This window comes from Nocardia sp. NPDC050435, from assembly GCF_040655395.1.
Classification (GTDB): domain Bacteria; phylum Actinomycetota; class Actinomycetes; order Mycobacteriales; family Mycobacteriaceae; genus Nocardia.
In genome coordinates this window covers 681671-736074 of record NZ_JBFAJW010000004.1, presented here as the reverse complement: position 1 = coordinate 736074, position 54404 = coordinate 681671, and the positions used below count along the sequence as shown (strand labels likewise).

Genomic DNA, 54404 nt, shown 5'->3' with positions numbered 1-54404 from the left:
AGGCCAGCTCCTGGGCGTGGTCGAGGCCATGAAGATGGAGCACGAGCTGACCGCGACGCATGCCGGCGTCGTCACCGTGACCGCGTCGGAGGGCGCGGTCGTCACCACGGACCAATCAATTTTCCTGATCGAGGAGAGGAGCGCCGCGGCGTGAAGCGGAATCGGCGACTATCGACAGCTCTGGCATCGGCGACCGCCGTGCTGCTGCTGGTGGCCGCGTGCAGTGGAACCGAGGGTGGGAGCGGCGATTCCGCGCAACCGGTCAGCGGCGGCTCGCTGACCTGGGGCGTGGAGACCGAGCCGACCACGCTCAATCCGCACCTGAACGGCCAGTCCAACACCCGGCTGATGCTGCGCAACACCTACGAGACCCTGCTGGCCCGCACCCAGGACGGCGGTTTCGTCCCGTGGCTGGCCACCGGGCACGAGGTGTCGCCGGACCAGCTGACCTACACCTTCACCCTGCGCGCGGACGTGAAGTTCACCGACGGCAATCCGCTCACCGCGGCCGCCGTGGCGCGCAACTTCACCACCATGCAGGATGTGGCCTACTCCGGCGGCTTCTCCTCCGGACCGCTGTCGAATCTGGCCGGGGTGGCCGCACGGGACGACCGCACGGTGGTCTTCACGCTGAAGAACCCGTACGCGCCGTTCCTCGACTTCGCCGCCGGATTCGACATCATCTCCCCCGCCGCCTTCGACAAGCCGCAGCTCAAGGCGGGCGGGCCGGAGATCGCGGGCACCGGGCCGTTCATCCTGGACCGCTATGTCAAGGGCCAGGAACTGCACTTCCGCAAGAACCCGGACTACAACTGGGCGCCGCGGAACGCGGCCCATCAGGGCCCGGCCTACCTCGACGAGGTGACCTACCGGTTCCTGCCCGAATCCTCGGTGCGCACCGGCGCGCTCACCTCCGGGCAGGTCGACCTGATCGAAGGCGTGTCCGGCAACGACGCCGCCCTGTTCGAGGACGACTCCGAATACACCTACCAGCGCTCGCTGAACAACGGCAGCCCGTACACCCTGTACTGGAACGCCACCTTCGGCCCGGCCGCCGACGAGAAGGTGCGCAAGGCGCTGAACAGCTCGGTGGACGTGGACGCGATCCTGCGGTCGATCTATCGCGGCCAGCGCACCCGCGGCTGGGGCATCGCCTCCAGCGTCGACGCGCTGTTCTACGACAAGAGCATCGAGCAGACCTACGGCGCGGACAAGAACACCGCCAACCGGCTGCTCGACGAAGCGGGCTGGACGGCAAAGGATTCCGAGGGCTTCCGCACCAAGGACGGCAAACGCCTGACCGTCGAGCTGGTGCAGGCGCAGTCCACCGTCCGGGATCAGCGCGAGGTGCTGCTGCAAGCGGTACAGGCCCAGGCCAAGCAGAACGCGGGCATCGACCTGAAGGTCTCCTACGTCGACCTGGGCACCTACTCCGAGGTGCGCAAGAACAACACCTTCGGCTCGATCGCCAACTCCGACACGCTGACCGGCGGCATCGACATCGAAAACCACTGGTACCCGCCGACATCGAAGGGAACGCTGAACTACAGCCGGGCCACCGATCCGCAGCTGGCGAGCTGGCTGCAGGCCGCGGCCGCCACCATCGACACCGCCGAGCGGGCGAAGCAGTACGGGCAGCTGCAGCGGTTCGTCCTGCTGGACAAGGCCTACGGGCTACCGCTCTACATCCCGGAGAACCAGATCGCGGCCGCCAAGCATGTGCACGGCGCGGGGTTCCGGCCCTACAAGCAGCTTCCGGAGAACTCCTACGACATCTGGGTCAGCCGTGGCTAGCGCGCCGGGGTGTTGTCCATGACGCTCGAGCTCACCGCGCCACCGGCGGCCGAACCGATCTCCGGCCCGGCCGCCGCCGCGACCGGCACGGTGAAACGGGTTGCCCTGCGGCTGGTCTCGGGCCTCGGCGTGCTGTGGGGCGCGGCCACGCTGTCCTTCGTCGGCGTGCGGCTGGCGCCGGGCGACACGGTCGACGTGCTGCTCGGCGAGCAGCCGCGCACCCCCGAGATCGAGGCGGCCATCCGCGCCGAATGGGGGCTGGACAGCCCGGCCATCGTGCAATACGCCCGCTATCTGTGGGCGGTCGCGCACGGCGACTTCGGGCGCTCCTACGTGCTGCAACGCCCGGTCGCGGAGGTACTCGCCGGGCAGGCCGGCCCGACGCTGGCGCTCACCGGCGCGGCGCTGCTGGTGGCGCTGGTCTTCGCCGTCGTCGTCGCGACCACGACCGCCGGGCGGCGGCGGTCCCGGGCCGTCGCGAATGCCGTTGAGCTGACGCTGGTTTCGACACCCGCGTTCTGGCTCGGGATCGTGCTGCTGTCGGTGTTCAGTTTCCAGCTGAAGCTCTTTCCGGTGGCCGCGAACAAGGGGTGGACCGCACTGGTGCTGCCCGCCCTGGCGCTGGGCCTCTCGCTCGGCGCGGTCGTCTCCCAGGTGCTGCGCGACGGGCTGGAACGGGCACTGGAGGAACCGTTCGCGGTGACGGTGCGCTCGTGGTCGGTGCGCGAGAGCGCATTGCGGCTGCGGCACGGGCTGCGGCACGCCGCACTGCCCGCGGTCACGCTGACCGGGTGGCTGGTCGGCGGGCTGCTGGGCGGCGCGGTGATCATCGAGGAGGTCTTCGGGCGGCCCGGCCTGGGCCGGGTGACCGTCGACGCGGTACTGGCCCAGGATCTTCCGATCGTGCTCGCGGTCGCGATCCTGTCGGCGTTCGTCTACGTCGTGATCAGCACGCTGGTCGACCTGCTGTACCTGTGGCTCGATCCGCGACTGCGCCGCGACTCCCGGCGGGCGGGGGCGCGATGACGACGCTCCGCGTACTCGCTACGCGCACAGGAGATTTCCGCATCGCGCCCGGTGTCGCGGTGGCGGCGCTGACGGTCGGGCTGGTCACGATCGCGGTCCTCGCGCCGGACGTGCTGGCCGGATCGGATCCGCTCACCGCCGATCCGCTGGCCGCCCAGCTCGCGCCCAGCGTCGAGCACTGGTTCGGCACCGACCATCTCGGGCGCGACGTCTTCACCCGGGTCGTGCACGGCGCGCGCTACTCGCTGCTCATCGGCGTCACCGCCATCGCCATCGCCATCGTCGCGGGCACCGCGCTGGGGCTGCTCGCCGGGCTCGCCCGCGGTCTGCCCGACGAGCTGATCACCCGATTCCTCGACGTGGTCTCGGCGTTCCCGGACCTGCTACTGGCCCTGGTGCTGATCTCGTTCACCGGGCCCGGCACCACGAATCTGGTGTTCGCCCTGGGCATCGCCTCGATTCCCCGCTTCGCGCGGGTGGTGCGGGCGCAGACGCTGGTGGTGCGCGAATCCGGATATGTCGAGCAGGCCCGCACCTTCGGGCTGTCCCGGGCGACGCTGGTGCGGCGCCACATCCTGCCGCACGCCATCGCGCAGGTGCCGATCCTGGCCACCATCGGCCTCGGCACGGCCATCCTCGGCGCCGCCGGGCTCAGCTTCCTCGGCATGGGGCCGCAGCCACCCGCCCCGGAATGGGGCGCGATGCTCGCCGACGGCCGCAACTATCTGCGCAACGCGTGGTGGATCGCGGTGCTGCCCGGTGTGGCGGTCACCGCCACCGTCATCGCGCTGAGTTCGCTCGGGCGGCATTGGCAACGGCACTACGACGGAAGGTCTCCGGGATGAGCGCGAACCTGATCTCGATCAGCAACCTGCGAGTCGGGTTCCCGGCGAAGGGCACGGAGGTGGTGCGCGGCATCGATCTGCGCATCGACGCCGGCGAGGCCGTGGCGATCGTGGGCGAGTCCGGCTCCGGAAAGTCGGTCACCGCACGGACACTGGTGGGACTCACCGGCGCCGGGGCCGCGGTGCGCGCGGACCGGTTCGAGCTGTTCGGCCAGGACGCCCTCGGATACCGGGAGCGGCAGTGGCGGCGGATCCGCGGCAGCAAGATCGGTTTCGTGCTGCAGGACGCCCTGGTGTCGCTCGACCCACTGCGCCGGATCGGGCAGCAACTGGCCGAGGTGCAGCGGGCGCTCACCGGCCTGCGCGGGGCGGCGCTGGCCGAGCGCAGCGTGGAATTGCTGACCGCCGTGGGTGTTCCGGAACCCGGACTGCGGCTACGGCAGTACCCGCACGAACTCTCCGGCGGGCTGCGCCAGCGGGCGCTGATCGCGACGGCGATCGCCGGGGATCCGCGCCTGATCATCGCCGACGAGCCGACCACGGCGCTCGATGTCACCGTGCAGCGCCAAATCCTGGAACTGCTGCGCCGGCGCAAGGCGGCGGGCAACGCGCTGCTGCTGATCAGCCACGATCTCGCGGTGGTCGCGGAGCTGGCCGATCGGGTGCTGGTCATGCGCGACGGCGTGCTGGTCGAGCAGGGCGACACCCACACCGTGCTGACCCGGCCCGAGCATCCGTACACACAGGGGCTGCTGGCGGCGGTGCCCTCGGCGGCCACCCGGGGGCACGCGCTGTCGGACCTCGATCGGCGGCCGCTGCCGCCGCGCACCGTCGACGACACGCGAATCGTGCTGTCGGCACAGCGATTACGCAAGACCTATGGATCGCGCACCGTGGTCGAGGACGTCGATTTCGATCTGTTCGCGGGCGAAACCCTGGGCATCGTAGGGGAGTCGGGATCCGGCAAGACCACCACCGCGCGGATGGCGCTGAGCCTGGTCGCCCCGAGTTCCGGGCGCGTCGTCGTCGACGGGGTGCCGTGGAGCGAACTGCCCGAGCGCGAGCTGCGCCGGCGGCGCGGGACCGCGCAGCTGATCGCGCAGGATCCGCTGAGCTCGTTCGACCCCCGCTACACCGTGGCCCGGATCATCGGAGAAAGCCTGGACACCACCGGGATTCGCGGCGGGGAACGCGCGCGGCGGGTCCGGGAGATCCTCGACGCCGTGCGGCTCGGGCGCGACTTGCTGGATCGCCATCCGCGCACACTGTCCGGCGGGCAGCGGCAGCGGGTGGCGATCGCCCGGGCGCTCGCGCCCCGGCCCGCGCTGATCGTCGCCGACGAACCGGTCTCGGCGCTCGATGTGTCGGTGCAGGCGCAGATCCTCGACCTGCTCGCCGACCTGCAGGCCGAGTTCGGGACCGCGCTGCTGCTGATCTCGCACGATCTCGGGGTGGTACAGCACATCGCGCACCGGGTGGTGGTCATGAAGGACGGGCGGGTGGTGGAGTCGGGCGCGGTGGACGCGGTGCTGCGGTCGCCGCGCGCGGAGTACACCCGCCGGCTGCTGGAGTCGGTGCCGCGGCTGCCGCAGCCTTAATCGCCAGTGCCCGAGGCGGATTCGGCCCAGGCCGCGGCCCATTCCTCCAGCGGGTCGAGGGCGGTGTACAGGCGGGCGCCGACCGGGGTGAGGGCGTAGCCGCCGGCGGTCGTGTCGACCAGCCGGGCTTCGAGGAGTTCGCCGAGGCGCTGGTACAGGACGCTCGAGGACAGGCCGTCGCAGCGCGCCAGCAGAGCGCGCGCGCCGACCGGCCCCTCGCGCAACTCCCAGATCAGGCGCAGGGTCCAGCGACGGCCGAGCAGGTCGAAGGCGGCCATGAGCGGGCGGCCCGTGGTCGAGCCGCGGACCGGGCGGCCGGGGCGTGGGGTGGCCATGGCACTCCTTGGACATTGCGTTTCGATAATCGAAACACTAACATTCGGAGGTGTTTCTATTTCCGAAACATCTGGAGTTCGAGATGCCGAGAATCGAGCCGCTGGCACCGCCCTACGAGGCGCGGACCGCCGCCCTGCTGGCCCGCATGATGCCGCCCGGGCAGCCGCCCCTCACACTGTTCCGGCTGTTCGCCCGGAAACCCGTCATGGCGGAGGCCATGCACGGGTGGGGCGGTTATGCGCTGAGCCGCGAGCTTTCGCTGAGCCTGCGGGAGCGGGAGCTGGTGATCGACCGCACCTGCGCGCGGTGCGGGTGCGAATACGAATGGGGCGTGCACCTGGCGTTCTTCGCCGAGCGCGCCGGAATCACTCCTGAGCAGCAGACCTCGCTCACCCATGGCACGCCCGAAGACCCCTGCTGGACAAGCGAATCCGAGCGGCTACTGCTCCGGGCGGTGGACGCTCTACACGACGACGGCGATCTCGGCGACGAACTCTGGGAGCAGCTGGCCGGAGCGTTCGACGATCGGCAGCTGCTGCTCTGCGGCTGGTACCACGCCATCAGCTTCGCCGCCCGGGTCACCCGGCTGCCGCTGGAACCGGGTGCGCCGCGCTTCCACGATGTCTCTCGAGAATCGGAGTCATGATGCCCACCAGCACTTTCGACGCTTTCATCCGGCCGCCCGCGACGGCGGAGACCGTCGGCCTACCGCACGGCGGTGCCTTCCACCTGCTCGCCGACGCCGCCGACACCGGCGGGGCGCTCGGCGCCAACCGCCTCACCCTGAACACCGGCGCGGACGGCGCCGCACCGCACTACCACGCCCGCTCGACCGAACTGTTCTACATCCTCGACGGCACGATGGAGTTCTACCTCGACGGACAAGTTACGACGGTCGGCGCGGGCGGCTTGGTCGTCGTGCCACCCGGGTTGCCGCACGCCTTCGGAGCCGCACCCGACACCACGGCCGAGCTGCTCATCGTCCTCACCCCCGGTATCGACCGCTTCGACTACTTCCGCCACCTCGCCCGAATCCAGCACGGACAGGAGCACTTCGACACCCTGCTACCGGAACAAGACCGCTACGACGTCCACTTCCTCCCCGGCATCGACTGGCGCTGAACGCGATTTAGTCCTGGTGGGGGCGGTGTTTGCGGGGAGTGCCTTCGAGGCGGGGGTCTTCGGGGACTTCGTGGCGGGTGATGTAGGTGCCGAGGAAGGCTTGGAGGGTGGCTACGGCGGGGATGGCGAGCAGGGCGCCGACCGCGCCGTGCAGGGCGCCGCCGGCCATGACGGCAAGCAGGGCGATGGCGGGGTTGACCTCGACCTGGCGGGCCGTGATGCGGGGTTGCAGGAGGTAGTCCTGGACCAGTTGGTAGAGGATGACGAACAGCAGGATCCAGAGGGCGTCGAGGGGTCGCACGGTAAGGGCGACCAGGATGGGGAGCAGGCCGGCGAGGTAGGTGCCGATGATCGGGACGAACGAGGCGATGACGCCGAAGCAGATGCCGAGCTCGATCGCGTTGGGCAGGCCGAGCAGCCACAGGAACAGGGCGTGCGCGACGGCGGAGATCACCGCGAGCACGCCGCGGCTGTAGAGGTAGCCGCCGGTCTTGTCGATCGCCAGATCCCAGGCCCGCAGCACCATGTCCTGCCGCTCGGCGGGCAGCAGGGAGCAGACCGCGCGCCGCATCCGCGGCCCGTACACCGTGAAGTAGATGCTGAACAGCGCGACGGTGAGAAACCGCGCGAGCTCGCCGAGCACCGTGTACGAGAAGCCCCACGCGTGATCGGCGGCACTCTGCGCGTACCCCTTGATCAGATCGGACTCGCGCAGCAGCCGATCCCGTAACCGCTGCACCGTGAAATCTTGGTGGAAGGCGTGATTGACCCAGTCCACGCCTTCGTTCAGCAGCCGCGGCAACTCGGTGACCACGTTGCCGACCGTGTGAATCAGCAGCACGCCGAGCGCCGCGCTGAACGCCAGCACACACGCGTACAGCAGCACGAACACCACCGCGGTGGCCAGACCCCGCCCGATCCCCCGCGCCACCAGACTCGCGACCGCGGGCTCCATCGCCAGCGCGACGAAGAACGCGACCAGCACCAGGATGAACAGGCCGAGCAGGCGGTGCACCGCCCAGTCGGCGAGTTCGAACAACCCGAGCAGCGCGAAGCCCAGCACCATCGCCCGCGGCAGCCATCGCGGCATGCGCTGGGTCGTCTGTTCGGCGGTCATGCGGTCCTCCGTGTCGGTGGTCCAACGCCCGGGCCGGAGTCAACCACACCGCGGCCGCCCGACCCCCGAACCCGGGACCCGACGCGCGGAGTTACCGGACATGTGCGCTGCGCCACGACGCGGGAATGTCACGCCGAGCCGGGCTGTCTTGTCCCATGGTCGAATCCCGGCCGCACCCATCGAAGGACACCCCATGCTGGAACGATCCGAACTGGAGGCTTTCCTGATCCTCGCCGAGGAACTGCACTTCGGGCGCACCGCCGACCGCATGCGGGTCAGCACCGGACGGGTCAGCCAGATCATCCGGCGGCTCGAACGCCGGGTCGGCGGCCGCCTGTTCGACCGCAGCAGCCGCTGCGTCGACCTCACCCCGATCGGGCGCGACCTGCATGCCCGAGTGTTGCCGGCCGTCCAGCAGATCCGCACCGCCCTGCGGGAGGCGCGCGAGCAAGCCGCGAATTGACTCTCCTGTCGCGGGAGAGTGCAGGCTGAGGCGACCCGGAAAGGAGATCGCGGTGAAGATCGATCTGGCCAAGAGCGACAAGCACTACTACACGGCGTCCACGGAGCCCGAGCTGCGCACCTTCGACGGCTACGACTACCTGGCGGTCGCCGGCACCGGCGCGCCGCTCGGACCGGAGTACAGCGCGGCCGTCTCGGCGCTCTACCGCGCGGCCTACGGCGTGAAGAAGCTGGCCAAGGCGGCAGGCCAGGATTTCGTGGTGCCCAAGCTCGAAGGATTGTGGTGGGTCGACTCCGATCGGCCGCCGCTGAGCGTGCCGCGCGAAGAATGGCTGTGGCGGTTGCTGATTCGGCTACCGGAGGCGGTCACCGCGGAGATGACGGCCGCGGCGGTCTCGCGGCCGGTGACGGTGGAGCGACTCACCGAGGGCCCCTCGATCCAGGCTCTGCACCTCGGCCCGTACGCGACCGAATCCGAAACCCTCGCGCGGATGGCGGATTTCATGGCGACGCAGGGCTTGACGATGAACGGCAGGCACCACGAGATCTACCTGTCCGATCCGCGCCGGGCGGGCAGCGCCACGAAAACGATTCTGCGGCACCCGGTTCGGCCGAGCCGATAACTACCAGTCGCGACCGAGATAGGCGATCAGCCGCCGATGCCCCGGCGCGTCGGCGGCGATCGCCATCTCCGGACCGAAGAGCCCGCGCTCCCGGAAGCCCTCGATGCCGCCCTGGGCGTGCATGAGGCTCAGCAACTCCGCACAGAGCTCGTCGTCGGCGAGATCGGCGCGGCCGATGGCGAGCGCGACATCCACGCCGTGCACCACGATCTCGGTGAGATGCATGGCGGCGACCACGGCGCCGGGCAACGTGCCGTAGGGGCTGTCCATGGTGGCGGCCAGCGCGTCGGGGCGATGCCAGGCGGCGCGGTCGATCTCGGCGGCGGCGGCGTAGGCGCCCTGCGGATCCGAGCCCACCCATTCGTCGTCGCGTTCGGCGCCCATGCCGCTCAGTGCCGCGGCCACCCGGTGCATGCCGGACACCGTGTGGTTCAGCACGGCCCGCACATCCCAATCCCGGCAGGGCGTCGGCGCCGCGAGCTGGGCGGCGGTGACGGCCTCGACGATCGTGCCGGTGACGTCCAGAGCGCGGTCGATCTGGCCGATCACTCCGAGGGGACGGGCGGGCGCAGTTTCCATGGGCTTCCTTCGCTCGAACGGATGCAGCATTGATAGCACGACCGGCTGACAAGTGGCGGCAACCGCACGAGCGGGGTACCCGGCGCGCCCAGCCGCGAAAACACCTGTGCTACTTCCCATGTCAACCGGTGATCCGGCTGCTCGGGGCGCTGGCGCGGCTCGTGCGACGGAGCCGGGGAAACCGCTGCGACGGAGCCGATTTCACCGTCAAGGACACTAGCCCGCCCGGCGATCCGCGGACCCGATCGGCGTGCGGACCGCCGGCCGGCGACTAGCCCAGCACCGGAAAGTTGGCGCGCAGCACCGACTTCGGATCCCGGGCCTGCTTGATCTCGCGTAGCCGCGCCAGGGTCTCGGCGTCGAACGCCGCCGCGGCGGTGTCCGCGCCGCCGAGGAAGGTGTACGGCTTGCGGCCGCTGATCCGCCCGTCGAGGGCCGCGACGAGCTCGGCCCGCCGCGCCCGCACCGGCTCGATCAGATCCGGCAGGCCGAGCCCGAGCAGGTAGAGCAGGTACGGCTCGGCCACCGGCACGCACGCGCCGCCGTTCGCCCGGGGCCGGGCCAGCGCGCCGCCGAGATGGCGGATCTGGACGGTCATCAGCGGTGCGACCGGATCTTCCAGCAGCACCCGCAGCGCCTCGGCGTCCAGGCGGGTGAGCAGCTCGGCGTGCGAGACGCCCGGGCTCGGATCGGTCGGCTCGGCCGTGATCGTGCCCAGATCGGCGACCGCGACCGTGCCGCGGGTGTCGGAGATCGCGCCGTCGATCTCGTCCAGCGCCGCGAGCAGCTCCCGGCCGGTCTCCGGATCACCGAGGTAGGCGCAGTCCAGACCGACCAGCGCAGCCGGAGCGCCCGGCGGCTGGAAGCGCTGGAACCACACCGTCAATTCGTCGGGCGCGGCCGCGGTGATCCGCTGGAACAGCGCGAAGACCTCGGCGGTCTTGGCGCCCGGCCACATCACCCGGCCGCCGTAGATGCCCGGGGCGGGGAACAGCTCGAATTCGAGTCCGGTCACGATGGCGAAGTCACCGCCGCCGCCGCGCAGCGCCCAGAACAGCTCCGGGTCCGACTCGGCGGTCACCCGCGCGGGCGTGCCGGTCGCGTCGACGATCTCGAAGGCGCGCACCGCGTCCGAGGCCCAGCCGTACTTGCGGCCGAACCAGCTCTGCCCGCCGCCCAGAGTGTAGCCGGTGACCCCGACCACCGGGCTGCTGCCCGCGAGCCCGGTCAGCCCGTGCGCGCCGGCCGCGGCCTGCACGGCGCCCCACTGCGCGCCCGAGCCCACCCGGGCGAGGCGCTGCTCCGGGTCGACGTGGATCTGGTTCAGCCGCCCGGTGCGCAGCAGGATGGCGGTATCCAGGCCGCCGGTGGCGCCGTGCCCGGTGGGCTGTGCGACCACCTGGACGCCGGCGGCCGCCGCGTGCTGTACGACCGCGGCCACGTCGGCGGCGTCGGCCGCCTCGACGACCGCGGCCACCGGCTGCCGGACCGCGGTGTTCCACGGCTGCGCGGCGGCCTCGAAGCCCTCCTCGCCCGGCAGCAGGACCCGGCCGGACAGGGCAGCGCGAAGATCTTCGAAAGACATGGTGTTTCCCTACTTCTGAGCGGATTCGCAGGTGGCCGATCGTGCGTGACCGGCCGGTACCGATATGACGAAGCCGGGGAACGAAGTGTGACCTGCCCAGGTCAGGCCGGGTTTCGCGGCGGAGCGTGCCCCTCCGGCTCGGACTCGGGCTCGTCCTTGGTGAGCCGGGCGATCCCCGGCTCGGTGCCCTCGTCGGCCGCCTGATCCGGCTCCGGATGCTCCGGCTCGAAGGTTTCCGGCAGGTTCTTCAGATGCCGGTTCATGGATCGGACCAGCAGCACCGTGCCGGCCAGCAGGAGCAACACGATCGCCAGCCCGAGCGGGGAGGCCTTGCCGAATTCCGGGCCGGTCGGGGTGCCGGGGGTCTGGGCGAGCACTGCGAGCAACATCAGCCCTGGACTCCAGCCGGACGATCCTCGATGCCCGCGAACAGATCGGACTCCGGCAGCGCGGTGCGCACCCGGGTCTGGGCCAGCTCGAATTCCTCGGTGGGCCACAGCCGCTGCTGCAACTCCAGCGGAATCGCGAAGAAGGCGCCGTTCGGGTCGATCTGGGTGGCGTGCGCGCGCAGCGCGTCGTCGCGCTGCGGGAAGTACTTGCCGCACTCGATCTGGGTGGTCACCCGCGACATCACGTCGCCGCGTTCCACCGCGTACTGCCGGATCCGGTCCAGCCACTCCTGCAGCGGGAACGGCTCGCCCATGCGCTCGTACTCGGCGGCGAAGATCTCCATGCGCTTCATCGAGAAGCCGTGGTCGTAGTACAGCTTGAGCGGCGTCCACGGCTCGCCCGCGTCGGGGAACCGGTTCGGGTCCCCGGCGGCCTCGAACGCGGCCAGCGAGACCTCGTGGCAGCGGATGTGATCCGGGTGCGGGTAGCCGCCGGTCTCGTCGTAGGTCGTCATCACATGCGGCTTGAACTCGCGCACGACCCGCACCAGCGCCTCGGTCGCCTCCTCCAGCGGAACCAGCGCGAAGCTGCCCTCGGGCAGCGGGGGCAGCGGATCGCCCTCGGGCAGGCCGGAGTCGACGAAACCGAGCCAGGTCTGACGCACGCCGAGCGCACGGGCCGCCGCCGCCATCTCCTCGCGCCGGATCTCGTCGATGCGGTCCAGCACGCCCGGCGTATCCATGGCCGGGTTCAGGATGCTGCCGCGTTCGCCGCCGGTCAGCGTCACGATGAGGACATCGTGCCCTTCGTCGGCGTAGCGGGCGGTCGTCGCGGCGCCCTTGCTGGATTCGTCGTCCGGATGGGCGTGCACCGCCATGAGGCGAAGGCCACTCACGATTTCGTTCACCATCGCTCTCGGTCGCGGGTCTCGGATGGTCGTTCCCTATAGTTCCATCCGACCCACTTTTGTTCCGACCTACCCCCCGGAGTGATCAGCGATGAGCGACGCGGACTCAACGGCGGCGGCGCGACACGCCGATCGCTACGGCGAAGTTCCGCGCGCCCGGCGGCCCTGGATCCCGATCGCGCTGAGTGCGCTGGTGGTCCTGGCCGGTGTCGGGGTCGCCTTCCTCGGCTACCAGAAGTACGGCCCGAAGGACATCGAGGCCGAAGGGCTCGGCTACCAGCAGATCGACGACTCCACCATGACGGTGCGGTTCAAGGTGACCCGCAAGGATCCCGGTCAGCCGGTGGTGTGCTTCGTGCGGGTGATGTCGAGCAACAGCGCCGAGATCGGGCGGCGCGAGGTGCTGATCCCGCCCTCGGACAGCGGCACGCTGGAGCTCACCACGACGGTCCGCACGTCGTCGCGGCCCTCGGCCGGCAACGTCTACGGATGCGCCGACCAGGTGCCGAGTTACCTCCGCGCCGAGTGATCAACCGGACCGACCGGGCCCGCCCGCTGCGCCGTCGAGACACAAAATTAGTTTTGACCTGCATGTTTGTGATTCATGCTAAAATGGCGTGATACACGGTTCCGGACCTCGGAGCCGTGTTTGCTGCATTGGCGGCCAGCGCGCGTGTCCCGGGTTTTCGGGTTTGCCCAGGACCAGGTCTGTCGGAGTTCTTCGAACCCCCACCGATCGCAACTGGTCGTCGGCTGGTGCGTGCCCGCTCCCGGGTGGGTACTGCAGCAGTTACGAAGAAATCCCGGTTCTCCGGGAACAACTACTAGGGAGTGATCGAGATGACTGAGACGCAAGTGACTTGGCTGACCCCGGAGTCGCACGACAGGCTCAAGGGCGAACTCGACGCGCTCATCGCCAACCGTCCCGTCATCGCTGCCGAGATCAACGAACGCCGTGAAGAGGGTGACCTCAAGGAGAACGGCGGCTACCACGCCGCGCGTGAAGAGCAGGGTCAGCAGGAGGCGCGCATTCGCCAGCTGCAGGAACTGCTGAACAACGCGAAGGTCGGTGTCGCGCCCACCAAGTCCGGTGTCGCGCTGCCCGGTTCGGTCGTCAAGGTCTACTACGACGGCGACGAGACCGACACCGAGACCTTCCTGATCGCCACCCGTGAAGAGGGCCTCAGCGACTCCAAGCTGGAGACCTACTCCCCCGCGTCGCCGCTCGGTGGTGCGCTCATCGACGCCAAGGTCGGCGAGACCCGCGAGTACACGTTGCCCAACGGCAACACCATGAAGGTCACCCTGGTCAGCGCGGAGCCCTACCACAGCTGACCTCGCAGTAACCAGAAACCCGTAGCAGACGCAAGCGGCCGCACCCGATCTCGAGTGCGGCCGCTTCGTCATCTGTGTGCTCCCTATCCCGCCAGGGCCTGCTCGACATCGGCGAGCAGATCCGCGCCGTCCTCGATGCCCACCGACAGGCGCACCAGATCCGCGGGCACCTCCAGCTCCGAGCCCTCGGTGGAGGCGTGGGTCATGGCGCCGGGATGCTCGATCAGCGATTCCACACCGCCCAGCGACTCGGCCAGCGTGAAGATCTTCGTGCGCGAGCAGAACTCGTGCGCCGCCGCCTTGCCGCCGTGCAGCCGCACCGAGATCATGCCGCCGAAGCGGCGCATCTGCTTGTCGGCGACCTGGTGGCCGGGATGCTCGGCCAGGCCCGGGTAGATGACCTGGGCGATGGCGGGGTGCTTGGCCAGGTACTCGGCCAGCAGCTCGGCGTTGTCGCAGTGCCGATCCATGCGCAGGGCCAGGGTCTTGGCGCCGCGCATGGTCAGGTAGGCGTCGAACGGGCCGGGCACCGCGCCCGCGCCGTTCTGCAGGAACGCGAACGCCGCGTCCAGCTCCGGATCGTCGGTGACGAGCACGCCGCCCACCACGTCGGAGTGCCCGCCCAGGTACTTGGTGGTCGAGTGGGTGACGATGTCGGCGCCGTGCAGCAGCGGCTGCTGCAGGTACGGGGTGGCGAAGGTGTTGTCGACCACCAGCTTCGCGCCGGCGTCGTGGGCGATCTCGGCCAGCGCCGGGATGTCGCCGATGTTCAGCAGCGGGTTGGTCGGGGTCTCGATCCAGACCAGCTTGGTGTTCGGGCGGATCGCGGCGCGCACGGCGTCGGGGTCGGAGACCGCGGCCGGGGAGTGCGTGATCCCCCACTGGGTGAAGACCTTGTCGATCAGGCGGAAGGTGCCGCCGTAGGCGTCGTCGGGGATGACGACGTGATCGCCCGGGCGCAGGGTGGCCCGCAGGGCACAGTCGGTGGCGGCCATGCCGGAGGCGAAGGCGCGGCCGAACCGGCCCGACTCCAGCGCCGCCAGGTTCGCCTCCAGGGCCTGCCGGGTGGGGTTGCCGGTGCGCGCGTACTCGAAGCCGCCGCGCAGGCCACCCACGCCGTCCTGGGCAAACGTGGAGCTCGCGTAGATAGGAACGTTCACCGCGCCGGTTTGCGGATCCGGCTCGAATCCGGCGTGCACGGCCCGTGTGGAGAAACCCAGCCCTTCAACGCTCATAGCGCCAGCCTAAATGGGTCCGATTCGGCCGCCGTCTTCGGGCACAGGGTTGGGCCGCCCGGCGGTAGCGTGAGGCCCATGCTCAGCGTTGATGAACTGTTCGCCACCGACTCCCTGCTCAGTGCCGAGGAACGCGAGATCCGCGACACCGTCCGCGACTTCGCGGCCCGGCGCCTGCGACCACACATCGCGGACTGGTTCGAGGCGGGCACCTTCCCGGCCCGGGAGATCGCGCCGGAGCTCGGCAAGCTGGGTTTGCTGGGAATGCACCTGGAGGGCTACGGCTGCGCGGGCATGTCGGCCACCACCTACGGCCTGGCCTGCCAGGAGCTGGAGGCCGTGGATTCCGGTGTGCGCAGCATGGTTTCGGTGCAGGGCTCGCTCGCGATGACCGCGATCCACAAGTTCGGTTCCGAGGAGCAGAAGCAGCAGTGGCTGCCCGGCATGGCCGAGGGCCGGATCATCGGCTGCTTCGGCCTGACCGAGCCCGATTTCGGCTCCAATCCCGGCGGCATGCGCACCCGCGCGGTGCGCGACGGGGCGGACTGGGTGCTCAACGGCGCCAAGATGTGGATCACCAACGGCTCGGTCGCCGATGTCGCGATCGTGTGGGCCCAGACCGAGGAGAAGATCCGCGGCTTCCTGGTGCCGACGGATACCCCCGGTTTCAGCGCGCGCGAGATGCACCGCAAGCTCTCGCTGCGCGCCTCGATCACCGCCGAACTGGCCTTCGACGACGTGCGCCTGCCCGCCGAGGCGGTGCTGCCGGAATCGCGCGGGCTGGCCGCGCCGCTGGCCTGTCTGAGCGAGGCCCGCTTCGGCATCATCTTCGGCGCGCTGGGGGCCGCCCGCGACTGCCTGGCGGCGACCATCGACTACGCCCGCACCCGCGAGGTCTTCGACAAGCCGCTGGCCGCCTATCAGCTCACCCAGGCCAAGCTCGCCGACATGGCCCTGGAATACGGCAAGGGGCAGTTGCTGGCACTGCATCTGGGCCGCCTCAAGGACCGCCACGAATTGCTCTCGGACCAGGTCAGCGCCGGGAAATTGAACAGCACCCGGGAGGCGATCAAGATCGCCAGGGAATGCCGCACGATTCTCGGCGCCAACGGCATCACGCTGGACTATCCGGTGTTACGGCACGCTAACAATTTGGAATCGGTGCTGACCTACGAGGGCACCGCCGAAGTCCATCAACTGGTCCTCGGAAAGGCGCTCACGGACGCGAATGCGTTTCGCTGACAAACACTTTCGGAGCCGGGCGGCAAATAGGTCGAAGATCACATTTTGATAAACGCTGCATGATTGCTACAGTCGCCCAATGTTCATGCTCGGCCCCGCGTTGCTCGAAGTGTCGGCGCGCAGAATTCTGAACCGCCTGCATGCGACGCACGGGGAACCGGCGCTCGCCGCGGCCGCGGTGAATCCGGCATTGTCGGCGGTCCTGGACCAGCACGGCGCGGCATTGCGCGACATTCTCGACCACGGCGTCGAGGACGCCGAGGAGGTGCCGCCGCTGCTGTTGCTCGCCGGATACGTCCGCGGCCTGCTCGACCAGGCCCGCGAGCATCAGCCCGCCACCGCCCAGGATCTGGCCGAGATGATCGCCACGCCGATGACCGGCGCCCCGCCGGCGGACTGGTCCGAAGCGGACTGGATGCAGCTGCGGCTCGCCGCGGTCTGCGTGCAGGCGCAGGCCATCAACTGAGACGAAAAATGTCCGCCGCGGGCCGGAGCCCGCGGCGGACATTTTCGGCTACCGGGTGATCAGCCCATCCGCTGCGGGCGATCGCCGTGCTCGGCGCCCGTGGTGGTGTAGCGGGCCGTGGTGGTCGCCGACTGGTCCTGCCAGGCCTGCTGCCGCGAGACATCCTCACGACCGCGCTGGTAGGCCTGCGCGTGACCCTTCAGAGTCGGCATCTCGGCCTCGGCCTTGTCCAGCCAGCCGTCCCAGCGCTGCTGCATCGGGCGGACCAGACCGCCGCCCACACCCACGATCAGGATGCCGGCCACGGTCAGCAGGACCGCCCACAGCACCGGCGCGGTGATCGCGGTCGCGACGCCGACCTGATTCAGCGCCGCGATGATGCCCAGCGCCCAGATGAAGACCGACGCCGCGCGGGCCAGCAGCGGACCGTAGGACAGGCTGCCCAGCGCCGCCGACACCATCTCGTGCACCACCCGGGCGATGGCCGCGGCCACGATCACGATGACCATCGCGACGGCCAGCTTCGGCAGCCAGCTGACGATGCCGTTGAGCATGTCGCTCACCGGGTTCGGGCCCCACACGCCGAAACCCAGCTGCAGGGTGATCAGCAGCACGGCGTAGTAGGCCAGCTTCGCCAGCATCTGCGAGGCGGTCCAATTACTGCGCGCCAGCATGTTCTTGAGGCCGCCGCGATCGACGAGGCGCTCGAAGCCGACCCGGTCCAGGACCCGGCGCACGATCGAGGCGACGATCTTGGCGACGATCCAGCCGATGAACAGGATCGCCAGAAAGCCGACGAACTTCGGCACGAACGTCGCAATCGCGCTCCACGCGTCGGACCAGCCTTGTCGGAAGTCGATATCGATAGCCAAATTGGAGGTGTGCATCGGCGCATTCCCTTCGCTGCTATTCGACGACGCCTGACGGTTGCCGAGGCGACCTACCCAGCGGTTTTACCCCGCCGCTAGGTGCTAAACCAGCAGTTTGCCAGGAAATTGCAGCTTCAAGAGAAATGGTTATTCGGTCGCGATGAATCGGCGACCGAATCGCCGCGTGTAATCAGGTGCTCAGTGCCCTATGCTGCCCGTGCTCAGGAATCCGAGCAGATCGTGCCGGGTGATGACGCCGACCGGCTTGCCGTCCTCCACCACCATCAGCGCGTCGGTGTCCGACAGCGCCTTGGTCGCCGCCGAAATCGGCTCGCCGGAACCGATCAGCGGGAACCCCGGGCTCATGTGCTTGGCCACCGAATCGGTCAGGTGCGCCCGGCCCTCGAACACCGCCGAGAGCAGATCCCGCTCGGTGACGCTGCCCGCGACCTCGCCCGCCATGACCGGCGGCTCGGCGCCGACGACCGGCATCTGCGAGACGCCGTACTCGCGCAGGATCTCGATGGCGTCGCGCAGGGTCTCCGAGGGATGGGTGTGCACCAGATCCGGCAGCGCGCCGGACTTGCCGCGCAGCACGTCGCCGACCAGCGGTTCGGCGGTGCTGCCGTCCAGGCGCGTGGTCAGGAAGCCGTAGGAGCTCATCCACTGATCGTTGAAGATCTTGGACAGGTAGCCGCGGCCGCCGTCCGGCAGCAGCACGACGACCACGTTGTCCGGGTCGCGGCGCGCCACCTCGATGGCCGCCACCACGGCCATGCCGCAGGAGCCGCCGACCAGCAGGCCCTCCTCGCGGGCCAGGCGGCGAGTCATGTCGAAGGAGTCGGCGTCGGAGACCGCGATGATCTCGTCCGGGACGGCCGGGTCGTAGGCCGAGGGCCAGAAGTCCTCGCCGACACCCTCCACCAGGTACGGGCGGCCGGTGCCGCCGGAGTACACCGAGCCCTCCGGATCCGCGCCGATGATCTGCACCTTGCCGCCGGAGACCTCCTTGAGGTAGCGGCCGGTGCCGGTGATGGTGCCGCCGGTGCCGACGCCCGCGACGAAGTGCGTGACCTTGCCCTCGGTGTCGCGCCAGATCTCGGGGCCGGTGGTCTCGTAGTGGCTGTCCGGGCCGCCGGGGTTGGAGTACTGGTCCGGCTTCCAGGCGCCCTCGATCTCGCGCACCAGACGATCGGAGACGTTGTAGTAGCTGGCCGGGTCCTCCGGCGCGACCGCGGTCGGGCAGACCACGACCTCGGCGCCGTAGGCCCGCAGCACATTGCGCTTGTCCTCGGAGACCTTGTCGGGGCAGACGAAGACGCACTTGTACCCGCGCTGCTGGGCCACCAGCGCGAGCCCGACGCCGGTGTTGCCGGAGGTGGGCTCGACGATGGTGCCGCCCGGCTTCAGCAGGCCGGCCTCCTCGGCGGCGTCGATCATCTTGACCGCGATGCGGTCCTTGGAACTGCCGCCCGGGTTCAGGTATTCGATCTTGGCGGCCAGCAGGCCGGCTTCCGGTTCCACCACAGAGTTCAACCGAACCAGGGGCGTATTGCCGATGAGGTCGACGACATGGTTCGCGATGCGCATGCCCCCATCGTTGCAGAAGCCGGAATCTCTCAGTCGCCGAGTGCCTGGTAGACCGTGGTCCAGAAGTCGGCGGCGAGCCGTGGCGAATCCAGTGTCGACATCCCGACCTGGGTGAGCAGGATGCCGGTGAGCCGGTTGACCGGGTCGGCGTAGGCGCTGGTACCGCTGCCTCCGTCCCAGCCGAACTGACCGACCGGCGCGTAGCCGCCGCGGTAGGTGCGCACGGCCATGCCGAAGCCCCAGCCCCCGTGCAGTCCCTGACCGCAGGACAGGTGCGCGATGCCGCGATACATCGCGTCGCGCGCCGATTGCTGTTCGGGCGTCAGGCAATTGGTGGTCATGAGCGCGACCGCGGCCCGGGACAGAATTCGCGTGCCCTCGTGCACGCCGCCGTTCAGCAGCATCCGGAAGTAGGCGTGGTAGTCGTCGGCGGTCGAGACCAGTCCGCCGCCGGCACCCTGGAAAGCGGGCGGCGCGCTCACCCGGCCGCCCGCGGCCGCGTCCCACAGCAGGAATTCGCCGGTTCCCGGATCCGGGCCGTAGAGCGGCGGGAGGCGGTCGATCCGCGCGGCGGGCACATGGAAGCCGGTGTCGCGCATGCCCAGCGGGTCCAGCACGCGTTCACGCAGGAAGGCTTCCAGGGAACTGCCCGCGACCCGGGAGACCAGCACTCCGAGCACCTCGTTGCTGAGGTCGTACTGCCACCGTTCGCCCGGCTGATAGGACAGCGGGAGTTCGCCCAGGCGGCGCATCCACTCGTCCTGATCGGGCGCCGGGCCGGAGGCCACGCTGTAGTCGGTCTTCTCGAAGACCGCGGCCCGGATCGGGGCCGTCAGCAGGTCGAAATCCATGCCGAGCCCGAAGGTGGAGGTGAGCAGGTCCCGGACGGTGATCGAGCGGCGGGCGGGCACGGTGTCGGTGAGCGGGCCGTCGGGCCGGCGCAGCACGCGGCGGTCGGCGAGTTCGGGCAGCCACTCGTCGACCGGATCGTCGAGCCGCAGCCGGCACTCGTCGAGCAGCACCATCGCCGCGGCGGTGGTGACCGGTTTGGACGTGGACGCCATCCGGAACAGGGTGTCGCGGCGCATCGCGGCGCCGCCGTCGTGCCGCATGGTCCCCAGGGCTTCGACGTGGGTCCGGCCGTCGCGGCTGATCAGCGCGACCAATCCCGGGATCTTTCCGGATTCGACATGTGCCGCCAAGACATCGTGCAGTCTGCGCAGGCCCGCTGCGGAGAAGCCGGTGGTGTTCGTTTCCTTCATCAGGTCTCCCTCGTAGTTTCCGATTTCGGAAAACGCTACGTCGACCTTCCTGATTCATCGACTTTGATGTTGCACCCAATGCGGATAAATACTGTTCAGAGCCATGTAATCGTTGCAATGAGTGTAATTTCAATGCAATCGCATCTTGGGATGACCGTTGCAATGAGCCGAGCGGCAACGCTACGGTGAGCCGATGCCCGGAGGCCGACTGACTCAGCAGGAACGGCGGCAGATCGCGCTCGGCCTGGCCGACGGCGACGCCTACGCGGAGATCGCGCGGCGCCTGGGCCGGCCGACCTCGACCGTCACCCGGGAAGTGCTGCGCAACGGCGGCCCCACCGGCTATCGCGCCGATCTGGCCCAGTACGCCACCGAGCACCGCGGCCACCGGCGCCGCCGGCCCGTGTCCAAGGGCCCGTTGCCGGGCGGCCGCGACGCCGAGGCCGTGCGCGCCTACGAGGAGATGTTCGCCACGGTCTTCATGCAGTCCGGCCTGCCGCGGATGACGGCCCGGGTGCTGGCCTGTCTGACGGTCACCGACAGCGGCGGGCGTACCGCCACGGATCTCGCGCAGCGGCTGCAGGTCAGTCCGGCCTCGGTGTCCAAGGCGATCACCATGCTGGAGGGGCTGAGTCACGTGCGCCGCGAACGGGACGAGCGCCGCCGCGAACGCTACGTGGTGGACAACGACGTGTTCTTCCAGTCGATGATGGCCAGCGCGCACAACACCGCGCACTTGGTCGACCTCGCGCGCCAGGGCGTCGGCATTCTCGGCGACGGCACCCCGGCGGCCGTCCGGCTGCAGAACATCGCACGGTTCCTGGATTTCGTGTCGCAGAGCATCGCCCAGGCCGCGGAGCAGGGGCGGGCGCTGCTACACGCCGAACCCGGCGCCGGTTCGAACGGCACATCCACGCTCCAGGCGTGATCGGCACCTAGTATTCCGAAACATGAGGCAGCTCAACCTTGCCGGTGCCGCCCTGATCGCGACAGCGGCCCTGGCGCTGGCGCCCGCCGCGACGGCCGGCGCCGCTACCACCCAGTTCCCGCAGGTTCCCACCATGGCGCACGGTGGCCTGTGCTGGACCAGCATTCGCACCTGGGCCGACACCAGTGCGCAGTGGCCGGGTCGCGCGATTCTCAATATGCGCGCCGATCCGGTGGCGGGGGTGGGGCCGGGCAGTTATCCCCTGGCCCCGCTGTGCGAGGTGCTGACGACCGTCGAGTGGCGCAACCTGAACACCGGCGCCACGGGCGCCTACGTCAACCGCGTCGTCGTGGGCATCTACGGCAGCATTCTCTACTCGCTGTTCCAGGACACCGGGCCCGGTCGCGTCGAGGTCGTCGTCACCACCGACAGCGCGAGTATCCCCGCCCGCGCCGTTTTCGACGTACCTGCCTGACTTCGTCATCCACGAGTTCGGTACACATAGAAGCGCCAGTACAAAACTGAGCTCGCCACGCCGCAGTACCGAAGGAGCCCTCATGCCTGAGGCAGTTATCGTTTCGACCGCTCGCTCGCCCATCGGCCGCGCCATGAAGGGCTCGCTGGTGGACATGCGTCCGGACGATCTCACCGTGCAGATCGTGCGCGCCGCGCTGGAGAAGGTTCCGGCTCTCGACCCCACCCAGATCGACGACCTCATCCTGGGCTGTGGCTCGCCGGGCGGCGAGCAGGGCTTCAACATCGCGCGCAACGTCGCGGTCGAGCTCGGTTACGACACCGTCCCGGGCACCACCGTGCACCGCTACTGTGCGTCCTCGCTGCAGTCCACCCGGATGGCGTTCCACGCCATCAAGGCCGGCGAGGGTGACATCTTCATCTCCGCCGGCGTGGAGACCGTCTCCCGCTACAAGAACGGCTCCGCCGACAGCTGGCCCAACACCAAGAACCCGCTGTTCGACGAGGCCCAGGCGCGCACCGCGAAGACCGCCGAGGGCGGCGTCGGCTGGCACGACCCGCGCGAGGACGGCCTGCTGCCCGACGCCTACATCGCCATGGGCCAGACCGCCGAGAACGTGGCCCGGCTGACCGGCATCACCCGCGAGGACCAGGACCGCTGGGGCGTGCGCTCGCAGAACCGCGCGGAGGAGGCCATCAAGAACGGCTTCTTCGAGCGCGAGATCACCCCGGTCACCCTGCCCGACGGCACCGTGGTGTCCAAGGACGACGGCCCGCGCGCCGGCGTCACCCTGGAGGGCGTCAGTGGGCTGAAGCCGGTCTTCCGGCCCGACGGCACCATCACCGCCGGCAACTGCTGCCCGCTCAACGACGGCGCGGCCGCGCTGGTCATCATGAGCGACACCAAGGCCAAGGAGCTGGGCCTGACCCCGCTGGCGCGCATCGTGTCCACCGGCGTCTCCGGCCTGTCCCCCGAGATCATGGGCCTGGGCCCGATCGAAGCCGTCAAGCGCGCGCTGGCCCTGGCCGGCAAGAGCGTCGGCGACATCGACCTGTTCGAGATCAACGAGGCCTTCGCGGTGCAGGTGCTCGGTTCGGCGCGGGAACTGAAGATCGACGAGGACAAGCTGAACGTCTCCGGCGGCGCGATCGCGCTGGGCCACCCGTTCGGCATGACCGGCGCCCGCATCACCACCACGCTGATCAACAACCTGCAGACCTACGACAAGCAGTTCGGTGTGGAGACCATGTGCGTCGGCGGCGGCCAGGGCATGGCGCTGGTCATCGAGCGCCTCTCCTAGTTCGGAACGCCGAAAGGGCGGCCAACCGGATCCGGTTGGCCGCCCTTTCGTCTACCGCTAGTCGTTGTTGAAGTAGCTCAGCAGGCGCAGGATCTCCAGGTACAGCCAGACTAGGGTGATGGTCAGGCCGAACGCGACGCTCCAGGCCGCCTTCTCCGGCGCCTGGGCGCGGATCAGGTCGTCGGCGGCGTCGAAGTCCAGCAGGAAGCTGAACGCGGCGATCGCGATGCAGACCAGGCTGAAGATGATGGCGATCGGGCCGCCGTCGCGCAGGCCGAAGCCGCCGTCGGTGAAGAAGCTGGCGATCAGGTTGCCCAGCATCAGCACCACGACGCCGATGGTGGCGCCGATGATCATGCGGGTGAAGCGCGGCGTGACGCGGATGGCGCCGGTCTTGTAGACGACCAGCATGCCCGCGAAGACACCGAACGTGCCGAGCACCGCCTGGGCGATCATTCCGGTGCCGCCGACGCTGATGATGTTGGCGAACACGAACGAGACGGCGCCGAGGAACAGGCCCTCGAAGGCCGCGTAGGACAGCACGATGGCCGGATTATCGGTCTTGTTACCGAAGATCGCGACCAGGGACAGCACCAGGCCGCCGATCAGGCCGACCAGCATCAGCGGGAAGGCCAGCGCGTTGTCGGTGCTGCTCGCGGACAGGATGTAGGAGACCAGCGCCGTCACCGACAGCACACCCAGGGTGAAGGCCGTCTTGGTGACGATGTCGTCGATGGTCAGCGACCGGGTGGCCGGCGCCGGCGGGGTGTAGGGCTGGTACTGCCCGGGCTGCCCGTACTGGTTCGGCGGGTACTGGTTGCCGTACGGCTGGCCCATGGGGGCACCGGGCATACCCTGGCCGAAGTTGGCGTAGCCACCGCCACCCTGCTGCTTCGGCAGGTTCTTGAAGACCGGATTGCTCGTGGTACGCAACTGCGTCCCTTTCTTCAGTCGTTGCTGCTGTTGCCGCTCGAGCGGGGTGCTCGAATGCCAACTGCCTTGTTCAACGTCTCCGGCCCTTGGCAAGTTCCCAGGTGGGGCTTACCCGAGTCGGACATATCGGACCGAACTCTACCGCTGCCGGGCGTCATGCAGGCCACGGACCGACCGAGTGACCGTGAACTTCCGGTTGCGCCCGACCACTTCGGTGCGGCCCACCATCTTCTCCACCACGCCACGGTAATTCAGGTGCGAGTTGTAGACGGTCCACAGCTCGCCGCCCGGGCGCAGCACCCGGCCGGTCTCGACGAACATCTTGATCGCGGACCCGGTGTGCACCGCGGCCCCGACGTGGAACGGCGGATTGCACAGCACCAGGTCGGCGCTGTTGTCCGCGGCCGAGGACATGGCGTCGTCGCGCACCACGGTGACCCGGTCGTCGACCTGGTTGGCCGCCACCGTCGCCCGGGCGGAGGCGACCGCGGCGGCGGACTGGTCGGTGCCCACCACCCGGATGCCGGGTCGCGCCTTGGCCAGGGCGACCGCGAGGATGCCGGTACCGCACCCGAGGTCGATGGCGTCGCGGGCGTCGGGCTTCATCAGGCGCAGGTGTTGTAGTAGGAATCGGGTGCCGATATCCAGGCGCGCACCCGAGAACGCCGCACCGTGCGCGACCACGTCCAGGGCGAGATCCTCGATCCGCTCCACCATCGGGAACCGGGGCTCCCCCACCGGTTTCGGGCCCGAGACCTGCAGCGTGCGCGACTTCTGCCGACCGCGGCTGGCGCGCACCTCCGAAAAGTATTCGGCCAGGACCTCGTTCATGGACTTGGTCAGGTATTTGTCCCGGCCGCCCGCGATCACCACGACTTCCGGGTCGGCGTAGCGCGCGATGGCGTCGGCGACCTCGGCGAGCCCGGACAGCACGCGGGGCAGCCGCAGCAGCACCACCCGCGCGTCGGCCAGCAACTTCTCGTTGAGCCCGTGCGCGACATAGCGATCGGCGAGGCCGAGGGTGCGGGCGTTGTTGGCCAGCGCGAGTTCCCCGGTGTAGAGGTCCTGGTGCACGCGGACGTCGCGTAGATCGTGCGCGGCGATGACGCCGAGCGTCAGCGCGCCGTAACTGTCGCCGACGACAGCAACCTTTCCGCTATGTTCAGCGAAGAGGTGCTCGCCCGCGACATCGAGAATCAGCCGGTCCGCGGCATCGACGGCGTAGAGGTTCAGCGCCTCCACGTCCGGATACCGCCGCAGCCGGCCTAGGACATCCTCGACATCTCCCACACGTCAAGTGTGCTAGATCGTTGCCCGAATGTCTCATTCACCCCGGCCAATCGGCCCGATCGGTTTTCCGGAGATTTTCGCGAGCTTTGAAATGCCAAGCCTCACATTGCAATTCGTCATACTGGAACAGGTGTGAAAGGAGCTGCGCGACACGACGATTGCTGATCCCCCCGAAGCGGGCTCCGATCATTAACATCAGTCCCATGCGTAACACGATGCTGGTGCTGATCGCGGTCTCCGCGACCCTGCTGGCCGGCTGCGACAACCGCGGCACGGAAACCACGTCCCCGGACACCACCAGCACGTTCATCGACGCCCCCGCCCAGGTCCCGGGCGACGCGCTGCCCAAGCGCCAGGCGCCGTCGGGTGACGCGGGCCTCACGGTGACCGGTATCCGGATCGGGCCACAACCAGGCTTCGACCGGGTCGTCTACGACCTCGGCGGCCGCGGCGCCCCGGGCTGGACCGTGCAATACGCCGACCGCGCCGTGCAGGACGGCAGCGGCAAGGCCGTCGAGGTGGCCGGCCGGTCGATCCTCGAGGTGCAGATCACCGGCTCGGCCTATCCGTTCGACAGCGGCGTCGAGCCGTACGCCGGACCCGACCCGGCCACCGACCCGGGCGCGCCCGGCATCGCCGGGGTCTACGGCAGCGCGGTCTACGAGGGCACCACCCAGTCCTTCATCGGCGTCCAGGCCGATCGGCCCGCTTTCACCGTCAGCACCCTGAGCAATCCGACCCGCCTGGTGATCGATATCGCGACCCGATAGGCCCAGGCCCGATACGGGCTAGGGGTATTTGCGAGGCCGCGCGCGGCGTGGCTACACTCGGGCCCGTGGTCGACCAGCATCCACTGCTTCGAGCGTCCGGGGCCACCCGGCTGCTCGCGGTGCTGGCCCTGCTCGCGGGCATCGTCGCGATGCACGCGGGGGTTTTCACGGTCGGCCATTCCGGCGGTTCACACGCCGAGCACGCCGCCCCCGCGAGCGAACACGGGCACAGCCTGCCCGCGCCCGTCAGCGACTCCGGCCACGACGCCCCCGCGCAAGACTCCGACCGACCCGCGCTCGCGCCGGTTTTCGGCCACCCCACGGCCGCAATCGCAGTCGCGACGGAATCCAGCCACGCCGTCCACGCGCCCACGACGGATTCCGGGCGCACTGCGGCCACACCCACGCAGGGCTCGGGCTACCCTGCGGCCCCGCACTCGGGACCGGCGTGCGGTGGCGCGGGTTGCGATACCGGGCATGCCGGATTGCACGGGTGCGTGTTCATTCTGACCGCGCTCGGTTCGGCGCTGCTGCTCGTTCTGCTCTATTACGTGGCCGTCGAGCGGGCGGCGGGCCGTCCGAGACTGCCGTGGCACTGGCGGGCCGAGCGGGAACGCCCGCCGCCCTGGACTGTCCTATCCCTGGCCGAATTGTCGATTCTGCGGATCTGATGGGCACTCGCCCGCGCCGCGCCCTGCGCGCCGGCGACGGATCGGCCCACCCGAATCACCTCTAATTCCCCAGGAGTACAGCCATGTTCACCAGTCGTACCCGAATCACCCTCGCCGTCGCCGCGATCGGCCTGATCGCCGCGGGCTGCGGCACCGACGACTCCGACCCGATGCCCGGCATGGACCACGGCGCGACGTCCACCAGCGCGGCGGCGCCGGCCGCGCCGGGCGCCCGGACCGATTTCAACGACGCCGATATCGCCTTCCTGCAAGGGATGTATCCGCACCACGCCCAGGCTGTCGAGATGGCGAAGCTGGTGCCCTCTCGCAGCCAGAATCCGCAGCTGCTCGCGCTCGCGACGGCCGTGGAACAGGCGCAGGCGCCGGAGATGCAGCAGATCAGCGCGCTGCTGCAAAGTTTCGGCAAACCGGTGCCGAGCGCGTCCGGCGACCACAGCGGGCACGGCGCCACCATGCCCGGCATGATGTCCGCCGAGCAGCTCGACGCGCTGCGCGCCGCCTCCGGCACGGCGTTCGACCGGCAGTGGCTGGAGATGATGATCCAGCACCACCAGGGCGCGATCGCGATGTCCGACACCGAGATCGCGAACGGCGTCAACCCCGAGTCGGTGGCGCTGGCCCGCGCAGTGATCACCGCCCAGCGCGCCGAGATCGACACAATGAACGGCATGCTCGCCGGTCTGCCCGGCTGACCTGGGCCGCGCCCGGCCCGGGACCAGCCGGTCCCGGGCCCTGCGGGGTACGGACCGGTCTCGGTTGGCGACCCACCTGACGGGAACGCCGCCGACCCAGTACCGTCGAAACGTCCGATTCGCGCACCGCGCTGCGTCATCGGTCGGGCTCCCCGAGGAATGAGAGAGGCGTACACGATGCGACGACTAGAGCGCGCCGGCCTGGCCGCCACGGCGGCCGCGACCGCGATCGGCATCATCTTCCTCGGCGCCTGCTCCCAACAGATCTCGGGTTCGGCGCAAGCCAATCAGACCGAGCTGGCCTCCTACACCTCCGAGGTCACCGCCTCCTCGATCTCCTCCTCGATCGCGGCCTCCTCGTCCAAGGCGGCCGCGGTGGCCTCGGCCATCGAAGCCGCCTGCGACACCTTCGCCGCGGTGACCGCCAAGTCGATCGCCTCCTTCAACGCCTACATCGACGCCGGTGAATCCAATGCCGCCGATGTGGACGCCAAGGCCACCGACGCGGTGAACACGCTGCGCAGCGGCGCCACCGAGCTCACCGCGAAGCTGGCGCCCGAACTGCCGCCGCGCATCGCCGATCCGCTGCGGACCTACCGGGACGACAGCAACACCGTCGCCGACAACGTGGAGCGCCGGGTGAACGTCGACGCGCTCAACGCCTCGGTGGACAAGTTCAACGCCAGCAAGAACACCGCCCGCGACGCCTGCCTGGCCGGATAGCGGCCCGGCTCAGGCGATTTCGAGCCGGGCGGCGCGCTCCGGCGCGTACGGCAGCGGCAGCACCAGCCAGGAGTCGGCGGATTCGTAGCCCGCCGGCCCCGACGCCTCCGGATCCGCGCCCAGCCCTTCCACCCGGGTGTCGCCGATCTGGTCGGTGTAGCGGTAGTGCAGATGGCCGTGCAGCAGCAGCCGGGGCCGCAGCGCCTCGGTGACGCGCTGGATCCGATCCTGGTTCGGCAGGCACTCGGGCAGGTTCTTGCGGTTCCAATCCGGTTCGGCGGCACGCGGTTTGTCGTGGGTGAGCAGCACGTCGACCGGCGAACTGTCGGCCGCGAGCAGGGCCTCGCATTCGGCGTCGGTCATCTGTTCCTCCGGGAACCACAGGGTGCCCTCGGTCACCGGGCGGCGGCCCGAGCCGAACTGCCTGCGGCGCTCGGCTTTCCAGGCCCGGTGCGCCTCGGCGGCCAGCCGCCAGGCCTTGTCCACGGAGTAGGCCCCGCCGAACGCCGCGAACCGGGTGCCCGCCCAGGTCCAGCGGTGGCCGCGCGGCGCGTAGCGAATGTTGCGCCGGCACACCAGGAAACCCTCGTCGTCGGGTTCGGCGCCGTAGAGCTCGTGCACCAGGGCCGACTTGTCGTGGTTGCCGTCCAGGAAATACACCTGGACCTGCTTCTTGCGCGCCGTGCGGTCGACGACGTCGAAGTAGCGCCGACCGGCGGCGGTGTGCTCCCAGGCGCCGAAATCGCCGAGCACGAAGAGCTTTTCGCACTCCTGACGCGCGGCGACGTCCAACAGGTGCACGGCGTGGGTGGTGTTGCCGTGCAGATCCCCGGTCATCAGAACGCTCCCCATCCGGCAATCATCGCAGCTCGCGGACCGGGCGGCATCCTTATTTCCGGCTGGTCAGGCGGCGGCGCGGCCCGTCGTCGTGTAGATGCGCAGCGACCACAGGCGCAGGTCCGGGCGGGTGAACGCCTCGCGCAGCGTGTCCAGATCACCCGGGGCCAGACCGGCCGCGCTGAGCGGACCGGCCAGCAGCAGTGTGTGCAACCGGAACAGCGCGCAGCCCGGGCTGCCGCCGGGCCAGATCTCCCCGACGCCGGTGGCCCGGACGTCGGCCAGCCCCGCCTCATGGAAGACGGCGGGCGCGCGGCGAGCCCAGGAGAAATCGACGCCCACCAGGTCGGCCAGGGCGTGCATGGCCTGCGCGAAGCGGGTGACGGCGGCGGCCGCCTCCGGATCGGGGGCGGTGATGACGAAATCCCGCTGCGGGCCATCCCAATCCGAGACCACCAGCACCCCGCCGGGCGCCAGCGCGGCGGTGAGCCGGCGCAGCACGGCCTCGCGCTCGGGCAGGTGCATCAGGACCAGCCGGACGTGGATGAGATCGAAGGTGCCGGGCAGCGCGTCGGCGCGGACGTCGTGGCGGCGGATCTCCAGACTCTCGTGCGGCGGAATGTGGTGCGGTTCCAGATCGGTGGCCAGCACGGTGCCGGTCGGCCCGACGGCGGCGGCCAGCCAGTGCGCGATGTCGCCGTTGCCGGCGCCGATGTCCCAGCAGCGCCAGCCGCTGGTCACCCCCGTCGCCCGGAGTGTGCCGACGGTGTGGCGGTTGAGCAGTTCGCAGAGCAGGCCGAACTGTTCGGCGGCCTTGTCACTGTCGTTGTCGAAGACGTATTCACCATGGACCGGAGCGGCGCGCATCAGGACTACCCCCGAACGTCGACGTTGGTACCTCTATAGGAAACCCAGCGCCGCGCGAAAACAAGCCCCAATCCGCCGCTATCGGTTCCGCTCCGGGTTCGGCGAATCCTCCACCCCGGCAGCACCCGCGCAGCCTACCGATCGGTGGTCCGCACAAAGGCCCGCGACCCTGGTGGGCAGGGACGACGAGACATCCCACGAATGCGCGGGACACGTGTACTATTCGGCCGAACCAACCACCGCGGGAGCTCGGGCACGGCCGGGCTGAGAGGGCGGGCTCAACGCTCCGCCGACCGCATGAACCTGTTCGGGTAATGCCGGCGTAGGGAAAGTGCTCGACACATGTCTGTTTCTTCCACCTCGAAAACTCCGGCGCACGAGGCGCCGCTCACCCTCGACGAGCCCGCGCCCCGGGTGCTGTCGTTCTGGGATCAGAGCGCGTTCTGGGCCAATCTCGGCGTCAGCCTGTTCGCGTTCTCCGGCGCCTACACGGTGCTGGCCCCGAATACCGAGGGTGCGCTGCAACTGTCCATCGCGGCGGGCATTCTCGCGATGATCATCGGCACCCTGCTGGGCGGGCTCATGCTCGGCCTGGCCGCGGTGCCCGGCGCGCGCACCGGCAAACCCGCGATGGTGCTGCTGCGCGGACTGTTCGGCGCGAAGCTCAGCTACCTGCCGACGGTGCTGAACATCGCCCAGCTGATCGGCTGGGGCACCTTCGAACTGATCGTCATCGGCAGCGCCGCCGAGGAGCTGTTCGGCGGCGGCCCGCGCTGGCTCTACGTGGTGGCGGCGGGCCTGATCACCACGGCCCTGACGATCTGGCCGCTGGGTTCGGTGCGGATGCTGCGCCGCTTCGTCACCGTCGGCGTGGTGATCGCGCTGGCCTGGTTCTACATTCAGTTCTTCCGGGCCGGTATCCCGGATCTGACCACGAACCCCGGCCCGAAGGGCAGCGGCCCGTTCGGGGTCGACTGGAACCTCTTCTGGATCGCCACCGACGCGGCGCTGGCCGTCTCCATCTCCTGGATGCCGGTGGCCGCCGACTACACCCGGCACTCCAAGAGCACCCGCGCGGCGTTCGGCGCGGCCAGCGGCTCGTACGCGCTGACCCAGATCGTCGCCTACATCCTGGGGCTGCTCGCGCTCGCCCTGGCCACCGGCGACAGCGGCGTCTACGGACCGTTCCTGCACGTCACGCTGGGCGCTTTCTTCTTCTTCATCCTGGTGTTCCGGGAGGCCGATCAGTCCTTCGCCAACGTGTACTCCACGGCCATCTCGATCCAGAACCTGTGGCCGCGCATCGACCGGCGGATCCTGTCGATCGGCCTCGGCGTCCTGATCACCCTGCTCGCGCTGTGGCTGCGGATGGACGACTACTTCGGCTTCCTCGGCCTGATCGGCTCGGTGTTCGTGCCGCTGCTGGGCGTGCTGGTCGCCGATTTCTTCCTGCGCGCCAAGGGAACCTGGAACACCGAGCCGGACGCGCCCTCGCGCTGGGGCATGGTGTTCGCGTGGCTGGTCGGCCTGTCGGTCTATCAGCTGATCAACCCGGGCGACGCGGGCGCCTGGACCCGCTTCTGGATCCAGGTGCAGGAGACCCTCGGCTTCACCAAGCAGGCGTGGATGAGCGCCTCGCTGCTGTCGTTCCTGGCGGCGGGCCTGGTGGCCTGGCTGGTCGGCCGCGTCGCGAGCGCGCGCACGCCGCGATAGCTGCCACCATGGTCGGATGGGCGAGATCCGGATCGGCACCTCGGGCTGGGTGTACCCGCCGTGGCGGGGCGTGTTCTATCCGCAGGGGTTGCCACAGCGCGGCGAACTCGCCTATCTGGCCGGGCAACTCGACTCGGTAGAGATCAACGGGTCGTTCTACGCGCTGCAGAAGCCGGCCAGCTACCAGAAGTGGGCGGCGCAGACCCCGGACGATTTCGTGTTCGCCGTCAAGGGCAGCCGCTTCATCACACACATGAAACGGCTGCGCGACGGCGACACCCTGCTGTCGAACTTCCTGGCCTCCGGGGTGCTCGCGCTGGGCCCCAAGCTGGGGCCGCTGCTGTGGCAGCTGCCGCCGAATCTCGCCTTCGACGCCGAGTTGCTCGGTGATTTCTGCGCGCGGCTGCCGCACAGCACGGCCGCGGCCGCCGAGATCGCGAGCCGGCACGACGAACGCGTCGACCCCGCCTGGCTCGACGCCGGCGGCGACCGGCCGGTGCGGCACGCCCTCGAGGTCCGGCACCCCAGCTTCGACACCCCCGAATTCCCGGCTCTGCTGCGGAAATACGGGGTCGCGCTGGTCGTGGCGGACACGGCGGGTAAGTTCCCGTTCCTCGAGGAGACGACCGCCGATTTCACCTACGTGCGCCTGCACGGCCACGAGGAGCTCTACGTCAGCGGCTACACCGACGAGGGACTCGACCTGTGGGCCGCCAAGATTCGCGAGTGGGCGCGCCACGGCGACGTGTACGCCTACTTCGACAACGACGCCAAGGTGATGGCGCCTCGCGACGCGCTCGCGCTGCGCGCCCGGCTCACAGATGCGGCTCGATCTCCGCGACCAGATGATTCTTCCCGCCGAAGCCGATCACCCGGTGGATCTCGACGCCGTCGCGGAACATGAGGATCGCGGGGATGCCGCGGAAGTTGTAGCGCTCCCAGATCCCCTCGAACTTGTCCACATCGATCTTGCGGATCAGGACCCGGCCGGCCCACTGCCCCGCCAGCTCGGCCAGCACCGGCGTCACCTGGCGGCACGGCCCGCACCATTCGGCCCAGAAGTCGACGAGCAGCGGGACGCCGGTGGAGCTTTCGGCGGCGATGTCGTCGGGGGTGATGGCGGTCAGCTGATCGCGTGCGGCCAGATAGATCTGGTGGTCGCGGGCTTCCTGGGCCAGCACGTCGGCGGCGACGGCCGTGCCGTGCGCACGCACCCACGCCGTCAGCTCGTCGTAGCGCGGGCCCGGCTGCTCGTGCTTGCCGGCGGCCGTGTTCAGCGCCTCGGTCAGCGCTTGCAGCGCCGCGCGCAGCTGCGGGCCCTGACCGGTCAGGTCGAAGGCGCGGGCCAGCACGACCTCGCCGTCGCGCCCCACCTCGAGATCCTGCCAGAGCCGGACCACGTACTGCTCGTCGTCGGTGACGCGCCAGCGCACCTGGACCTCGCGCAACTGCGCGGCCTCGCGCGCGAGCGCCTCCTGCTCGGACAGCCGCGTGCCGTGCGCGCGCACGTACTCGGCGAAGACCCCGAACTCCGGCGAACCGGGCCCGGCGCCGAGCTGTTCCTGCAACGCGTCCAGCAGCGCGCGGTGCACCTCGGCCGCGTCGGCGCCCCCGGCCTCGAGGTCGAAAGCCGCCCAGCGCCCGACGAATCCGCCCTCGGTTTCGGCGAGCCGCACGCCCTCGAGCAGCCGCACTACGTAGATTCCCGATTCCGGTAATTCGACGGTGAACTCGTGATCGTGCTCCATCCGAACCCCTCCCAGCGCCGGCGCACAAGACCGGAATTCTATCAGCGGCACGGTCTCCCGGGCGGGCTCTCGCGGAAGGTGGAACCGATCTCGGCCGCGCTGCGTCGAAGAAGAGTGAGCACACCGGTCTGGCGATGACGCAGGGAGAGTTGTGGGCGACGAGGCGCAGTTCGGGGTACGGCCCGAGCAGTTGACGAACATTTCCGCGACTTGGCGGCGCGAGGCCGGCGATCTGACGGGCCTGGTGTGGTCGGCCCTGGCCGAGGCCGGCGGCGAAGGCAGCGCGGTGCTGGCCGCGGTGCGCGAGAGCGCGGATCCGGCACGGCAGGCCGCGGCCGCCATCGCGACCAGGTTCGGCACGATGGCGGATCTGCTGGACCGCTTCGCGGGGAATATCGCCGAGCGCGACGCCGAGATCGCGGCGGAGTTCACGAAGTTGGAGGCGCGCTGATGCGGCCGACGTTCACCCAGCTGGCGGGCTGGAATCTGGAGGGGCTGCTGCGCGCGGCGAAGATCGCCGACGAGAACGCGGTGGCCCTGTTCGATTCGCTCACCGACTCCGCCCGGGCGGTGGACGCCGCGCAGGAGTGGCGCGGCCAGGCCAGGGAGGCGGCTTGGCGGCGCACCAACGAGGAGATCGATCACGCGCACGAGGTGCGCGGCCTGCTGGTGCAGTTCGCCGACGAGGCCACCGACGCGCACCGCGAATTCGACACGGCCCGCACCTATGTGCTGGCCCAGCGCGCGGCCGCGCAGACCGCGGGCTGCGTGGTGGACGACGCCGGATATGTCACCCACCCGGACAGCGCGAACACCGAAGCCGGTGTCTTCCAGCTCAATATCCTCGCCGGCCTGGATCAGATCGAGCGGGTCGACGGCGGTTACGGCGAGCGGCTGCGTGCCATCCAGGCCGATCTCGCCGCGATCCGGGACGGTCAGCAGGACATCCTGTTCCAGGGCACCCGCCGCGACCCGGACGAGGTGGTGACCCAGCTGGCCGCGATGACGGCCGACCAGCGGGCGGCCGCGATCGCGCAGCTGAGCCCGGCCGACCTCCGTGCGCTGGTGCTCGCGAATCCGGACGTCATGGGCAATCTCCACGGCGTCCCGTTCCCGGTGCGCATCGCGGCCAACGAGATCAATCTCCGCAACGCGATCCAGCAGGAGAAGCACAAACCGAACCCCGACGAAAACCGGGTGCGACGGCTGGAGAGTTTGTTGGAGCCGATCGACGATCCGACCGAAACCGACCGGGTGCCGGGTGTTTCGGAGTCCGACCGCAAGCCCGAACTCGCCCTGGTGCGCACCGCCGGCGTCGATCCCGCCGCCGACACGAAGGTGGACCGCAAGTTCGTCATGTTCCGGGCCGACGAGGGCAGCGGGCACATGATCGAGATGGTCGGCGAGTTCACCGCCGACACCAAGGGCGTCGGCGTCTACGTGCCGGGCACCTCGACGAATCTGGACGGCGCCGCGTCCAACCAGGCCGCGGCCTGGAACCTGGCCGATCAGACCGGGGGCCCGATATTCCTCTACATGGAGGGCGATTTCCCGCAGGATCTGGGGCCGTCGGGTGCGATGGATCCGCGGTACGCCGCGGACATGGCGCCCAAACTGGTCGAGTTCGGCAAGGAGGTCGACCGGGAGGTGGCGCGGCAGGCGCCGGGCACCCCGGTCACCTATGTCGGCCATTCCTACGGCGGTTCGATCGTCGGCACGGCCGAGCAGCAGGGCCTGCGCGCCGATCGCATCCTGCACGCCTCCTCGGCGGGCACGGGTGTCGAGGACAAGCCGTGGCAGAACCCGAACGCGGCCGTGCAGCGCTACGCCATGACGGCCCCCGGGGATTTGATCGGCGCCGCCCAGTCCGCGCCGCGCGACACCGGGCTGCCGTCCTGGCTGGATCTGCCGGGCATTCCGGAGCGCAACCCGCACGGCGGTCATCCGCAGGGCACCGATCCGGACGAGCTGCCCGGCGTCACCCGTCTCGATACCGGCTATTACGCCGATTACAACGGCGACGGCAAGCAGGAACCCGTGTTCGGCACCGACGGGCACGGAAAGTACTGGGACGACCCGAATTCCACGGCATTCCGCAATATCGCGGGCGTCATCTCCGGCGGTGAAGTGCACGCGTATGTGGAGCGCGGCATCGAAACCGACTGGGTGGACATCGATCTCGGTGACGACGGCGACCTGAAGGACGAGGTCGCCGATCTCGCGGCGGCGCTGGCGGCCCAGCGGCTGGGCAAGCAGCCCTACGCCGACCCCCGCGTCACCGACAACCCCGACCTCGGGCCGAGAATCCTGGTGTCCTGAGCTACCGGGTGTTCGGGGGCCTGCCGTGGCAGACCCCCGAGCGCCTACTTCTCGATTCCTTCGAAATCGAACAGGCCGTTCCAGGCGAGTTCGGCTTTCTTCACCTTTTCCGAACGCCCGGCATTGGCGACGTAGTCGAGCACCGGGATGTCCACCATGTCGCGCAGCATCAGGGTCTGGGCCTGCGCGATGATCTTGTACGACTCGTCCAGCGACGGCGCCGCGAGCGCGTCGTCGAACAATTTGTCCAGCTCGGGATTCTTGTAGTCGACGTTGTTGGTGCCGGAATAGCTGTAGTAGTTCGCGCTGAGGAATTGCATCATCGTCGGGTAATCACCCTGCCAGCCGTAGCGGAACGCCTTGCCGATCGTGCGCCCGGTGATCAGCGTGCGAATATCCTTGAAGGTCGGGTACGGCACGCCGATCGCCTCGATGCCGAGCACGTTCTTCACGCTGTTGGCGACGGCCTCGATCCATTCCTGGTGCCCGCCGTCGGAGTTGTAGGCGATTTCGTAGCGGCCCGACCAGGGTGCGATGGCCTCGGCCTGGGCCCACAGCTTCTTGGCCTCGTCCGGGTTGAACTTCAGCGCCTCGGCGCCGGGCAGGTTGCCGTTGAAACCGGGCAGCGTGCTCGCGGTGAAATCCCGGGCCGGGTTGCGGGTGCCGTGGAAGATCTTGTCGCAGATCTGTTCCCGATTGATCGCCATCGAGATGGCCTTGCGGCGCAGCACGCCTTCGGGTCCGGAGAAATGCGCCACATTGGACTGGACGCCGATGTGCTGGTTCTGCGCGGTCGGCTTGGTGATCGCGCGATCGCCGAGGTCGTTCTTGTAGGTGGCGATCGCACTGGACGGGATGGTGTCGAGGGTGTCGAGATTGCCGGCCTGCAGATCCGCGTAGGCGGTCTCGAAGGTCTGGTAGTGCACGAAGCGCAGGCCCTTGTTCTTGGCCGGGCGTCCGCCCTGGTAGTCCGGGTTCACGTCGAGATCGATCTTGACGTTGTGTTCCCAGGTCTTGAACTTGTACGGGCCGTTGCCGATCGGGGCCTCACCGAAGGCCTTGATGTCCTTGAAGGCGGCGTCGGGCAGCGGATAGAACGGCGAGTAACCCAGCCCGATCTCGAAATCGATGGAGGGGAACTGCAATTCGACGGTGAAGGTGCGGTCGTCGACGACCTTCAGCCCCGCCATGGTCTGCGCTTTGGGCGGGTCGGAGGAGACGTCGTCGAAGCCGAGAATCGGTGTGAACACATAGCTTTGCAGCTGGGCGTTGGTACCGAGCGCGGTGTAGTTCCAGGCGTCGACGAAGTTCTTGGCCTTGACCGTGGTGCCGTCGGTGAACTTCCAGTCCGGCTTGATGGTGATCTTGTAATTCTTGCGATCGGTGGTTTCGATCTTCTCGGCCATCTCGTCGTGCGCCTGGCCGTCGGCGTCGTAGTATTTCAGCCCCGCGAACAGGCGGTCGACCACGCGGCCGCCCTGGTTCTCGTTGGTATTGCCGGGCACGAGCGGGTTCTGGGGTTCGCCGCCGTTGGTGGTGACGATCCCCTCGGCCGCACTGTCTTCCGTGCCGCAGGCGGACAGGCCCAGGCTTGTGGCCAGTAGCACCGCCCCGATCAACGCGCCAGCTCTTGTGAATCTCACTGCGTTCTCCTGACATCGAGCAGAACCGGGGCGACCCTCATCCGATTTGCCCCGGAATATATTCGGACAGTAGCGATTCCGGGGCCGACCTGTCCCGAAATCGAAACAGCTTGTTTTCGATTTCATCGCGTACAACGGCCGCGCCGCCGATCGCGTACAGCAGCTAAGAATTGGCTAATTCGATCGCGCACATCGAATTCCGAGATCCGGGGGCACCGGCCCGGCCAACACGCGGCAATCACCTGAGGTGCGATCCAGAACAGATCGGAGTACCCAGGAGAACCCAAACTTAATCAACATGTTCTAAAGAACACATTAGCCAGCGGCTATCACTGCGTCTTCGAGCCCTCGAAAACCCTTGCGGACCAGCGGTTTCGCTGATGTATCGCGCGGCCGGGCGAAGTCGTTTCGGCGAACGCCAAAGTGCATAACGGCTTGATTACGGTTAACTTCCCCTGGTGCAGAACCGGACAACCGGGACGCCACCAACCATGTCGCACGAAATCCGCCTGATGGAGTATCCCTTGCGCATCCTGCTGGTCGCCAGCGCCTTCAACAGCCTCACCCAGCGCGTCCATACCGAATTACGGGACCGTGGACACCACGTCGGGGTCGAATTGGCGTTGGGCGATGATCCGTTACGGGCGGGCGTAGCGCGATTCCAGCCGGATCTGATCCTCGCGCCGATGCTGACCCGGGCGATTCCCGAGGACATCTGGACCGAGCACACCGTGCTCATCGTGCACCCGGGCCCGAAGGGCGATCGCGGTCCCTCGTCGCTGGACTGGGCGATCAGCACCGGCGCGCCGGACTGGGGCGTCACCGTGCTGCAGGCCGTCGCCGAGATGGACGCCGGGCCCATCTGGGCCTCGGTGCCGTTCCCGGTCGCGCCGGTGGGCAAGAGCGCGCTGTACCGCAACGAGGTCGCCGACGCCGCGCTGACGGCGGTCCTGCTGGCCGTGCGCCGCTTCGAGAGCGGCACGTTCGTGCCGGAACCGCTGGACTACGGCCGTCCCGACGTCAAGGGCGAGCTGCGCCCCTATCACGCGCAGCCGAACCGGCGCATCGATTGGACGGCCGACGACACGGCGACGGTGCTGCGCAAACTCCGGGCAGCCGATTCCCAGCCGGGCGTCCTCGATGAACTGTTCGGCCGCGAATTCTTCCTGCACGGCGGGCACAACGAGGACGAACTACGCGGCCAGCCCGGCACGGTGATCGCCACCCGCGACGGCGCGATCTGCCGGGCGACCATCGACGGCGCGGTGTGGCTGCCGCAGCTGCGGGCCCGGCGCCTGCCGGGCGGACCCGCCACCTTCAAACAGCCCGCCGTCGACGCGCTCGGCGCACTGCTGCCCGCGGTCGCGGAGATTCCGGTCTCCCCCGCCGCGGCCGCCGTGCGCGACACCTGGTCGGAAATCCGCTACCGCGAACAGGATTCGGTCGGCTACCTGGAGTTCGCCTTCGCCGGCGGCGCGATGAGCACGGGCCAGTGCCGGCGTCTGCTCTACGCCTACGAGCAGGCCCGCACCCGCCCGATCAACGTGCTGGTGCTGGGCCCGGAACGCGACTTCTTCTCCAACGGCATCCATCTCAACGTGATCGAGGCCGCCGCCGACCCCGGCGCGGAATCGTGGCGCAACATCAACGCGATGGACGACCTGGTCGAGGCCATCCTGACCACGACCGACAAGCTCGTGATCGCCGCACTGCCGGGCAACGCCGCCGCCGGGGGCATCATGCTGGCGCTGGCCGCCGACGAGGTGTGGTGCCGCGAATCCGCCGTGGTGAACCCGCATTACAAGCTGATGGGCCTCTACGGCTCGGAGTACTGGACCTACACCCTGCCGCGCCGGGTCGGCCCGGAACTGGCCGAAAAGCTCACCGAGGCAACGCTTCCGGTCGGCGCGCGGGCCGCCCGGGCGCTCGGCCTGATCGATCAGGTCATCCCCGGCAACCCGGCGGCGTTCTGGGCCTGGACCCGCACCCAGGCCGCTGCCCTGGCCGATTCGCCGGAGCTGGCCACCCGGCTGGTGGAGAAGAAGCGCCGACTGGCCGCCGACGAGGCCGTCAAGCCGCTCAGCGCCTACCGCGCCGAGGAACTCACCCGGATGCGGGAGAACTTCGCACCCGGCTCGCCCTACCACGAGCTGCGCCGCAATTTCGTCCACAAGGTCTGCGCCACCGCGACCCCGGCACATCTGCTCGGCTGAAAGCTACGGAGCAACAATGGAATTCGATCATTTCAGCTACGGGTGGGTCACGCCGGTCGTGGCGTATCTCATCTCGGTGCTCGGCTCGCTGCTCGGGCTGCGCTGTACCTCGCACGCGCGCCTGGCCGAATGGCCGGCCGGCTGGCTGGCCGCGGCCGCCGTCTCGCTCGGCGGCGCGGGCATCTGGGTCATGCATTTCACCGCGATGCTCGGCTTCGCCATCCCCGGCGCCACCATCCGCTACGACGTCCCGATGACGCTGCTCAGCGCCGCTATCGCGATCGTGTTCGTGTGGATCGGGCTGTCCATCGTGGTGCGCGGACGGCGCGAGCTGGTGGCGCTGCCGATCGGCGGCGCGGTCACCGGCCTGGGCGTGGCCGCCATGCACTACCTGGGCATGTTCGCCATGGAGACCGGCATGGAGATGGAGTACGCGCTGGGCACGGTGGCGCTGTCGATCCTCATCGCGGTGGTCGCCGCGACCGCGGCGCTGTGGTTCATGCTGCATGTGCGCGGGCTGGCCGCCACCGTCGGCGCCGCCACCATCATGGGCCTGGCGGTCTGCGGAATGCATTACACCGGAATGTATTCCATGCACGCACCGCATCACGCCCAGCACGCCGTCGCGCCGGAGGCCGGCGTGGAGCCGACCCAGCTGCTCACCCCGCTCATCGTGACCGTCACGCTGGTGCTGATGATGCTGGTCATCCTGGTCGGCTTCGCCGAGATCGACGAGCGCAGCACCCGCGACGACCGCCTGGCTCCGGAGCCGCGCGAGGCCGTCACGCACTGGCCGACCACCGACGACGTGCGCCGCAAGGCCAACGCCGACTGGTCGCTGCGGGAGACCGATCGCGAACTCAGCCGGCGCTGAGCCCGGGGGCGCGCCAGATATCGGGGGCCACCGTGGCCAGCGACCGGCCCAGCGGGTCGAGCACGCGGCCGAGCAGTTTGTCGTGCCGCAGCGTCACCACGCGCATCCCGACCACCAGGTCGGGATGCGCCGCGGCGATTTCGGTTTCGAAGCGCAGCACGTCCCCGACCGAATGCAGGCTGGCCTGGAGCACCAGGTTGTGCGCCCCGGTGACGGCGGCGCAGTTGCGGGTCTGCGGCAGCCGCACCAGCGCGCCGCCGATCTCGTGCAGTCGTTCGGCCGGCGCGCTCGCCCAGAAGGTGACCGCGACCGGCCAGCCACCGAGCGGCCGCGCGAAATCGCAGCGGAAACGGAACAGTCCGAGCCGCGTCAGCTCCTCGATGCGGCGTTTGACGGTCGCGGGCCCGACGCCCAGCCGGGCGGCCAGGGTCGCGTAGGCGGCGCGGCCGTCCTCGGCGAGCACACCGAGCAGAGCGCGGTCCCCGTCGGTGAGCCGCCCGCGATCGCGGGCCGCGGAGCGCGGCACGGCCGGCGCGGCCAGCCGGGTGCGCTGCTGGGGATCCAGGGCGTCGATGCGCCAGTCACCGCCCTCGGTGAACAGGTGGGTGATCAGGTCCGCGCGCACCGCCGTCACGTGCGGCAGCCCCGGCAGCACGTCGAGGGTGTAGTGGGACATGGCCGCCAGATCGGCCGTGCCGGCGGTGGCCAGGATGTGGTGCGGTCCGGCGGCGCGCTCCAGGGTCACCAGGTGCGGGTGCCGGGCGAGTTCGGCGGCCACCGCGCCGGTATGCCCGGCGGCGCACTCGATGCGCAGGTAGGCCAGGCAGACGCGCTCGAACAGGCGAGGTCCGGGCGAGACGCCGACCCAGGCCGCGCCGCGAGCGGTCAGGCGCTGCCAGCGCCGCGCGACGGTGACCGGGTCGACGCCCAGCGCGTGTCCCAGCTCGGTCCACCCAGCCCGGGGCCGCAGTTGCAGCGCGTGGATCAGTGCGAGGTCGTCCTCGGTGAGTAGATCGCTGTTTCCTGCGTTCAGTACGGCTTCATGGTCTTTATCCTGCATTCCAGACCTCCTGAGCATGAGATATCGGACTGTATCGAGGAAAGCTGTCGGTGTGGTCGGAGAGGTCGAAGAGCATGGCGTTCGGGGACTATCAGAACGAGATCTACTTCCGCGGGCTCGGCGGCGTCCTGCCGGACCTGCCGATGAAGTTCGCCGAACTGCGCGACCGGGCCCGGGCCGCGCTGTCGCCGTCGCTGTGGTCCTATGTCGCGGGCGGCGCGGGCGACGAGCGCACCCAGGACGCCAATGTGTCCGCGTTCGACGGCTGGGGTCTGGTGCCGCGCATGTTCGTCGGCGCGAAGGAGCGTGACCTGAGCATCGACCTGTTCGGAATGGCGCTGCCCACACCGGTTTTCCTGGCGCCGGTGGGCGTCGTCGGCCTGTGCACGCAGGACGGACACGGCGATCTGGCCACCGCCCGCGCCGCCGCGCGCACCGGCGTGCCGATGGTGGCCTCGACGCTGACGGTCGACCCGCTCGAGCAGGTCGCGGCCGAATTCGGTGATACCCCGGGCTTTTTCCAGCTCTACACCCCGACCGACCGGGAGCTCGCGGCCAGCCTGGTGCGGCGGGCCGAACAGTCCGGCTACCGCGGCATCGTGGTCACGCTCGACACCTGGATCACCGGGTGGCGGCCGCGCGATCTGGCCACCGGCAACTTCCCGCAGCTGCGCGGGCACTGCCTGGCCAACTATTTCAGCGACCCGGTCTTCCGCGCCGGCCTGGCCCGCTCCCCCGAGGACGATCCGCAGGGCGCGGTGCTGCGCTGGATCCAGCTCTTCGGCAACCCGCTCACCTGGGCAGACCTGCCGTGGCTGCGGTCACTGACCGACTTGCCGCTGCTGGTCAAGGGCATCAGCCATCCCGACGACGCGCGCCGGGCGCTGGCCGAGGGCGCGGACGGCGTCTACTGCTCGAATCACGGTGGGCGCCAAGCCAACGGCGGCCTGCCCGCGCTGGACGTGCTGCCCGAGATCGTGGCGGCGGCCGACGGCGCACCGGTGCTGTTCGACTCCGGGATCCGCAGCGGCGCCGACATCGTCAAGGCGCTGGCGCTGGGTGCGACGGCGGTCGGCGTCGGCCGGCCCTACGTCTACGGCGCCGCCCTCGGCGGGACCGACGGCATCGTGCACGTGCTGCGCGCGCTGCTGGCCGAAGCCGACCTGATCATGGCCGTGGACGGCTACCCGACCGTGCGGGATCTGACGCCCGAGACGCTGCGCCGCGTGCGCGGCTGACTCAGCGGAAGCCCCGGAAACCGGTGGATTGCAACAACTGCGCGCGGCCCAGGTAGTCGACGGGCAGGTACTTCTCCGGGCCCGTGGTCCAGGGCTGACCGGACTCCGGGTCGTACCGGTCCGGCATCGCGACGCCCGCGGGCGCGTAGGCGTCGAAGCCGGTGGCGGCGGTGCTGTAGGTGGCCCGCCACAGGTGATCGCCGAACGCGACGACGCCCGCGACGTCGGTGGCGGCCGCCGCGCCGCGCAGGTCGGCGACCTGCTCGGCGACGCCCAACGTGGACAGGTAGACCAGTGTGCCGTCCGGGTTGCGCCGCGGATCGATGGATACGACTCCGGTCAGCCCGTACTTCGCGGTCAGCACCTCCGCGATCTCGATCTGCGCGTAGACCGGGATGTCGCGGTCGCCGCGGGCGCGCACGACGGCCGCGGCGAGTTCCTCGTTGACCGGGCCCGGCGCGCCGACGGTGCGCGCGGGGTCGGCGCCGGCGGGAATCCGGTTTCCGAAGGCGTAGGCGATGATCAGGTCGAAGCTGCCCGGGTCGGCGACCGGCACTTCCCACAGCCCGTCCGGCAGCCGGTACTCCGCGACCGGCTCCGGCTCGGAGTGGGCCGCGGCGGCCACGGACAGCGGGGCCGCCAGCGCGAGCAGGGCGGTAGCACAGAGACGGGCGAAGCTCATGCGGCGACGCTATCGGGTGCGCACTGACAGTGGGTGAACGGGCGTCTACCAGCGACTCGCAGATTTTTGTTGCGTTGAGGAATATCCCTGGTGTACTAATTGCTCAAGCAATAATCCTCACATCAACTAATCACGGGAGAACCCGATGTACGCCATCACCCAGAACACCTTCGGCGGCCCGGAAGTGCTGCACGGCACCGAGATCGACCGGCCCGAGCCCGGGCCCGGCGAGGTGCTCGTGCGCGTGCGCGCCGCGGGCGTCAACCCGGTCGACGCCGCCGTCCGCGCCGGATACTTCCCGCTGTTCCCCACACCGCCGCGGGTACTGGGCTGGGATGTGGCCGGGGTCGTCGAATCCGCCGGCGCGGACGTGGACCGGTTCGCCGCCGGCGCGGAGGTCTTCGGCCTGATCGGGTTCCCCGGCGAAGCGGGTACCTACGCGGAATACGTCGTGGCGCGGGCCGAGCAACTCGCGCCCAAGCCCGCCGCGCTGTCCATGGCCGAGGCGGGCGCGCTACCGCTGGCCGGGCTGACCGCCTGGCAGGCGCTGGTGCAGATCGCCGAGGTGGCGGCCGGGCAGCGGGTGCTGATCCACGCCGCGGCCGGCGGCGTCGGGCACCTGGCGGTGCAACTCGCGAAGGCCCGGGGCGCGCACGTCATCGCGACCGCGCGCACGGTGAACCACGACTTCCTGCGCGCGCTCGGCGCGAATCAGCTGATCGACTACACGAGCACCGATTTCGCGACGACCGTGGATATCGTGGACGTCGTGCTCGACCTGGTCGGCGGCGACTACGCCGAGCGCTCCGCACCGCTGCTGCGCCCCGGCGGCATGCTCGTCACCACGGTCGGGCACAACCCGGGGTTCACTCCCGAAGCGGCCGAGCGGCACGGGATCCGGTTCGGCACGGTGTTCGTGCAGCCCGCGGCTCAAGAGCTGGGTGAGCTCGCCACGCTCGCCGCCGACGGCGCGCTGCGGGTGCACGTGGAGCACGAATTCCCGCTCGGCGAAGCCGCGAAGGCGCACGCTCCGGCGGGCGGCGCCAAGGGCAAGACCGTCCTCATCCCTTGAACAGGGGGCCGACGAAGCGTTCCACCATCCGGCGTTCGGCCGCGGCGTCCGCGGCCGGCCACGTCAGCAGTGACAGCACCACCCGCACGATCCACTGGGCCGCCTCGTCGTCCGGGGCGATGCGAGTGAGCGCGGTGGCGATGCGGCGCAATTCCGGTGCGGTGGTGAGCAATTCGTCGGTCGTGCCCGCGCGGGTGCGGCTCAGCCAGTGTGCCAGGGCCGGATCCGCGCGGATGGCGACGACCGAGGCGAGAATCGCCTCGACGGCGCGCCGGGGGCCGCGGTAGGGCTCGACCGCGACGGCGACCCGCTCGGCCACGGTCTCGGCCGCGCGAGTGAGCACCCGGTGCACGAGCGCGGATTTGCCGCCGCACTGCCGGTAGAGCGTGGCCCGGGAACAGCCGGCGCGCGCAGCGATCTCGTCGACGCCGACCTTGCCGATGCCGCGTTCGAAGAACAATTCGGCGGCGGCGGTCTCGATCCGTTCGCGCGCCACCGTGGCCCGTACGCCACCGGCCAGCCAGTCCACCCGCTCCGACATCGTCTCCACTCCTTCGCCGCACATCGTTGTCGCGTTGTGAGACACAATTCCGGAAAAGTCTCGTCCTGAACAGGGGCTATCCGATATCCCCAGCCACCCGATCACAACGAAGGTTCTCGATGCGAGACCACGATTGACACGGATTCCGCCGCCGCGCACCGTGGGCGCTCCCACGGATTCCACGACAACGGGAGCGGCCCATGACGACGATGTCACCCGGCGAGATCGACATTTTCGACCCCGGGCACCTCGACGATCCCTATCCCGCGCTGGCTCGCCTGCGCGCCCGCCGGCCGGTGTACACCGTGCCGGGCACCGACTTCCATCTCGTGACGTCCTGGGAGTTGGTCACGGAGGCGGCGGCGCGCACCGCGGACTTTTCCTCGCATCTGACCGGGCTGCTGGTCCAGCAGCCCGGCGGGCCGCCGGCGACCTTCGACATGGACGGCGGCGGGCAAGCCGTGCACGTACTGGCCACCGCCGACGATCCCGCGCACGCGGCGCATCGGAAATTGGTGCTGCCCTTGCTGTCCCGGCGGTTGCGCACCCTCGGCCCGGTCGTCGAGCGGCTGGTCGAGCGGCTGTGGGACGAGGAATTGCGCGACGATCGGCTCGAATGGGCGACCGGCATGGCGGACCGGCTGCCGCTGGCGCTGGTCGCCGATCTCATCGGGTTGCCGGGGGCGGCGGTGCCCCAACTGCTCACCTGGGCCTACGACAGCACCGAGATGCTCGGCGGTGTCGTGTCCGCCGAGCGACTACCCCGGCTGGTCGGCTCGGCCGCCGCGCTGGCCGCCTATCTGGCCGACCAGTTGGCCGCCGCGAAAAAAACTGTCGTGCGGGAGAATTCGACGCTGCTGCCGATCCTGGCCGGGGCCTGCGCCGACGGGGCGCTCGCGGACGATGTCGCGGTGCTCATGCTGGTGCAGTTGATCGGCGCGGGCGGTGAATCGACCGCGGGGCTGATCGCCAACGCGGCGTGCGTGCTCGCCACCGATGCCGGATTACAGCGCCGGGTGCGCGCCCACCCCGAACTCCTGCCCGGGTTGCTCGAGGAAACACTGCGCTGGGAGTCGCCCTTTCGCGGGCACCACCGGCATGTGCGCGCCGACACCAGGCTCGGCGGCGTGGAGCTGGCGGCGGGCAGTCATCTGCTTCTGCTCTGGGGCGCGGCGAATCGCGATCCGTCGGTCTTCGCCGATCCCGACGTCTTCCAGCTCGAGCGCCCCCAGGTCCGCAGGCATCTCGCCTTCGGCAAGGGCGCCCACTTCTGCGTCGGCTCGGCCCTGGCCAAACTCGAAGCGACAGCGGCGCTTACGGCGCTGCTGCGGCGCAGCGCGTGGATCGAGCTCGCGGGGCCCGCGCAGTGGGTGCCCAGCATCTTCGTGCGCCGGCACGCCCGCCTCCCGCTGCGGATTCATCGGTGACCGGTCCGGCGGCGCACCGGAATCCCAGGGCGACCGAGCGGTATGTTCGAAGCCCGGCCACGAGACGAGGAGACCCCGGATGAGCCTGTCACGGACGATCGCCCGCGGTTTCGCCGTGGCAGCAGCCCTCGCGCTGATGACGCCGGGTGCGGGACCGGCCGCCGCCGACGCCGGGCCTGCCGGGCTCGAGTTCTACACGCCGCCGGGCGCTCTCGTCGCGGGCGAGCACGGGTCGGTGATCTGGTCACGTCCGCTCACCGCGTCGCCCGCGCTGGCCGGGGCGCACAACGAGTTGGTGCTCTATCGCTCGGTCGATCTGCGGGGCGACACGGTCGCGGTGTCGGGCACCGTGGCCGTCCCCGTCGGCACGCCCCCGCCGGGCGGGTGGCCGCTGATCTCGTGGGCGCACGGCACCACGGGCGTCGCCGATGTCTGCGCGCCGTCCCGCGATACCGGCCCGGACTACCCGGCCCACGACTACACCACCCTGACCGGGCAGTTCCTGCAGCGCTGGATCGACGCCGGTTACGCCGTCGCCCAGACCGACTATCAAGGGCTGGGCACGCCCGGTCCGCACGGCTACCTCATCGGCGCGGCCGAACAGCGCGCCGTCGCCGACATCGCCCGCGCCGCACGGGAACTGCATCCGGCCATCGGCGAGCGCTGGGTCGCGGTCGGTCATTCCCAGGGCGGTCAGGCGGCCGCCTTCACCAATGCCCAGTCCCCCGAATGGGTTCCGGAACTCGACCTGCTCGGCACCGTCGCCATCGCGCCCGCCTCGCACCTCGGCCCCGCGATGCAGGGCGCCCAGCTGGTCGCGCGACTCGGCGCCACCGCCCCCGCCGCACCGGTCCTGAAATCCGCCGCACCCCTGCTGCCGCTGATCGTGCGCGGCGCACAGACCGTCGCCCCGCTCGATACCGCGCAACTGCTCACCCCAGAGGCCGACGCCCTGCTGCCCCTGGCCGACGAGAGCTGCGTCGCCCGCCTCCGTCAACCCGACGCCTGGGCCGGGCTCCCCAACGGCCAGGCCATCGCCGCCACCGCCGACCTCACCCCCTTCCGCCAGGTCCTCGACGCCAACGACCCGAGCACCCTGCGCCTCCCCGCCCCCTTCCTGGTGATCCAGGGCCGCACCGACACCGTCGTCACCCCCCAGCTCACCGACGCCATGGTCACCCGCCTCACCGCCACCGGCCAGCCCGTCGACTACCGCACCTACCCCGACCGCGACCACCGCACCGTCCTGGCCGCCGCCTTCCCCGACATCCGCACCTGGACCGACACCCGCTTCGGCCGCTGATCAGGCGGTCCGGGCATCCCCGCATCGATATCCGCGATGAACCTCCGGGTTCGGGATATAACGGGTGCGTCGATCGATCTTCCGGGACGGGCGAGCGAGGGGCATCCATGACGACGATCGTGCGGTTCTGGGCTGCGGTTTCGAGTGCTGTCGTGCTGGTGGCGGGGTTGAGTGGGTGTGTCGCCGGGCGGAGTGAGGCGGCGGCGGGGCGGTTCGTGGCGGAGTATCGGGAGGCCGGGTCCGAGTCGGCGGTGCGGGGGAAGGAGCTGGCGACGCGGCATCGGGTGCTGGAGCGGTTCGCCGAGGAGGCGGACAGCTTCTTCATCCTGCCGCGCGATGTGCCGATCATCGGGCGGCAGTGCGACGAGGAGAACGCGTACTGGGATCCCCAAGAGGGGCGGATCGAGTTCTGCTACGAATTCCTGGACAGCATGGACCGATTCGCGGCCGCGCACGACGGCGGGTCGCCGGCGGAGCGGACGCGGCTGCTGACAGCGGTGGCGAGCATGATCTTCTACCACGAGACCGGGCACATGGCGATCGATCTGTTCGGGCTCCCGGCTACGGGCCGCGAGGAGGACGCCGCCGATCAGCTGGCGACGCTGGTCCTGCTGAGTACCCCCGACCATTCGGGCGGCGCGGACGCCGTGGCGGCGGCCGAGTACTGGTGGTCCGGCGCCGCCGATCCGGCCGACCTCGATTCCGGCAGCTTCGCCGACGTGCACGCCCTCGACGCGGTGCGCGGCTACAACCTGCTGTGCTGGGTGTACGGGTCCGACCCGGACGCCTACCCGGCCATCGTCGCGCCCCGGGGCCCGCTGCCCACCGCGCGTGCCGCCGGATGCCCGTCGGAATACCAGCACATGCGATCGGCGTGGAACACGCTGCTGGCGTCCCATGTGAAGGGTGAGTTCGGGGCCGCGGCCAACTGAAAGTTGTCGGACCCCGCGGCTACGGTGTGCGGCCATGGAAACCGCCACCGCCGTCGTCGCCGGGATCGTTCGCGGCATCACTCCGTTCGACGCGGTCGAGCAGGCGCACCGCGACGAAACCCTGACCTGGCTGGCAAGCACCGACGACATCTTCCGCCGCCGCAAACCGGCGACGCCGACGCCGCATCTGGTGTCCTACATCGTGCCCGTGGATCCGGACGGGCGCGCTCTGCTGCTCGGCCGGCACCGATTGTCGGGCCTGTGGTTACCGCCGGGCGGGCACGTCGAACCGGCCGAGCACCCGAGAGCGGCGGCCGAGCGTGAAGCCCGCGAAGAACTGGGCAGGCCCGCCGATTTCACCGTGCTGGGCCCCGATCCCCTGTTCCTCACCGTGAACCCGATCCGCGATCGGCTCGGCGGCCACGTCGACATCTCGCTCTGGTATCTCACCCGGGCGGACCGGAAAGCGGACTGGCAGTTGGATCCCCGGGAGTTCGACGGCGGATCCTGGTGGGATATCGACCGATTCGGCCTTCCGGAATCCGATCCGCACCTGCCGCGCTTCATCGCCAAACTGGACGCGGGACTGGCCGCCTGCCCGTGAAACCGGCGCGGCCGGTCCCGGCGCGTCAGCGCCCGGACCGGCCGCGGGGCCGACCACACATCAGCTCTGGGCTGTTTGAGCTTGGAACATCCAGTGGTGCTCTTCGAGCTTGGCGGTGATGCCGATGAGCAGATCCTGGGTGACCGGGTCGGCGGTCTCGGTGGCTTGAATGTGCTTGCGCAACTGGCGAACACTCGCGTCCAGCCGGGACACGATCAGCTCGATGACCGCGTTGTCGGCCAGGTAGCCGGCCGGGAACTCCGGGGCGCCCTCGGCGACCGTGGCGGATCGGCCGTCGGGCGAGATGCCCAGCGCGGCGGCGCGTTCGGCGACCGCGTCGGAGAACTCCCGGGCGCTGTCGACCAGTTCGTCCAGTTGCAGATGGACCGAGCGGAAATGCGGACCGACGACATTCCAGTGCGCCTGTTTAGCGGCGAGGCTCAGATCGATCAGATCGGTGAGCGCTTCCTGCAGGACGACGCCGACCACCTTGGTTTCGGCCTTGCCGAGCGTTCCCGCGATAGCCCTCTTGGACAGCGTTGCAGTCACGATTGCTCCTTCTCTAGGGTTGACCTTTTCTGGAACAATTCCATTTTAGCTCCGCGCATGCCCGCTGCCATGGTCACCTTGATCACATTCGCCTGACCAGGCGTTCCAACGGTCAAAAGGGATATTGCGCGGACAACTCTCCGGCGAAGCGGTGGGCGGCGTGCTCGCGCAGACGGCGGCCGTAGACCGGGTGTGCGGCCAGATCGGTGTAGGTCTCGAACGCGCACTCGACCAGCCCGGCCACCTGGGCTGCGTAGACGTCGAAGCCCGGGTACATCAACCCGGCGTACGGCAGGTCGTCGACATCGAGTGCCAGGATCGGATACTCGCCCGCGGAATCCGGCTCGCCCACCGCCAGGACCCGGCGCGAATCCGAGCCGCCGGGCAACAGGAAGCACTCCGGAAACCGTTCGGCCAGCGGCGCGTACAGCTCGCCCCAGGGTTGACCGAGTTCGTCGACGGCCAGCCGATCCAGCGGGCGCGGCGCGAAATCGCCTGCCGCGGTGAACCATCCGTGCCGCTCGAACAGGCCGGTGTCGAAGGCCAGCCAGGCGCGCAGACTCGGCGAGAGCGGCCGCCCGGACGGAAATACCGCCGCCGCCAGCGCATCCGCCGCCAGCGGCCGCGGTTCGCCCAGCACCCACGGGGTGTGCCCGACCCACGCCACCGGTTCGAACATCGGCCGGCCGTGATCCCCCCGGATCGACGCGAGCACCTGCTGTGTCAACGCGGCTCCGTGCCGCGCCTGTTCTGTCATGCGGCGAAAATTAACAGGGCACACCGACATCCGCACGGCCCGCGCGGCGCCGCGGGCGCTATGTTGACCTGCGTCAGCAGCCCCCGCCCGGAAGGACACCCCGATGCCGGAAACCAGTGGCCGGTCCGACGACGCACCCGCGCTGAACGAGCACGAGCTGGCGCACCTGCGCCGCTGCGTGGAGCTGGCGGCCGAGGCCCTGGCCGCGGGCGATCGCCCGTTCGGCTCGCTGCTGGCCGACGCGGCGGGCAACCGCCTGGCCGAGGACCGCAATCGCGAGATCACCACCGCCGACCCGATGCGTCACCCGGAGATCGAGCTCGCGCGCTGGGCGCAGCAGCACCTTCCCCCGGCCGAGCGCGCGACCGTCACGATGTTCACCTCCGGTGAGCACTGCCCGATGTGCGCCACCGCGCACGCCCTGGCCGGTCTGGGCCGCATCGTCTACGTCAGCTCCACGGCGCAGTTGACCCGGTGGCAGCGCGAGTGGGGCGCCGCGCCCGCGCCGTTCCGCCCGCTCTCGATCCGCGACGTCGCACCCGGCATCGAGACGGTCGGCCCGGTCCCCGCCCTGGCGGACGAAATGCGCGAGCTCTATCGGCAGGTGCCCTGGCCGTCGGCCTGAGTCGCGGCCCCTCACCCAGCGAGGCGATGCACGGCGAGGCCGTGCCGCCCGGGCTCGACGCCGTCGCGCAATTCGTGCGTGTCGGTGTAGTCGCCGCCGCGCAGTGACCGGTACCGGATCGGCGATTCGCCGCCGAGCCCGTCCAGCCGGGCCTCGAGCGCCCGGAACTGCTGGTCGCGGCCGGCCTCGTCCAGATGGTGCACGCTGCCGATGAGGTGCGGGCGCAGCGGCAGCATGCCGGTGTAGTGCGCGGTCCCGTGCAGCAGCGGCCACAGCACATCGTCGATGTCGCCGCTGATGCCGCGCGAACCCAGCGCCACATCCCGGTCACCGGCGGTGACGATGGGCAGCATCCGCCGCCCGGCCAGACCGCCGTCACCGTATTTGCGCACCTTGCCGTCCGCGTCCTTGACGCCGAAGGCGAAGCCGTTGGTGAAGACCCGGTCGAACCAGCCCTTGAGGATCGCGGGCATGCCGTACCACCAGAGCGGGAACTGCACGATGACGGTGTCGGCCGCGAGGACGAGGCGCTGCTGGCGCACCACGTCGGCGGGCAGCTCGCCGCGCAGGGTGGCGTGGCGCTGGCGATCGGACAGCGTCGCCCCGGGCGCGCCGTCGGTGTCCGCGGGACCGAGCACCGGGTTCCAGTTTTCGGCGTGCAGGTCCACGCCGGTGACCTCCGCGCCGGAAGCACGCAGGTGGTGCGTGCCGTGCCGGTACAGCGCATGACTCAGCGATGCGGTGTCCGGGTGGGCCAGGAGCCAGAGAACCGTTCCGGAAGTAGTCATAGGTCTACTGTGGAAGGTAATCCCGGAAATGCCAAGTACTGACAATTCGATCACATAGTGTCAGAAATGTAAGTGTCCAGGTAGGAGCGTTATGCGCAAGCAGGTGGAGACCGCGCTCACGGTCTGCCCGGTCGAGGTCGCCGTCTCGGTGCTCGGCGGGGCGTGGAAGCTGACGATCATCAAGCATCTGCTGCCGGGCCGCCGCCGGTTCGGCGAACTCGGCCGCCTGGTCGGCTCGGTCAACCCCCGGGTGCTGACCCGCCAGCTGCGCGAGCTCGAAGCCGACGGCCTGGTCGAGCGCACCGTCTATCCCGAGGTGCCGCCGCGGGTCGAGTACGCCCTCACCCCGCTCGGCGAGTCCCTGGCGCCCGCGGTCGCCTGGCTGGATCGGTGGGGCGCGGATTACGCCGCCACCGTCGCACGCCCCGAAGCACCGGCCGGGCCGCCCGGCCGGTGATCGGCCCTACTTGCTGTCCAGATCGCGCCGCCGGAAACCGCCGCCGCCGATCGCCAGCAGGGTCGCGGCGAGCAACGCCAGCACGAGCAGTGGCGACCAGCGCACCGACTCCAGCGGCAACCCCGCGACATGCTCGAACGGCGACAGGTCGACGACCCACTGCGGCGGTCGCATGATCGAGCCGAACAGGCCCAGCACCAGCGCCAGGCCGAAAACCGCCCACACCACGCCGATCAGGCGCGGGAACATGCCGAACAGCACCGCCGCCAGCCCCAGCACCACCAGCACCGCGGGCAAATACACCATATGGGCCGCAACGACTTTCGGGATGTATCCGCTGTCGCCGAGGGCGACCGCGGCCGCCACCCCGAGGGCCGCGCCGTTGAGGAACAGCAGCGCCGCCGCCCCGGCCGCCAGCACGCCCATCCAGCTGCCGAACCAGGCGCCGCGCCCGGCTCCGGCGGCGAGCACGGGCTCGGCGTAGCCGCGGCTCTCCTCGCGCCGCAGACCCTGCACGCCGAGGATCACGAAGATCGTCACCAGCAGCGCGTCCAGAAAGCTCATGGTGCTGAGGTAGCCGTCGATCATCCGATCCGGGTCACCGCCCATCACCTCGACGACATTGCCGGGCAACTCGTCGAAGGAGCGCAGCAGCGAGCGGGTCAATCCGCCGTAGAGCAGGCCGGTAGCCACCAAACCCGCACTCCAGCCGATCAATCCGGCGCGCTGCAACCGATACGCCAGTGCGACAGTCGAATTCAGCCACTGCGGCGCGTACGCGGGGCCGCGGCGCGGCGCGATCAGCCCGGCGTTGAGATCGCGCCGCGACAGCAGCGCGTAGGACAGGCCCGCGGCGATCGCCGCGCAGGTCACCGACAGGGCCAGCGGCCACCAGCGCGGTTCGACGTAGGCCCGGGTCTGCTGCGACCAGGCCAGCGGCGAGAACCAGGACAGCGTGCTGCCGCCGGCCTGGATCGAATCCCCGGCCGCGCGCACCACATACGCCACACCCAGCGCCGCCCCGGCCAAACCCGTTGCCGCACGGGAGTACTCGGTGATCTGCACGGTGACGGCCGCGAGCCCCGCGAACACCAGACCCGCCGCGCCGATGCCCGCGCCGAACAGCAGCGCGCCCGAGGTGTCCAGCCCGGTGAGCACGAAAACGCTCGAGATCGCCAGCGCCAGCGCCACGTTCACCGCGACCGCGACGGACAGCGCGGCGGTGAGCTGCGCGTAGCGGCCGACCACATTGGAGCGCAGCAGCTCCGCGCGGCCGGTCTGCTCCTCGGCCCGGGTGTGCCGGGCGATGAGCTGGATGTTCAGCAGCCCGGCCAAGACCAGGAAGTACAGGCCGTAGAGCCCGACGACGACGGATTCGACCGTGGGATCGGTGAATCCGTAGCCGGGACCGGCGACCAGTGCCCCGGTCACGCCCTGGGAGAACCGTCCGACACCGCGTAGGTCCGCGTCGGTGGGATAGAGCTGGGGTATCGCCGTGGCGAAGTAGACGCCCAGGAGGGTGAGCCCGGACAGCCACAGCGGCAACACCACCCGGTCCCGGCGCAGCGCGAATCGGATCAGGCCGGCGGTGCCGGTGAAACCGGTGCAGCGCGAGGTCTCCAGCACGACGGTCATCACACGCTCGCCTTCTGCGCGCCACCCGTGGCGGCGAGCTCATCGCCGTAGTGCCGCAGCATGAGCTCCTCCAGGGTCGGCGGGTGGCTGGTGAGCGAGCGCAGGCCCGCGGCGCTGAGCGCGGCGACCGCCGCGTCGAGCGCTGTGCCGTCCACGTCGAAGGCGACCCGGTCCCCGGTGGTGCGGACATGGTGCACGCCTTCGAGTTCCGCGAGGCCGGTGACCTCGGCGGCGGTCACCGCCGTCACCGAGGTGCGGGTCAGCTGCCGCATCTCGGCCAGCGTCCCGGACTGCACGGTGCGCCCCCGCCGGATGATGCTGACCCGGTCGGCCA

Annotated in this window: 58 protein-coding genes and 1 riboswitch (2 of these 59 running past the window's edge); of the genes, 34 read left to right on the top strand and 24 right to left on the bottom strand. The window is 69.8% G+C overall.

From position 1 onward, the window contains the following. The 5 genes in view from AB0I43_RS15720 to AB0I43_RS15700 are tightly spaced (at most 18 nt apart) and all read left to right on the top strand, a layout consistent with a single transcriptional unit that may run on beyond the window. Window positions 1–154 carry the final stretch of a biotin carboxylase N-terminal domain-containing protein gene (locus AB0I43_RS15720; protein WP_357432222.1) on the top strand. It extends 1784 nt beyond the left edge of the window, so the window shows 154 of its 1938 coding nt (coding positions 1785–1938); its start codon lies beyond the left edge, outside the window; its stop codon occupies window positions 152–154. Next, entirely contained in the window at window positions 151–1794 is a 1644-nt protein-coding gene (locus AB0I43_RS15715; protein ID WP_356973456.1) for an ABC transporter substrate-binding protein, read from the top strand. Before AB0I43_RS15720 ends, AB0I43_RS15715 begins: the two co-directional genes overlap by 4 nt. An 18-nt stretch (window positions 1795–1812) precedes the next feature. Beyond that, window positions 1813–2820 (top strand): ABC transporter permease, encoded by a 1008-nt coding sequence (locus tag AB0I43_RS15710; protein WP_357432220.1) that lies wholly within the window; start codon window positions 1813–1815, stop codon window positions 2818–2820. Continuing rightward, window positions 2817–3665 carry an ABC transporter permease gene (locus AB0I43_RS15705; protein ID WP_357432218.1) on the top strand — a complete coding sequence of 283 codons (849 nt, stop codon included), beginning with the start codon at window positions 2817–2819 and terminating at the stop codon, window positions 3663–3665. Before AB0I43_RS15710 ends, AB0I43_RS15705 begins: the two co-directional genes overlap by 4 nt. Further along, window positions 3662–5263 carry an ABC transporter ATP-binding protein gene (locus AB0I43_RS15700; RefSeq protein WP_357432216.1) on the top strand — a complete coding sequence of 534 codons (1602 nt, stop codon included), beginning with the start codon at window positions 3662–3664 and terminating at the stop codon, window positions 5261–5263. The genes AB0I43_RS15705 and AB0I43_RS15700 overlap by 4 nt, the downstream gene beginning before the upstream one ends. On the opposite strand, the gene AB0I43_RS15695 is transcribed toward AB0I43_RS15700, so the two are convergent. Further along, window positions 5260–5598 (bottom strand): helix-turn-helix domain-containing protein, encoded by a 339-nt coding sequence (locus AB0I43_RS15695; protein ID WP_357432214.1) that lies wholly within the window; start codon window positions 5596–5598, stop codon window positions 5260–5262. The two genes, AB0I43_RS15700 and AB0I43_RS15695, sit on opposite strands and share 4 nt — an antisense overlap. 83 nt (window positions 5599–5681) lie before the next feature. Between AB0I43_RS15695 and AB0I43_RS15690 the strand changes: the two genes are divergently transcribed. Both AB0I43_RS15690 and AB0I43_RS15685 read left to right on the top strand, forming a co-directional pair. Next, the gene (locus tag AB0I43_RS15690) at window positions 5682–6245 is read left to right on the top strand and encodes a carboxymuconolactone decarboxylase family protein (RefSeq protein WP_357432212.1); all 564 of its coding nucleotides are present in this window, start codon (window positions 5682–5684) and stop codon (window positions 6243–6245) included. Further along, entirely contained in the window at window positions 6242–6721 is a 480-nt protein-coding gene (locus tag AB0I43_RS15685; protein ID WP_357432210.1) for a cupin domain-containing protein, read from the top strand. Before AB0I43_RS15690 ends, AB0I43_RS15685 begins: the two co-directional genes overlap by 4 nt. Window positions 6722–6728: 7 nt before the next feature. Here AB0I43_RS15685 and AB0I43_RS15680 read toward each other — a convergent pair whose 3' ends face one another. Beyond that, window positions 6729–7838 carry an AI-2E family transporter gene (locus AB0I43_RS15680; RefSeq protein WP_357432208.1) on the bottom strand — a complete coding sequence of 370 codons (1110 nt, stop codon included), beginning with the start codon at window positions 7836–7838 and terminating at the stop codon, window positions 6729–6731. A gap of 193 nt (window positions 7839–8031) precedes the next feature. Here AB0I43_RS15680 and AB0I43_RS15675 point away from each other — a divergent pair, with 193 nt between their 5' ends. Continuing rightward, a complete protein-coding gene (locus AB0I43_RS15675) occupies window positions 8032–8301 on the top strand; it encodes a LysR family transcriptional regulator (protein ID WP_356973448.1) in 270 nt (89 codons plus the stop codon). Between the two features lie 52 nt (window positions 8302–8353). Continuing rightward, entirely contained in the window at window positions 8354–8923 is a 570-nt protein-coding gene (locus AB0I43_RS15670; RefSeq protein WP_357432206.1) for a GyrI-like domain-containing protein, read from the top strand. Here the strand turns inward: AB0I43_RS15670 and AB0I43_RS15665 are convergent, their stop codons facing one another. The 4 genes from AB0I43_RS15665 to mca form a co-directional block, all read right to left on the bottom strand. Then, complete coding sequence (locus tag AB0I43_RS15665) at window positions 8924–9502, bottom strand: TIGR03086 family metal-binding protein (protein WP_357432204.1); 579 nt, start codon at window positions 9500–9502, stop codon at window positions 8924–8926. 271 nt (window positions 9503–9773) lie between these two features. Continuing rightward, a complete protein-coding gene (locus AB0I43_RS15660; RefSeq protein WP_357432202.1) occupies window positions 9774–11087 on the bottom strand; it encodes an FAD-binding protein in 1314 nt (437 codons plus the stop codon). Between the two features lie 101 nt (window positions 11088–11188). Further along, window positions 11189–11476 (bottom strand): hypothetical protein, encoded by a 288-nt coding sequence (locus AB0I43_RS15655; protein WP_357432200.1) that lies wholly within the window; start codon window positions 11474–11476, stop codon window positions 11189–11191. Then, window positions 11476–12354, bottom strand: coding sequence for a mycothiol conjugate amidase Mca (gene mca, locus AB0I43_RS15650; RefSeq protein WP_357432293.1), 879 nt, complete (start codon window positions 12352–12354; stop codon window positions 11476–11478). Before mca ends, AB0I43_RS15655 begins: the two co-directional genes overlap by 1 nt. A gap of 121 nt (window positions 12355–12475) precedes the next feature. On the opposite strand from mca, the gene AB0I43_RS15645 reads away from it, so the two are divergent. Together AB0I43_RS15645 and greA are read left to right on the top strand one after the other, a co-directional pair. Continuing rightward, complete coding sequence (locus tag AB0I43_RS15645; protein ID WP_356973443.1) at window positions 12476–12913, top strand: DUF4307 domain-containing protein; 438 nt, start codon at window positions 12476–12478, stop codon at window positions 12911–12913. Window positions 12914–13224: 311 nt separating this feature from the next. Further along, a complete protein-coding gene (gene greA / locus AB0I43_RS15640) occupies window positions 13225–13719 on the top strand; it encodes a transcription elongation factor GreA (RefSeq protein ID WP_356973442.1) in 495 nt (164 codons plus the stop codon). Window positions 13720–13802: 83 nt separating this feature from the next. Here the strand turns inward: greA and AB0I43_RS15635 are convergent, their stop codons facing one another. After that, window positions 13803–14954 (bottom strand): cystathionine gamma-synthase, encoded by a 1152-nt coding sequence (locus AB0I43_RS15635; protein WP_356973441.1) that lies wholly within the window; start codon window positions 14952–14954, stop codon window positions 13803–13805. Window positions 14955–15032: 78 nt separating this feature from the next. On the opposite strand from AB0I43_RS15635, the gene AB0I43_RS15630 reads away from it, so the two are divergent. Both AB0I43_RS15630 and AB0I43_RS15625 read left to right on the top strand, forming a co-directional pair. Further along, window positions 15033–16196, top strand: coding sequence for an acyl-CoA dehydrogenase family protein (locus AB0I43_RS15630; protein ID WP_356973440.1), 1164 nt, complete (start codon window positions 15033–15035; stop codon window positions 16194–16196). A gap of 79 nt (window positions 16197–16275) precedes the next feature. Beyond that, window positions 16276–16662, top strand: coding sequence for a DUF6401 family natural product biosynthesis protein (locus tag AB0I43_RS15625; protein WP_356973439.1), 387 nt, complete (start codon window positions 16276–16278; stop codon window positions 16660–16662). A gap of 59 nt (window positions 16663–16721) precedes the next feature. On the opposite strand, the gene AB0I43_RS15620 is transcribed toward AB0I43_RS15625, so the two are convergent. The 3 genes from AB0I43_RS15620 to AB0I43_RS15610 all read right to left on the bottom strand — a co-directional run bounded on the left by AB0I43_RS15620 (window position 16722) and on the right by AB0I43_RS15610 (window position 20383). Then, window positions 16722–17549 (bottom strand): hypothetical protein, encoded by an 828-nt coding sequence (locus AB0I43_RS15620; RefSeq protein WP_356973438.1) that lies wholly within the window; start codon window positions 17547–17549, stop codon window positions 16722–16724. A gap of 180 nt (window positions 17550–17729) precedes the next feature. Then, window positions 17730–19121 (bottom strand): cystathionine beta-synthase, encoded by a 1392-nt coding sequence (locus tag AB0I43_RS15615; protein ID WP_356973437.1) that lies wholly within the window; start codon window positions 19119–19121, stop codon window positions 17730–17732. Window positions 19122–19150: 29 nt separating this feature from the next. Then, window positions 19151–20383, bottom strand: coding sequence for a serine hydrolase domain-containing protein (locus AB0I43_RS15610; RefSeq protein ID WP_357432198.1), 1233 nt, complete (start codon window positions 20381–20383; stop codon window positions 19151–19153). Between the two features lie 193 nt (window positions 20384–20576). Here AB0I43_RS15610 and AB0I43_RS15605 point away from each other — a divergent pair, with 193 nt between their 5' ends. The 3 genes from AB0I43_RS15605 (at window position 20577) to AB0I43_RS15595 (ending at window position 23086) form a co-directional block, all read left to right on the top strand. Then, window positions 20577–21311, top strand: coding sequence for a helix-turn-helix domain-containing protein (locus tag AB0I43_RS15605; RefSeq protein WP_357432196.1), 735 nt, complete (start codon window positions 20577–20579; stop codon window positions 21309–21311). Between the two features lie 22 nt (window positions 21312–21333). Next, window positions 21334–21786: a hypothetical protein gene (locus tag AB0I43_RS15600; RefSeq protein ID WP_356973434.1), complete on the top strand. Its 453-nt coding sequence runs from the start codon at window positions 21334–21336 to the stop codon at window positions 21784–21786. A gap of 82 nt (window positions 21787–21868) precedes the next feature. Then, window positions 21869–23086: an acetyl-CoA C-acetyltransferase gene (locus AB0I43_RS15595; RefSeq protein ID WP_356973433.1), complete on the top strand. Its 1218-nt coding sequence runs from the start codon at window positions 21869–21871 to the stop codon at window positions 23084–23086. 57 nt (window positions 23087–23143) lie between these two features. Here the strand turns inward: AB0I43_RS15595 and AB0I43_RS15590 are convergent, their stop codons facing one another. Continuing rightward, window positions 23144–24019 (bottom strand): Bax inhibitor-1/YccA family protein, encoded by an 876-nt coding sequence (locus AB0I43_RS15590; RefSeq protein WP_356973432.1) that lies wholly within the window; start codon window positions 24017–24019, stop codon window positions 23144–23146. A gap of 138 nt (window positions 24020–24157) precedes the next feature. Beyond that, complete coding sequence (locus AB0I43_RS15585) at window positions 24158–25309, bottom strand: methyltransferase (protein WP_356973431.1); 1152 nt, start codon at window positions 25307–25309, stop codon at window positions 24158–24160. A gap of 203 nt (window positions 25310–25512) precedes the next feature. Here AB0I43_RS15585 and AB0I43_RS15580 point away from each other — a divergent pair, with 203 nt between their 5' ends. The 4 genes from AB0I43_RS15580 to AB0I43_RS15565 all read left to right on the top strand — a co-directional run bounded on the left by AB0I43_RS15580 (window position 25513) and on the right by AB0I43_RS15565 (window position 28186). After that, window positions 25513–26079, top strand: coding sequence for a hypothetical protein (locus AB0I43_RS15580; protein WP_356973430.1), 567 nt, complete (start codon window positions 25513–25515; stop codon window positions 26077–26079). A gap of 65 nt (window positions 26080–26144) precedes the next feature. After that, window positions 26145–26750 carry a hypothetical protein gene (locus AB0I43_RS15575; RefSeq protein ID WP_356973429.1) on the top strand — a complete coding sequence of 202 codons (606 nt, stop codon included), beginning with the start codon at window positions 26145–26147 and terminating at the stop codon, window positions 26748–26750. 83 nt (window positions 26751–26833) lie between these two features. Continuing rightward, window positions 26834–27463 carry a DUF305 domain-containing protein gene (locus AB0I43_RS15570; protein WP_356973428.1) on the top strand — a complete coding sequence of 210 codons (630 nt, stop codon included), beginning with the start codon at window positions 26834–26836 and terminating at the stop codon, window positions 27461–27463. A 177-nt stretch (window positions 27464–27640) separates the two neighbouring features. After that, window positions 27641–28186, top strand: a complete 546-nt coding sequence (locus AB0I43_RS15565; protein WP_356973427.1) for a hypothetical protein — start codon at window positions 27641–27643, stop codon at window positions 28184–28186. Between the two features lie 9 nt (window positions 28187–28195). Here the strand turns inward: AB0I43_RS15565 and AB0I43_RS15560 are convergent, their stop codons facing one another. Together AB0I43_RS15560 and AB0I43_RS15555 are read right to left on the bottom strand one after the other, a co-directional pair. Next, the gene (locus AB0I43_RS15560) at window positions 28196–29038 is read right to left on the bottom strand and encodes a metallophosphoesterase (RefSeq protein WP_356973426.1); all 843 of its coding nucleotides are present in this window, start codon (window positions 29036–29038) and stop codon (window positions 28196–28198) included. 51 nt (window positions 29039–29089) lie between these two features. Next, window positions 29090–29890: a methyltransferase gene (locus tag AB0I43_RS15555; RefSeq protein ID WP_356973425.1), complete on the bottom strand. Its 801-nt coding sequence runs from the start codon at window positions 29888–29890 to the stop codon at window positions 29090–29092. 231 nt (window positions 29891–30121) lie between these two features. Then, window positions 30122–30237: riboswitch (TPP riboswitch) on the top strand. On the opposite strand from AB0I43_RS15555, the gene AB0I43_RS15550 reads away from it, so the two are divergent. Together AB0I43_RS15550 and AB0I43_RS15545 are read left to right on the top strand one after the other, a co-directional pair. Beyond that, complete coding sequence (locus tag AB0I43_RS15550; protein WP_356973424.1) at window positions 30233–31603, top strand: cytosine permease; 1371 nt, start codon at window positions 30233–30235, stop codon at window positions 31601–31603. Its footprint overlaps the riboswitch before it by 5 nt. Before the next feature lie 16 nt (window positions 31604–31619). After that, window positions 31620–32507, top strand: coding sequence for a DUF72 domain-containing protein (locus AB0I43_RS15545; protein ID WP_356973423.1), 888 nt, complete (start codon window positions 31620–31622; stop codon window positions 32505–32507). Here AB0I43_RS15545 and AB0I43_RS15540 read toward each other — a convergent pair. Then, window positions 32419–33351: a thioredoxin domain-containing protein gene (locus AB0I43_RS15540; protein WP_356973422.1), complete on the bottom strand. Its 933-nt coding sequence runs from the start codon at window positions 33349–33351 to the stop codon at window positions 32419–32421. The genes AB0I43_RS15545 and AB0I43_RS15540 overlap by 89 nt on opposite strands. A gap of 151 nt (window positions 33352–33502) precedes the next feature. Between AB0I43_RS15540 and AB0I43_RS15535 the strand changes: the two genes are divergently transcribed. Together AB0I43_RS15535 and AB0I43_RS15530 are read left to right on the top strand one after the other, a co-directional pair. Next, window positions 33503–33802 carry a hypothetical protein gene (locus AB0I43_RS15535; RefSeq protein WP_356973421.1) on the top strand — a complete coding sequence of 100 codons (300 nt, stop codon included), beginning with the start codon at window positions 33503–33505 and terminating at the stop codon, window positions 33800–33802. Next, window positions 33802–35670 carry an alpha/beta hydrolase gene (locus AB0I43_RS15530; RefSeq protein WP_356973420.1) on the top strand — a complete coding sequence of 623 codons (1869 nt, stop codon included), beginning with the start codon at window positions 33802–33804 and terminating at the stop codon, window positions 35668–35670. Before AB0I43_RS15535 ends, AB0I43_RS15530 begins: the two co-directional genes overlap by 1 nt. A 44-nt stretch (window positions 35671–35714) precedes the next feature. Here the strand turns inward: AB0I43_RS15530 and AB0I43_RS15525 are convergent, their stop codons facing one another. Then, window positions 35715–37313 carry an ABC transporter substrate-binding protein gene (locus AB0I43_RS15525; protein ID WP_356973419.1) on the bottom strand — a complete coding sequence of 533 codons (1599 nt, stop codon included), beginning with the start codon at window positions 37311–37313 and terminating at the stop codon, window positions 35715–35717. 491 nt (window positions 37314–37804) lie between these two features. On the opposite strand from AB0I43_RS15525, the gene AB0I43_RS15520 reads away from it, so the two are divergent. Both AB0I43_RS15520 and AB0I43_RS15515 read left to right on the top strand, forming a co-directional pair. Beyond that, on the top strand, window positions 37805–39526 hold the full coding sequence (locus tag AB0I43_RS15520) for a hydrogenase maturation protein (protein WP_356973418.1): 1722 nt from the start codon (window positions 37805–37807) through the stop codon (window positions 39524–39526). 16 nt (window positions 39527–39542) lie between these two features. Then, window positions 39543–40400 (top strand): MHYT domain-containing protein, encoded by an 858-nt coding sequence (locus AB0I43_RS15515; protein WP_356973417.1) that lies wholly within the window; start codon window positions 39543–39545, stop codon window positions 40398–40400. On the opposite strand, the gene AB0I43_RS15510 is transcribed toward AB0I43_RS15515, so the two are convergent. Beyond that, on the bottom strand, window positions 40387–41460 hold the full coding sequence (locus AB0I43_RS15510) for an AsnC family transcriptional regulator (protein ID WP_356973416.1): 1074 nt from the start codon (window positions 41458–41460) through the stop codon (window positions 40387–40389). The genes AB0I43_RS15515 and AB0I43_RS15510 overlap by 14 nt on opposite strands. 74 nt (window positions 41461–41534) lie before the next feature. Between AB0I43_RS15510 and AB0I43_RS15505 the strand changes: the two genes are divergently transcribed. Then, the gene (locus AB0I43_RS15505; protein ID WP_356973415.1) at window positions 41535–42698 is read left to right on the top strand and encodes an alpha-hydroxy-acid oxidizing protein; all 1164 of its coding nucleotides are present in this window, start codon (window positions 41535–41537) and stop codon (window positions 42696–42698) included. 1 nt (window position 42699) lies between these two features. On the opposite strand, the gene AB0I43_RS15500 is transcribed toward AB0I43_RS15505, so the two are convergent. Next, window positions 42700–43380 (bottom strand): hypothetical protein, encoded by a 681-nt coding sequence (locus AB0I43_RS15500; protein ID WP_356973414.1) that lies wholly within the window; start codon window positions 43378–43380, stop codon window positions 42700–42702. A gap of 145 nt (window positions 43381–43525) precedes the next feature. Between AB0I43_RS15500 and AB0I43_RS15495 the strand changes: the two genes are divergently transcribed. Beyond that, entirely contained in the window at window positions 43526–44452 is a 927-nt protein-coding gene (locus tag AB0I43_RS15495; protein WP_356973413.1) for an NADP-dependent oxidoreductase, read from the top strand. On the opposite strand, the gene AB0I43_RS15490 is transcribed toward AB0I43_RS15495, so the two are convergent. After that, the gene (locus AB0I43_RS15490) at window positions 44442–44993 is read right to left on the bottom strand and encodes a helix-turn-helix domain-containing protein (RefSeq protein ID WP_356973412.1); all 552 of its coding nucleotides are present in this window, start codon (window positions 44991–44993) and stop codon (window positions 44442–44444) included. The two genes, AB0I43_RS15495 and AB0I43_RS15490, sit on opposite strands and share 11 nt — an antisense overlap. Before the next feature lie 209 nt (window positions 44994–45202). Between AB0I43_RS15490 and AB0I43_RS15485 the strand changes: the two genes are divergently transcribed. From AB0I43_RS15485 to AB0I43_RS15470, 4 genes are all read left to right on the top strand, one after another. Continuing rightward, complete coding sequence (locus tag AB0I43_RS15485; protein WP_356973717.1) at window positions 45203–46420, top strand: cytochrome P450; 1218 nt, start codon at window positions 45203–45205, stop codon at window positions 46418–46420. A 79-nt stretch (window positions 46421–46499) separates the two neighbouring features. Beyond that, window positions 46500–47723: a prolyl oligopeptidase family serine peptidase gene (locus AB0I43_RS15480; RefSeq protein WP_356973411.1), complete on the top strand. Its 1224-nt coding sequence runs from the start codon at window positions 46500–46502 to the stop codon at window positions 47721–47723. A gap of 107 nt (window positions 47724–47830) precedes the next feature. Beyond that, on the top strand, window positions 47831–48655 hold the full coding sequence (locus AB0I43_RS15475; RefSeq protein WP_356973410.1) for a DUF4344 domain-containing metallopeptidase: 825 nt from the start codon (window positions 47831–47833) through the stop codon (window positions 48653–48655). Between the two features lie 34 nt (window positions 48656–48689). Then, on the top strand, window positions 48690–49259 hold the full coding sequence (locus AB0I43_RS15470) for an NUDIX domain-containing protein (protein ID WP_356973409.1): 570 nt from the start codon (window positions 48690–48692) through the stop codon (window positions 49257–49259). A gap of 60 nt (window positions 49260–49319) precedes the next feature. Here AB0I43_RS15470 and AB0I43_RS15465 read toward each other — a convergent pair whose 3' ends face one another. Together AB0I43_RS15465 and AB0I43_RS15460 are read right to left on the bottom strand one after the other, a co-directional pair. Then, window positions 49320–49808: a DNA starvation/stationary phase protection protein gene (locus AB0I43_RS15465; protein WP_356973408.1), complete on the bottom strand. Its 489-nt coding sequence runs from the start codon at window positions 49806–49808 to the stop codon at window positions 49320–49322. Between the two features lie 112 nt (window positions 49809–49920). Then, window positions 49921–50565 carry a hypothetical protein gene (locus AB0I43_RS15460; RefSeq protein ID WP_356973407.1) on the bottom strand — a complete coding sequence of 215 codons (645 nt, stop codon included), beginning with the start codon at window positions 50563–50565 and terminating at the stop codon, window positions 49921–49923. A gap of 142 nt (window positions 50566–50707) precedes the next feature. On the opposite strand from AB0I43_RS15460, the gene AB0I43_RS15455 reads away from it, so the two are divergent. Beyond that, window positions 50708–51190, top strand: a complete 483-nt coding sequence (locus AB0I43_RS15455) for a nucleoside deaminase (RefSeq protein ID WP_356973716.1) — start codon at window positions 50708–50710, stop codon at window positions 51188–51190. Between the two features lie 11 nt (window positions 51191–51201). On the opposite strand, the gene AB0I43_RS15450 is transcribed toward AB0I43_RS15455, so the two are convergent. Further along, window positions 51202–51978 (bottom strand): NAD(P)H-dependent oxidoreductase, encoded by a 777-nt coding sequence (locus AB0I43_RS15450; RefSeq protein ID WP_356973406.1) that lies wholly within the window; start codon window positions 51976–51978, stop codon window positions 51202–51204. A gap of 91 nt (window positions 51979–52069) precedes the next feature. Here AB0I43_RS15450 and AB0I43_RS15445 point away from each other — a divergent pair, with 91 nt between their 5' ends. After that, window positions 52070–52435 (top strand): helix-turn-helix domain-containing protein, encoded by a 366-nt coding sequence (locus tag AB0I43_RS15445; RefSeq protein WP_356973405.1) that lies wholly within the window; start codon window positions 52070–52072, stop codon window positions 52433–52435. 6 nt (window positions 52436–52441) lie between these two features. Here the strand turns inward: AB0I43_RS15445 and AB0I43_RS15440 are convergent, their stop codons facing one another. Further along, complete coding sequence (locus AB0I43_RS15440) at window positions 52442–54070, bottom strand: ABC transporter permease (RefSeq protein WP_356973404.1); 1629 nt, start codon at window positions 54068–54070, stop codon at window positions 52442–52444. Next, window positions 54070–54404: the 3' portion of an ABC transporter ATP-binding protein gene (locus AB0I43_RS15435; protein ID WP_356973403.1), read on the bottom strand. The gene runs 586 nt beyond the window's last position; only the last 335 of its 921 coding nucleotides appear in the window; its start codon lies beyond the right edge, outside the window; it ends in the stop codon at window positions 54070–54072. Before AB0I43_RS15435 ends, AB0I43_RS15440 begins: the two co-directional genes overlap by 1 nt.

Coding starts and splice junctions, on each gene's coding strand:
- AB0I43_RS15545 (WP_356973423.1), top strand. CDS start 31,620: ATGGGCGAGATCCGGATCGGCACCTCGGGCTGGGTGTACCCGCCGTGG.
- AB0I43_RS15540 (WP_356973422.1), bottom strand. CDS start 33,351: ATGGAGCACGATCACGAGTTCACCGTCGAATTACCGGAATCGGGAATC.
- AB0I43_RS15615 (WP_356973437.1), bottom strand. CDS start 19,121: ATGCGCATCGCGAACCATGTCGTCGACCTCATCGGCAATACGCCCCTG.
- AB0I43_RS15610 (WP_357432198.1), bottom strand. CDS start 20,383: ATGAAGGAAACGAACACCACCGGCTTCTCCGCAGCGGGCCTGCGCAGA.
- AB0I43_RS15450 (WP_356973406.1), bottom strand. CDS start 51,978: ATGACTACTTCCGGAACGGTTCTCTGGCTCCTGGCCCACCCGGACACC.
- AB0I43_RS15510 (WP_356973416.1), bottom strand. CDS start 41,460: ATGCAGGATAAAGACCATGAAGCCGTACTGAACGCAGGAAACAGCGAT.
- AB0I43_RS15475 (WP_356973410.1), top strand. CDS start 47,831: ATGACGACGATCGTGCGGTTCTGGGCTGCGGTTTCGAGTGCTGTCGTG.
- AB0I43_RS15625 (WP_356973439.1), top strand. CDS start 16,276: ATGTTCATGCTCGGCCCCGCGTTGCTCGAAGTGTCGGCGCGCAGAATT.
- AB0I43_RS15690 (WP_357432212.1), top strand. CDS start 5,682: ATGCCGAGAATCGAGCCGCTGGCACCGCCCTACGAGGCGCGGACCGCC.
- AB0I43_RS15645 (WP_356973443.1), top strand. CDS start 12,476: ATGAGCGACGCGGACTCAACGGCGGCGGCGCGACACGCCGATCGCTAC.
- AB0I43_RS15560 (WP_356973426.1), bottom strand. CDS start 29,038: ATGGGGAGCGTTCTGATGACCGGGGATCTGCACGGCAACACCACCCAC.
- greA (WP_356973442.1), top strand. CDS start 13,225: ATGACTGAGACGCAAGTGACTTGGCTGACCCCGGAGTCGCACGACAGG.
- AB0I43_RS15550 (WP_356973424.1), top strand. CDS start 30,233: ATGTCTGTTTCTTCCACCTCGAAAACTCCGGCGCACGAGGCGCCGCTC.
- mca (WP_357432293.1), bottom strand. CDS start 12,354: ATGGCGGTGCACGCCCATCCGGACGACGAATCCAGCAAGGGCGCCGCG.
- AB0I43_RS15655 (WP_357432200.1), bottom strand. CDS start 11,476: ATGTTGCTCGCAGTGCTCGCCCAGACCCCCGGCACCCCGACCGGCCCG.
- AB0I43_RS15530 (WP_356973420.1), top strand. CDS start 33,802: ATGCGGCCGACGTTCACCCAGCTGGCGGGCTGGAATCTGGAGGGGCTG.
- AB0I43_RS15520 (WP_356973418.1), top strand. CDS start 37,805: ATGTCGCACGAAATCCGCCTGATGGAGTATCCCTTGCGCATCCTGCTG.
- AB0I43_RS15695 (WP_357432214.1), bottom strand. CDS start 5,598: ATGGCCACCCCACGCCCCGGCCGCCCGGTCCGCGGCTCGACCACGGGC.
- AB0I43_RS15685 (WP_357432210.1), top strand. CDS start 6,242: ATGATGCCCACCAGCACTTTCGACGCTTTCATCCGGCCGCCCGCGACG.
- AB0I43_RS15635 (WP_356973441.1), bottom strand. CDS start 14,954: ATGAGCGTTGAAGGGCTGGGTTTCTCCACACGGGCCGTGCACGCCGGA.
- AB0I43_RS15605 (WP_357432196.1), top strand. CDS start 20,577: ATGCCCGGAGGCCGACTGACTCAGCAGGAACGGCGGCAGATCGCGCTC.
- AB0I43_RS15445 (WP_356973405.1), top strand. CDS start 52,070: ATGCGCAAGCAGGTGGAGACCGCGCTCACGGTCTGCCCGGTCGAGGTC.
- AB0I43_RS15555 (WP_356973425.1), bottom strand. CDS start 29,890: ATGCGCGCCGCTCCGGTCCATGGTGAATACGTCTTCGACAACGACAGT.
- AB0I43_RS15490 (WP_356973412.1), bottom strand. CDS start 44,993: ATGTCGGAGCGGGTGGACTGGCTGGCCGGTGGCGTACGGGCCACGGTG.
- AB0I43_RS15500 (WP_356973414.1), bottom strand. CDS start 43,380: ATGAGCTTCGCCCGTCTCTGTGCTACCGCCCTGCTCGCGCTGGCGGCC.
- AB0I43_RS15665 (WP_357432204.1), bottom strand. CDS start 9,502: ATGGAAACTGCGCCCGCCCGTCCCCTCGGAGTGATCGGCCAGATCGAC.
- AB0I43_RS15630 (WP_356973440.1), top strand. CDS start 15,033: ATGCTCAGCGTTGATGAACTGTTCGCCACCGACTCCCTGCTCAGTGCC.
- AB0I43_RS15700 (WP_357432216.1), top strand. CDS start 3,662: ATGAGCGCGAACCTGATCTCGATCAGCAACCTGCGAGTCGGGTTCCCG.
- AB0I43_RS15565 (WP_356973427.1), top strand. CDS start 27,641: ATGCGACGACTAGAGCGCGCCGGCCTGGCCGCCACGGCGGCCGCGACC.
- AB0I43_RS15505 (WP_356973415.1), top strand. CDS start 41,535: ATGGCGTTCGGGGACTATCAGAACGAGATCTACTTCCGCGGGCTCGGC.
- AB0I43_RS15710 (WP_357432220.1), top strand. CDS start 1,813: ATGACGCTCGAGCTCACCGCGCCACCGGCGGCCGAACCGATCTCCGGC.
- AB0I43_RS15580 (WP_356973430.1), top strand. CDS start 25,513: ATGCGTAACACGATGCTGGTGCTGATCGCGGTCTCCGCGACCCTGCTG.
- AB0I43_RS15460 (WP_356973407.1), bottom strand. CDS start 50,565: ATGACAGAACAGGCGCGGCACGGAGCCGCGTTGACACAGCAGGTGCTC.
- AB0I43_RS15470 (WP_356973409.1), top strand. CDS start 48,690: ATGGAAACCGCCACCGCCGTCGTCGCCGGGATCGTTCGCGGCATCACT.
- AB0I43_RS15675 (WP_356973448.1), top strand. CDS start 8,032: ATGCTGGAACGATCCGAACTGGAGGCTTTCCTGATCCTCGCCGAGGAA.
- AB0I43_RS15600 (WP_356973434.1), top strand. CDS start 21,334: ATGAGGCAGCTCAACCTTGCCGGTGCCGCCCTGATCGCGACAGCGGCC.
- AB0I43_RS15485 (WP_356973717.1), top strand. CDS start 45,203: ATGTCACCCGGCGAGATCGACATTTTCGACCCCGGGCACCTCGACGAT.
- AB0I43_RS15570 (WP_356973428.1), top strand. CDS start 26,834: ATGTTCACCAGTCGTACCCGAATCACCCTCGCCGTCGCCGCGATCGGC.
- AB0I43_RS15660 (WP_357432202.1), bottom strand. CDS start 11,087: ATGTCTTTCGAAGATCTTCGCGCTGCCCTGTCCGGCCGGGTCCTGCTG.
- AB0I43_RS15440 (WP_356973404.1), bottom strand. CDS start 54,070: ATGACCGTCGTGCTGGAGACCTCGCGCTGCACCGGTTTCACCGGCACC.
- AB0I43_RS15620 (WP_356973438.1), bottom strand. CDS start 17,549: ATGCACACCTCCAATTTGGCTATCGATATCGACTTCCGACAAGGCTGG.
- AB0I43_RS15495 (WP_356973413.1), top strand. CDS start 43,526: ATGTACGCCATCACCCAGAACACCTTCGGCGGCCCGGAAGTGCTGCAC.
- AB0I43_RS15480 (WP_356973411.1), top strand. CDS start 46,500: ATGAGCCTGTCACGGACGATCGCCCGCGGTTTCGCCGTGGCAGCAGCC.
- AB0I43_RS15705 (WP_357432218.1), top strand. CDS start 2,817: ATGACGACGCTCCGCGTACTCGCTACGCGCACAGGAGATTTCCGCATC.
- AB0I43_RS15595 (WP_356973433.1), top strand. CDS start 21,869: ATGCCTGAGGCAGTTATCGTTTCGACCGCTCGCTCGCCCATCGGCCGC.
- AB0I43_RS15680 (WP_357432208.1), bottom strand. CDS start 7,838: ATGACCGCCGAACAGACGACCCAGCGCATGCCGCGATGGCTGCCGCGG.
- AB0I43_RS15515 (WP_356973417.1), top strand. CDS start 39,543: ATGGAATTCGATCATTTCAGCTACGGGTGGGTCACGCCGGTCGTGGCG.